The organism is Enterobacter cloacae complex sp. IR5402, assembly GCF_049238125.1.
Classification (GTDB): Bacteria; Pseudomonadota; Gammaproteobacteria; order Enterobacterales; family Enterobacteriaceae; genus Enterobacter; species Enterobacter hormaechei_C.
Map to the genome: position 1 here is coordinate 1 of NZ_JBMKHO010000014.1, position 55,766 is coordinate 55,766.

At 53.0% G+C, this 55,766-nt stretch carries 64 protein-coding genes and 2 pseudogenes (1 of these 66 running past the window's edge); 37 read left to right on the top strand and 29 right to left on the bottom strand.

Annotated features, from left to right (window positions below; translation table 11 throughout):
* Nucleotides 1-71 precede the first annotated feature (71 nt).
* The 29 genes and pseudogenes from ACOTXL_RS18905 to ACOTXL_RS19045 all read left to right on the top strand — a co-directional run bounded on the left by ACOTXL_RS18905 (nt 72) and on the right by ACOTXL_RS19045 (nt 31,091).
* A complete protein-coding gene (locus tag ACOTXL_RS18905; protein ID WP_301741653.1) occupies nt 72-1,235 on the top strand; it encodes a site-specific integrase in 1,164 nt (387 codons plus the stop codon).
* Nucleotides 1,236-1,254: 19 nt separating this feature from the next.
* Nucleotides 1,255-1,731, top strand: coding sequence for a hypothetical protein (locus tag ACOTXL_RS18910; RefSeq protein WP_022649982.1), 477 nt, complete (start codon nt 1,255-1,257; stop codon nt 1,729-1,731).
* Between the two features lie 146 nt (nt 1,732-1,877).
* The gene (locus ACOTXL_RS18915; RefSeq protein WP_022649983.1) at nt 1,878-2,714 is read left to right on the top strand and encodes a hypothetical protein; all 837 of its coding nucleotides are present in this window, start codon (nt 1,878-1,880) and stop codon (nt 2,712-2,714) included.
* Between the two features lie 105 nt (nt 2,715-2,819).
* Nucleotides 2,820-4,025 (top strand): conjugal transfer protein TraF, encoded by a 1,206-nt coding sequence (locus ACOTXL_RS18920; protein WP_022649984.1) that lies wholly within the window; start codon nt 2,820-2,822, stop codon nt 4,023-4,025.
* A 108-nt stretch (nt 4,026-4,133) separates the two neighbouring features.
* Nucleotides 4,134-4,550, top strand: coding sequence for a hypothetical protein (locus tag ACOTXL_RS18925; protein WP_123839394.1), 417 nt, complete (start codon nt 4,134-4,136; stop codon nt 4,548-4,550).
* 70 nt (nt 4,551-4,620) lie between these two features.
* Nucleotides 4,621-5,094: a DotD/TraH family lipoprotein gene (locus tag ACOTXL_RS18930; protein ID WP_022649985.1), complete on the top strand. Its 474-nt coding sequence runs from the start codon at nt 4,621-4,623 to the stop codon at nt 5,092-5,094.
* Nucleotides 5,091-5,897 carry a type IV secretory system conjugative DNA transfer family protein gene (locus ACOTXL_RS18935; RefSeq protein WP_022649986.1) on the top strand — a complete coding sequence of 269 codons (807 nt, stop codon included), beginning with the start codon at nt 5,091-5,093 and terminating at the stop codon, nt 5,895-5,897. Before ACOTXL_RS18930 ends, ACOTXL_RS18935 begins: the two co-directional genes overlap by 4 nt.
* A 27-nt stretch (nt 5,898-5,924) precedes the next feature.
* Nucleotides 5,925-7,070 (top strand): plasmid transfer ATPase TraJ, encoded by a 1,146-nt coding sequence (gene traJ / locus ACOTXL_RS18940; RefSeq protein ID WP_032623579.1) that lies wholly within the window; start codon nt 5,925-5,927, stop codon nt 7,068-7,070.
* A complete protein-coding gene (locus ACOTXL_RS18945) occupies nt 7,067-7,354 on the top strand; it encodes a hypothetical protein (protein ID WP_022649988.1) in 288 nt (95 codons plus the stop codon). Before traJ ends, ACOTXL_RS18945 begins: the two co-directional genes overlap by 4 nt.
* A gap of 71 nt (nt 7,355-7,425) precedes the next feature.
* Nucleotides 7,426-9,696, top strand: a pseudogene (locus tag ACOTXL_RS18950) (LPD7 domain-containing protein); the annotation flags it as partial.
* Nucleotides 9,697-10,985: 1,289 nt separating this feature from the next.
* Nucleotides 10,986-11,336 (top strand): hypothetical protein, encoded by a 351-nt coding sequence (locus ACOTXL_RS18955; RefSeq protein WP_022649990.1) that lies wholly within the window; start codon nt 10,986-10,988, stop codon nt 11,334-11,336.
* 89 nt (nt 11,337-11,425) lie between these two features.
* On the top strand, nt 11,426-12,043 hold the full coding sequence (locus ACOTXL_RS18960; protein ID WP_179297403.1) for a DotI/IcmL family type IV secretion protein: 618 nt from the start codon (nt 11,426-11,428) through the stop codon (nt 12,041-12,043).
* A gap of 10 nt (nt 12,044-12,053) precedes the next feature.
* Nucleotides 12,054-13,034 carry a DotH/IcmK family type IV secretion protein gene (locus tag ACOTXL_RS18965; RefSeq protein ID WP_022649992.1) on the top strand — a complete coding sequence of 327 codons (981 nt, stop codon included), beginning with the start codon at nt 12,054-12,056 and terminating at the stop codon, nt 13,032-13,034.
* A complete protein-coding gene (gene traO / locus ACOTXL_RS18970; RefSeq protein WP_022649993.1) occupies nt 13,034-14,341 on the top strand; it encodes a conjugal transfer protein TraO in 1,308 nt (435 codons plus the stop codon). Before ACOTXL_RS18965 ends, traO begins: the two co-directional genes overlap by 1 nt.
* Nucleotides 14,322-15,095, top strand: a complete 774-nt coding sequence (gene traP / locus ACOTXL_RS18975; RefSeq protein ID WP_123839398.1) for a conjugal transfer protein TraP — start codon at nt 14,322-14,324, stop codon at nt 15,093-15,095. The genes traO and traP overlap by 20 nt, the downstream gene beginning before the upstream one ends.
* Nucleotides 15,095-15,619, top strand: coding sequence for a conjugal transfer protein TraQ (gene traQ, locus ACOTXL_RS18980; protein WP_022649995.1), 525 nt, complete (start codon nt 15,095-15,097; stop codon nt 15,617-15,619). Before traP ends, traQ begins: the two co-directional genes overlap by 1 nt.
* A 34-nt stretch (nt 15,620-15,653) precedes the next feature.
* Nucleotides 15,654-16,058, top strand: a complete 405-nt coding sequence (locus ACOTXL_RS18985; RefSeq protein ID WP_022649996.1) for a DUF6750 family protein — start codon at nt 15,654-15,656, stop codon at nt 16,056-16,058.
* Nucleotides 16,059-16,241: 183 nt separating this feature from the next.
* Nucleotides 16,242-16,967: a hypothetical protein gene (locus ACOTXL_RS18990; protein WP_063864836.1), complete on the top strand. Its 726-nt coding sequence runs from the start codon at nt 16,242-16,244 to the stop codon at nt 16,965-16,967.
* A gap of 86 nt (nt 16,968-17,053) precedes the next feature.
* Nucleotides 17,054-20,107 (top strand): hypothetical protein, encoded by a 3,054-nt coding sequence (locus ACOTXL_RS18995; protein WP_022649998.1) that lies wholly within the window; start codon nt 17,054-17,056, stop codon nt 20,105-20,107.
* The gene (locus ACOTXL_RS19000; RefSeq protein ID WP_022649999.1) at nt 20,107-20,676 is read left to right on the top strand and encodes a hypothetical protein; all 570 of its coding nucleotides are present in this window, start codon (nt 20,107-20,109) and stop codon (nt 20,674-20,676) included. Before ACOTXL_RS18995 ends, ACOTXL_RS19000 begins: the two co-directional genes overlap by 1 nt.
* 12 nt (nt 20,677-20,688) lie before the next feature.
* Entirely contained in the window at nt 20,689-21,891 is a 1,203-nt protein-coding gene (gene traW / locus ACOTXL_RS19005) for a conjugal transfer protein TraW (protein ID WP_022650000.1), read from the top strand.
* Nucleotides 21,888-22,430 carry a conjugal transfer protein TraX gene (traX, locus tag ACOTXL_RS19010; RefSeq protein ID WP_022650001.1) on the top strand — a complete coding sequence of 181 codons (543 nt, stop codon included), beginning with the start codon at nt 21,888-21,890 and terminating at the stop codon, nt 22,428-22,430. Before traW ends, traX begins: the two co-directional genes overlap by 4 nt.
* A 57-nt stretch (nt 22,431-22,487) precedes the next feature.
* Entirely contained in the window at nt 22,488-24,647 is a 2,160-nt protein-coding gene (locus tag ACOTXL_RS19015) for a DotA/TraY family protein (RefSeq protein WP_022650002.1), read from the top strand.
* 61 nt (nt 24,648-24,708) lie between these two features.
* Nucleotides 24,709-25,341 (top strand): plasmid IncI1-type surface exclusion protein ExcA, encoded by a 633-nt coding sequence (gene excA, locus ACOTXL_RS19020; RefSeq protein WP_022650003.1) that lies wholly within the window; start codon nt 24,709-24,711, stop codon nt 25,339-25,341.
* A gap of 320 nt (nt 25,342-25,661) precedes the next feature.
* Nucleotides 25,662-26,870: a hypothetical protein gene (locus ACOTXL_RS19025; protein ID WP_022650004.1), complete on the top strand. Its 1,209-nt coding sequence runs from the start codon at nt 25,662-25,664 to the stop codon at nt 26,868-26,870.
* Between the two features lie 52 nt (nt 26,871-26,922).
* Entirely contained in the window at nt 26,923-28,107 is a 1,185-nt protein-coding gene (locus ACOTXL_RS19030; RefSeq protein ID WP_022650005.1) for a hypothetical protein, read from the top strand.
* A 3-nt stretch (nt 28,108-28,110) separates the two neighbouring features.
* Entirely contained in the window at nt 28,111-30,411 is a 2,301-nt protein-coding gene (gene trbC / locus ACOTXL_RS19035) for an F-type conjugative transfer protein TrbC (protein ID WP_022650006.1), read from the top strand.
* 73 nt (nt 30,412-30,484) lie between these two features.
* Nucleotides 30,485-30,754, top strand: coding sequence for a hypothetical protein (locus ACOTXL_RS19040; protein ID WP_022650007.1), 270 nt, complete (start codon nt 30,485-30,487; stop codon nt 30,752-30,754).
* A 133-nt stretch (nt 30,755-30,887) separates the two neighbouring features.
* Nucleotides 30,888-31,091: a hypothetical protein gene (locus ACOTXL_RS19045; RefSeq protein ID WP_123839396.1), complete on the top strand. Its 204-nt coding sequence runs from the start codon at nt 30,888-30,890 to the stop codon at nt 31,089-31,091.
* 66 nt (nt 31,092-31,157) lie between these two features.
* Here ACOTXL_RS19045 and ACOTXL_RS19050 read toward each other — a convergent pair whose 3' ends face one another.
* Together ACOTXL_RS19050 and mobA are read right to left on the bottom strand one after the other, a co-directional pair.
* Nucleotides 31,158-33,857, bottom strand: coding sequence for a relaxase/mobilization nuclease domain-containing protein (locus ACOTXL_RS19050; RefSeq protein ID WP_022650008.1), 2,700 nt, complete (start codon nt 33,855-33,857; stop codon nt 31,158-31,160).
* Between the two features lie 21 nt (nt 33,858-33,878).
* The gene (mobA, locus tag ACOTXL_RS19055; RefSeq protein WP_022650009.1) at nt 33,879-34,214 is read right to left on the bottom strand and encodes a plasmid mobilization protein MobA; all 336 of its coding nucleotides are present in this window, start codon (nt 34,212-34,214) and stop codon (nt 33,879-33,881) included.
* A 230-nt stretch (nt 34,215-34,444) separates the two neighbouring features.
* Between mobA and ACOTXL_RS19060 the strand changes: the two genes are divergently transcribed.
* A complete protein-coding gene (locus tag ACOTXL_RS19060) occupies nt 34,445-34,753 on the top strand; it encodes a hypothetical protein (protein ID WP_022650010.1) in 309 nt (102 codons plus the stop codon).
* 91 nt (nt 34,754-34,844) lie between these two features.
* Here ACOTXL_RS19060 and ACOTXL_RS19065 read toward each other — a convergent pair whose 3' ends face one another.
* Nucleotides 34,845-35,411, bottom strand: coding sequence for a DUF5983 family protein (locus ACOTXL_RS19065; RefSeq protein WP_022650011.1), 567 nt, complete (start codon nt 35,409-35,411; stop codon nt 34,845-34,847).
* Between the two features lie 82 nt (nt 35,412-35,493).
* Nucleotides 35,494-35,736, bottom strand: coding sequence for a hypothetical protein (locus tag ACOTXL_RS19070; protein WP_022650012.1), 243 nt, complete (start codon nt 35,734-35,736; stop codon nt 35,494-35,496).
* A gap of 784 nt (nt 35,737-36,520) precedes the next feature.
* Between ACOTXL_RS19070 and ACOTXL_RS19075 the strand changes: the two genes are divergently transcribed.
* A complete protein-coding gene (locus ACOTXL_RS19075; protein WP_369798832.1) occupies nt 36,521-36,748 on the top strand; it encodes an XRE family transcriptional regulator in 228 nt (75 codons plus the stop codon).
* An 18-nt stretch (nt 36,749-36,766) separates the two neighbouring features.
* On the opposite strand, the gene ACOTXL_RS19080 is transcribed toward ACOTXL_RS19075, so the two are convergent.
* From ACOTXL_RS19080 to ACOTXL_RS19150, 15 genes and pseudogenes are all read right to left on the bottom strand, one after another.
* On the bottom strand, nt 36,767-37,597 hold the full coding sequence (locus tag ACOTXL_RS19080; RefSeq protein ID WP_022650014.1) for an N-6 DNA methylase: 831 nt from the start codon (nt 37,595-37,597) through the stop codon (nt 36,767-36,769).
* A gap of 40 nt (nt 37,598-37,637) precedes the next feature.
* A complete protein-coding gene (locus tag ACOTXL_RS19085) occupies nt 37,638-37,901 on the bottom strand; it encodes a hypothetical protein (protein ID WP_022650015.1) in 264 nt (87 codons plus the stop codon).
* A gap of 87 nt (nt 37,902-37,988) precedes the next feature.
* The gene (locus tag ACOTXL_RS19090) at nt 37,989-38,348 is read right to left on the bottom strand and encodes a hypothetical protein (RefSeq protein ID WP_022650016.1); all 360 of its coding nucleotides are present in this window, start codon (nt 38,346-38,348) and stop codon (nt 37,989-37,991) included.
* Between the two features lie 45 nt (nt 38,349-38,393).
* Nucleotides 38,394-38,666 (bottom strand): hypothetical protein, encoded by a 273-nt coding sequence (locus tag ACOTXL_RS19095; RefSeq protein WP_022650017.1) that lies wholly within the window; start codon nt 38,664-38,666, stop codon nt 38,394-38,396.
* 879 nt (nt 38,667-39,545) lie between these two features.
* On the bottom strand, nt 39,546-39,668 hold the full coding sequence (locus ACOTXL_RS19100; protein WP_176483648.1) for a type I toxin-antitoxin system Hok family toxin: 123 nt from the start codon (nt 39,666-39,668) through the stop codon (nt 39,546-39,548).
* Nucleotides 39,616-39,765, bottom strand: a pseudogene (locus ACOTXL_RS19105) (DUF5431 family protein); the annotation flags it as partial. The gene ACOTXL_RS19100 and the pseudogene ACOTXL_RS19105, both read right to left, overlap by 53 nt.
* 190 nt (nt 39,766-39,955) lie before the next feature.
* Complete coding sequence (locus ACOTXL_RS19110) at nt 39,956-40,186, bottom strand: hypothetical protein (RefSeq protein WP_022650019.1); 231 nt, start codon at nt 40,184-40,186, stop codon at nt 39,956-39,958.
* A complete protein-coding gene (locus tag ACOTXL_RS19115; RefSeq protein ID WP_022650020.1) occupies nt 40,177-40,908 on the bottom strand; it encodes a plasmid SOS inhibition protein A in 732 nt (243 codons plus the stop codon). The genes ACOTXL_RS19110 and ACOTXL_RS19115 overlap by 10 nt, the downstream gene beginning before the upstream one ends.
* The gene (psiB, locus tag ACOTXL_RS19120; protein ID WP_096149266.1) at nt 40,908-41,330 is read right to left on the bottom strand and encodes a conjugation system SOS inhibitor PsiB; all 423 of its coding nucleotides are present in this window, start codon (nt 41,328-41,330) and stop codon (nt 40,908-40,910) included. The genes ACOTXL_RS19115 and psiB overlap by 1 nt, the downstream gene beginning before the upstream one ends.
* A gap of 42 nt (nt 41,331-41,372) precedes the next feature.
* Nucleotides 41,373-43,358 (bottom strand): ParB/RepB/Spo0J family partition protein, encoded by a 1,986-nt coding sequence (locus ACOTXL_RS19125; RefSeq protein WP_022650022.1) that lies wholly within the window; start codon nt 43,356-43,358, stop codon nt 41,373-41,375.
* Nucleotides 43,359-43,426: 68 nt separating this feature from the next.
* Nucleotides 43,427-43,672, bottom strand: coding sequence for a DUF905 family protein (locus ACOTXL_RS19130; protein ID WP_032623592.1), 246 nt, complete (start codon nt 43,670-43,672; stop codon nt 43,427-43,429).
* A gap of 697 nt (nt 43,673-44,369) precedes the next feature.
* Nucleotides 44,370-44,624 (bottom strand): DNA polymerase III subunit theta, encoded by a 255-nt coding sequence (locus ACOTXL_RS19135; protein WP_022650024.1) that lies wholly within the window; start codon nt 44,622-44,624, stop codon nt 44,370-44,372.
* 14 nt (nt 44,625-44,638) lie between these two features.
* Nucleotides 44,639-44,803, bottom strand: a complete 165-nt coding sequence (locus tag ACOTXL_RS19140) for a hypothetical protein (RefSeq protein ID WP_154590114.1) — start codon at nt 44,801-44,803, stop codon at nt 44,639-44,641.
* On the bottom strand, nt 44,787-44,978 hold the full coding sequence (locus ACOTXL_RS19145) for a hypothetical protein (RefSeq protein WP_022650025.1): 192 nt from the start codon (nt 44,976-44,978) through the stop codon (nt 44,787-44,789). The genes ACOTXL_RS19140 and ACOTXL_RS19145 overlap by 17 nt, the downstream gene beginning before the upstream one ends.
* Before the next feature lie 42 nt (nt 44,979-45,020).
* Nucleotides 45,021-45,521: an antirestriction protein ArdA gene (locus ACOTXL_RS19150; protein ID WP_022650026.1), complete on the bottom strand. Its 501-nt coding sequence runs from the start codon at nt 45,519-45,521 to the stop codon at nt 45,021-45,023.
* On the opposite strand from ACOTXL_RS19150, the gene ACOTXL_RS19155 reads away from it, so the two are divergent.
* On the top strand, nt 45,514-45,759 hold the full coding sequence (locus ACOTXL_RS19155; RefSeq protein ID WP_032623563.1) for a hypothetical protein: 246 nt from the start codon (nt 45,514-45,516) through the stop codon (nt 45,757-45,759). The genes ACOTXL_RS19150 and ACOTXL_RS19155 overlap by 8 nt on opposite strands.
* A 152-nt stretch (nt 45,760-45,911) precedes the next feature.
* Here the strand turns inward: ACOTXL_RS19155 and ACOTXL_RS19160 are convergent, their stop codons facing one another.
* A complete protein-coding gene (locus ACOTXL_RS19160; RefSeq protein WP_022650027.1) occupies nt 45,912-46,691 on the bottom strand; it encodes a hypothetical protein in 780 nt (259 codons plus the stop codon).
* A gap of 18 nt (nt 46,692-46,709) precedes the next feature.
* On the opposite strand from ACOTXL_RS19160, the gene ACOTXL_RS19165 reads away from it, so the two are divergent.
* Nucleotides 46,710-46,874, top strand: a complete 165-nt coding sequence (locus ACOTXL_RS19165; protein ID WP_162183710.1) for a hypothetical protein — start codon at nt 46,710-46,712, stop codon at nt 46,872-46,874.
* A 179-nt stretch (nt 46,875-47,053) separates the two neighbouring features.
* Here the strand turns inward: ACOTXL_RS19165 and ACOTXL_RS19170 are convergent, their stop codons facing one another.
* The 4 genes from ACOTXL_RS19170 to ACOTXL_RS19185 form a co-directional block, all read right to left on the bottom strand.
* Complete coding sequence (locus tag ACOTXL_RS19170; protein ID WP_022650028.1) at nt 47,054-47,476, bottom strand: DUF1380 family protein; 423 nt, start codon at nt 47,474-47,476, stop codon at nt 47,054-47,056.
* Between the two features lie 55 nt (nt 47,477-47,531).
* Nucleotides 47,532-47,753: a hypothetical protein gene (locus ACOTXL_RS19175; protein ID WP_022650029.1), complete on the bottom strand. Its 222-nt coding sequence runs from the start codon at nt 47,751-47,753 to the stop codon at nt 47,532-47,534.
* Nucleotides 47,750-48,442, bottom strand: coding sequence for a DNA methylase (locus ACOTXL_RS19180; RefSeq protein ID WP_022650030.1), 693 nt, complete (start codon nt 48,440-48,442; stop codon nt 47,750-47,752). The genes ACOTXL_RS19175 and ACOTXL_RS19180 overlap by 4 nt, the downstream gene beginning before the upstream one ends.
* Before the next feature lie 396 nt (nt 48,443-48,838).
* Entirely contained in the window at nt 48,839-49,306 is a 468-nt protein-coding gene (locus ACOTXL_RS19185; protein ID WP_022650031.1) for a hypothetical protein, read from the bottom strand.
* 365 nt (nt 49,307-49,671) lie between these two features.
* Between ACOTXL_RS19185 and umuD the strand changes: the two genes are divergently transcribed.
* Both umuD and ACOTXL_RS19195 read left to right on the top strand, forming a co-directional pair.
* Nucleotides 49,672-50,100, top strand: coding sequence for a translesion error-prone DNA polymerase V autoproteolytic subunit (umuD, locus tag ACOTXL_RS19190; protein ID WP_022650032.1), 429 nt, complete (start codon nt 49,672-49,674; stop codon nt 50,098-50,100).
* On the top strand, nt 50,100-51,371 hold the full coding sequence (locus ACOTXL_RS19195; RefSeq protein WP_022650033.1) for a Y-family DNA polymerase: 1,272 nt from the start codon (nt 50,100-50,102) through the stop codon (nt 51,369-51,371). The genes umuD and ACOTXL_RS19195 overlap by 1 nt, the downstream gene beginning before the upstream one ends.
* A 3-nt stretch (nt 51,372-51,374) precedes the next feature.
* Here the strand turns inward: ACOTXL_RS19195 and ACOTXL_RS19200 are convergent, their stop codons facing one another.
* Complete coding sequence (locus ACOTXL_RS19200; protein WP_022650034.1) at nt 51,375-51,764, bottom strand: plasmid partitioning/stability family protein; 390 nt, start codon at nt 51,762-51,764, stop codon at nt 51,375-51,377.
* A 4-nt stretch (nt 51,765-51,768) separates the two neighbouring features.
* On the bottom strand, nt 51,769-52,740 hold the full coding sequence (gene parM, locus ACOTXL_RS19205) for a plasmid segregation protein ParM domain-containing protein (RefSeq protein WP_022650035.1): 972 nt from the start codon (nt 52,738-52,740) through the stop codon (nt 51,769-51,771).
* A 236-nt stretch (nt 52,741-52,976) separates the two neighbouring features.
* Here parM and ACOTXL_RS19210 point away from each other — a divergent pair, with 236 nt between their 5' ends.
* Nucleotides 52,977-53,615 (top strand): AAA family ATPase, encoded by a 639-nt coding sequence (locus tag ACOTXL_RS19210; RefSeq protein WP_022650036.1) that lies wholly within the window; start codon nt 52,977-52,979, stop codon nt 53,613-53,615.
* Nucleotides 53,615-53,893 carry a hypothetical protein gene (locus tag ACOTXL_RS19215; RefSeq protein ID WP_022650037.1) on the top strand — a complete coding sequence of 93 codons (279 nt, stop codon included), beginning with the start codon at nt 53,615-53,617 and terminating at the stop codon, nt 53,891-53,893. The genes ACOTXL_RS19210 and ACOTXL_RS19215 overlap by 1 nt, the downstream gene beginning before the upstream one ends.
* 98 nt (nt 53,894-53,991) lie before the next feature.
* Here the strand turns inward: ACOTXL_RS19215 and ACOTXL_RS19220 are convergent, their stop codons facing one another.
* The 3 genes in view from ACOTXL_RS19220 to ACOTXL_RS19230 are tightly spaced (at most 25 nt apart) and all read right to left on the bottom strand, a layout consistent with a single transcriptional unit that may run on beyond the window.
* Complete coding sequence (locus ACOTXL_RS19220) at nt 53,992-54,771, bottom strand: site-specific integrase (RefSeq protein WP_022650038.1); 780 nt, start codon at nt 54,769-54,771, stop codon at nt 53,992-53,994.
* Nucleotides 54,768-55,100, bottom strand: coding sequence for a hypothetical protein (locus ACOTXL_RS19225; RefSeq protein ID WP_032623564.1), 333 nt, complete (start codon nt 55,098-55,100; stop codon nt 54,768-54,770). The genes ACOTXL_RS19220 and ACOTXL_RS19225 overlap by 4 nt, the downstream gene beginning before the upstream one ends.
* A 25-nt stretch (nt 55,101-55,125) precedes the next feature.
* On the bottom strand, nt 55,126-55,766 hold the 3' portion of the coding sequence (locus ACOTXL_RS19230) for a hypothetical protein (RefSeq protein ID WP_022650040.1). It continues 25 nt past the right edge of the window; only the last 641 of its 666 coding nucleotides appear in the window; the start codon falls outside the window, past its right edge; it ends in the stop codon at nt 55,126-55,128.

Consider the following 55,766-nt stretch of genomic DNA (forward strand, 5'->3'; position numbering starts at 1 on the left):
TCCACACACCGGATTGACAGTGTTATTGCATTTTTCGCACAAGGCTTTATTTTCTTCGCCTTTTGGGAGTAATGATGTCTTCTGTTGCGCGTATTAGAAAAATGTCTCTCAGTCGGGGCCTCGATAAGTATTACGAGTCGGTATCAGTTCACAAAAAGGGACATCTTCAGGAATTTTACCGGGTCAACGTCATTAAGCGTCACCCACTGGCTAACCGGAACATGGATGAGATCACCACAGTTGATATTGCAGCCTACCGTGATGAAAGGCTGATGCAGTTCAACCCAAGGACTGGGAACCCTATCACTGGCAATACAGTAAGGCTTGAACTGGCGCTTTTATCATCTCTATTCGGGATCGCTCGCGTGGAATGGGGAACCTGTCGAAGCAACCCAGTCGAACTGGTACGTAAACCTAAAGTATCCAAAGGTCGTGATCGCCGCCTGACATCCAGTGAAGAGCGCAGACTGTCCCGTTATTTCCGGGAACGAAACTTAATGCTGTATATAATTTTTCATCTCGCGCTTGAGACAGCCATGCGGCAGGGTGAAATCCTTAACCTGCAATGGGAATACATCGACCTGCAGCACGGCGTAGCACATCTGCCCGATACCAAGAATGGCTCATCACGAGATGTTCCTCTCTCACGTAAGGCTCGTAACCTGCTTCAGATGATGCCGGCCCAGCTAAAAGGTAAGTTGTTTTCCTATACGTCATCCGGTTTCAAAAGCGCCTGGCGGAATGCCCTCAAGGAACTCTCTATCGAGAATCTGCATTTTCATGATCTACGGCACGAGGCCATCAGCCGTTTCTTCGAACTCGGTACGCTGAACGTTATGGAGGTCGCAGCTATATCAGGCCATCGCTCGATGAATATGCTAAAACGCTACACCCATCTGAGAGCTTACCAGCTGGTCAGCAAGCTGGACGCGCGACGGCGCCAGACTCAAAAGATCGCCCCCTACTTCGTGCCCTATCCTGCCCAGGTCGAGCAGGACAGCGAAGAATCAGGTGACATCAAGGTAATGCTATGCGATTTCGAAAATCTGACAGTATCAGCGCCGACTCGCGAACTTGCTTTGGCCCGCGCCAGCGAACTGCTACTGCGGACACTGGCTCTTGCAGCCCAGCGCGGCGAACGAGTCCCCGCGCCGGGAGAGCTTCCTGTCAGGACAAACAATCACATCATGATATGTCCGCTTAACCCCGACCTGGCACTGTCGGCCCAGGTATAACTTTTCTTCTGGAGGGGCTGTGTTTCTGATTTTCCTTTCAGCAGTACCACTAACGCTACTGCTGTATTGCCCGATAATGACAATCGTCAGTGCCGTGACGCCCTGGAAAGGGTTCCGAACGGCCTTGGTTCGACATCGTAAGAAGCATTACACAACCCTGCATCTGTCGACATTTGACCGGGTTGGCCATCTTAATCTCCGGCGTGCGGCACGCTTTCACCGGAGCTTTCTGGTCACGTTGCAGCTGGCGCTACAAAGAGACAGCTCGCCGGTGTACTTCACATCCCATCTGATGCGACCGGCACACCTGAAAAGCATGACTATCCTGATGTCAAAAATGGGGGAAACGCACCGCTGGCGCTGCACCACAGTCACGATACCTCCAGCCATCAGAAACGGGATACGGCTGCAAACATTTTTACAGGAATGGCGCTGGATAACCGTACCTGAAACCGGCGTGCTTGTACTCATTCGGCCGCGCCGGAAAGCTCGCTAAAAAAGCAAATACACAAACGTAATTAAAACGAACACGCAAACGCAGTCGATCTACACGATCGAATTAACTCGTTATACATACGCGTCACGATTAATTATTCTTTAACCCACTGAGTAACAAAGTTTAATTTCACTTAAGGGGGCCATGTGGCAAACAGTCTCACAGCAATTTTCACCTCGCTTCTGGCGCTCCCCGACCTTGATCGGAACAGGATTGCAGAACTGCTTCAGCGCAATGATAAGAAGCCCATGCAGACCACATCACTTCGGTTGCGACCTGGTACCCGTCAACTGATTGATGAGCTGTCAGGCAAAATTGGAATTTCTCAGTCAGAGTTGCTGAGTATGGTAATTGAAGGCTCTTTTCGCGATATCTTCCTGCCATTCAGTAATACTGCAATCAGCGTTATAGACCGCTTTGAGCTACTGATGCAGTCACACGAGCTTAGCCCGACAGACATCGCAGAACTGCTGTCGTCATGGAATGTTCGGGTTAGTGTGCTACAGGACAGGGAACGTACAATGGACTATCTGTCCACCCCGCTTCTCCAGGCGCTCGCTGACTGGTTTTTCGTTTCTCCTGGCTGGTTGCTTGGAAGCAACGTTCCCCCTGTCGACACAGGCAGCGCGAGTCATCAATGGCCACAAACGGAAGAAAATTTCCGGGAGGTAATTATTCCTTCAGCCGAAAATAATAATGACAGCATTATTTTCTGGAAGACTGAAAATACAACTGAGGATAAAGATCAGGAACGAAACGGCATATTAATTAAGAAGAAAATATCTTCATCTCAGCTGACATATTTTCCGGTGCTATCCATTATTACGCGCACCCTGAATACAGAGCAGGAATGCTGGAAAGAGCGACTCCTCAGGGAACACGCAGCAACAGGTACTATCCGCCTCGTCACCTTAGGTGCAGGGCTGGCAACAGCACTTGAACACGGAACAACGTTACCCGTACTTATATTCAGACAGCTTTAAACCACGCTGAAAATCTGAATTAAAAAAGAAAAAGGAAATTTTGATGCTGCCGCATCAGGACCTACTTTTGCCCTAAATCCAGACAGGACTACAGGAAATTTACTTATGAAAAAGACTCACATTGCAAAAACACTGATATCTTTCGCCGTCATGATGGCATTTCATGCGGGAGCTGCAACCTCTTATATGGAAGCCCGCAGCGATGCGATGGGCGGGACTGGCGTAGCTTCCGCACATTACGGTACAGCTGCCTTATCCAACCCGGCACTCCTGACGAAATTTGGCGCGAACGATGACTTCAGCCTGGTGCTGCCGTCCGTAGGTGTCCAGGTAGCAGACCCAGATAATGCCATCGATAATACCGATGACGTAAAGGATCTGTGGAACAATTTTGACAATGCAGTTGACCGCCAGAGCGGTGTCAGCGAAAGTGCAGCCGCATTACGCAACAAGTTGGAAGACCTGAAGGACGTAAAAGCAAACGGACAGGTCGGGGCATCTGTCATTGCTACCACTCCTAATAAAGTGCTTCCATTTGCGGTTGTCGTGAAGTCCTGGGGCACCGTTTCCGTAAACGGCAAGGTCAGTGATCACGATCTACAGTATCTCGATAATATCGCCAGCGGCGCCATCCCGTCAGATACGGTAGACAAGGATGCACTAACGTCCCGCGCTTATGGTCGGGCTGCCGTTATCACCGATGTCGGTGTGGCTATGGCGCACGAATTTGAAACAGCGGGACATAGCTGGTCACTGGGGATCACGCCCAAGTATCAACGCATCGATCTTTTCAACTACAGCGCAAAGGTAAACGACTTCGACAAAAATGACCTGAATTCGGATGACTACCGCAATACTAAAACCGGATTTAACGCCGACATCGGTCTGGCAACAAACCTCGGCGACAACTGGATGCTGGGTCTCGCGGTACAGAACATCATCGCCCGCACCGTTGACACTAAAGCAGTGAATGGTGAGAAAGAAACATTCAAAGTAAAACCACAGGCCACTGCAGGCGTGGCATGGAGTAACAGTATCCTGACCACCGCTCTCGATGTGGATCTGACCGAAGCAAGCCGCTTTGAGCGGGATGACAAACGCCAGTTCGCCAGTGTGGGTGCCGAACTGAATGCCTGGAACTGGATGCAGGTACGCGCGGGTTATCGTCAGAACATGGTCTCCAGCGAGGGCAACGCTTTCACTGCGGGTCTGGGCTTCTCTCCTTTCGACGTAGTACATCTGGACCTGACCGGTATTGCAGGAACCGATCGTACCTACGGTGCGGTCGCACAGTTGCAGTTCACGTTCTGATAGTTTAGGGGAAGCCCGCAATGGGCTTCCTCTGCCGTTTCTTTGTGTGTTATCCCCTGTGCACTGGCTGTAATCCCCCCGAACTTTCTCCCGCTGAGACCGTTGAAGATGAAATCTTTCCGATATGTACATGTATTGCATCAGATCAGCAGTGTTGCTTTCAGCAGCCTGATAACTGCGCCAGCCACCGGTTTTTTTATTCTGTTCATGTTATTTGGATTCAACCACTCGCTCGCCGACACCTTCCTTGAACAGGCCCGATCACTTACCGGTGATGCACCACCAGGCATGGTAAGAGAATGTAAACAATCAAACGATAGCGGCCCGCCATCTCCTCTTGTAATGCCTCAGGTATGCAAAACGGTATTAATTGATGAGGATGACTGGAAAGAGCGTGTTGACGATACCATCAGGCAGTTTTATCTCACTTTCTCTGTATTCGGACTTTTATTCTGGATGACCGCAAATAATCAACCATCTGAATTAATTAGCTGGATACGCAGGAAAAGTAAACATCAAAATTAACGGCATCATAAGCCTCGCCCACTGAATCTTCTGGCTTTAATCTCCGTCGCCCCCCGGCAAGGTAACTACCATGAATTGTTTAATGCTTCCCGGCGTGTTGGCCATCTCCCTGCTCGCCGGCTGCCAGTCCTGGACTACGCCATCAACGTCTCCAGTTTCTCCTTCCCCCGACCGTTACGGCGCGGCCTCATCCGTTTCCGTTACCCGTCACACACAGTATCAGATGTGGAATAACGGTGTCTGGTCCGGTTCGAAAACCGCGCCATCATCCATGGAGATCGTTCGCTCCAACAGCGCTGACGTCTCTTTCGACTGGGAAGGTGATGCTGTGGAGCTACTGGATGAACTGGCGCGGGCACGTGGCCTGCAGTTCAACTACAGCGGCGTTCGCCTGCCCTTGCCCGTAACATTGCACGTTCGTGGCATGACGTTCAGCAATGTGTTGCGCGTTATCGAAGCGCAGACCGCATGGCGCGCAACCCTGAATCAGTACCCTGGGCTGCTCCAGCTCAACTTCATGCAACCGGAGACCAGAAAGAAATGAAATGCTTTCTCTTGTTACTATTCCCTGCTCTGCTCCTGACTGGGTGTGCAGGAGAGCGGCCGGCTTCACCGACAGATACAGGGGCACCACCTCCGGATATGCAGGCCTGGCTCAACCCGGAGCGACAAAGACCAGAAGGTCTGTCCGAAACGCGCTGGCAAATGCTTACTGATGCTGGCAGAACACTGGGATTCCGGGGAGGAAAATCCCAGCGGGCATGGGAGTTAACCCAGGCACTCAACGCCCGCGAATCCACCCTCAATGCCCTTTACGATTTCCGTCCACTTATCAGCCCTGAAGGCTGGCTTCCTCCGGTTATTGATGAAGCGCAGGACGTAGCACACATCACTCCTGATCAAATTCGCACAGCCTCAAAAGTCTGGACCATCATCCGACCGGAGCGATTCGTCAGTAACCCGCCCAGCTGGCGCAGCTGGTTACTACGCGGTCTGGCCACCACGGCAACCCCTGGCACAGAAGGTCTGGTTGTGCCGGAAGACAGCGCCCAGAGAAAGGTCTGGGAAGACGCACTGAAAAAAGGCTGGCAGGAAGGTCGCGAAAATGCCGATCTGACCTTTGAGGCCAGCATGAATCAACTCACCCGGGACTATCGCGGCATGATGCTTTATTCCCTGCTCTGGCGACGGGGCATGATTTCCCGGCCGGAAGTCACCGAGCAGCAGCAGACTGTTACTGGCAGTGGTCAGAAGCTCGTTACCGGCGATCGTGTTCGCCGACTCAAATCACATGCATCGTTTGAGCTACAGAAATCACGCTGGCGCCCGTCCGTTACCATCCAGTAAGGAGTTTTCCTCGTGAACATATCAGCTATCCCTGACTCGTTCGGGCTTTTCCCGTTCAGCGGTGCCTATACCGCCGACGAGTTCAGGACATTTTTTGCCTGGTGTTCGGCACATGGAGTCAGTGATGTGGATCTGGTTGGCGGCTCACCAGTTTCAGTGAGTCGTTATGGCCGACGTGAGAGAGTCTCAGACACCATACTGCCGAATATCATGCTGGGAAATATGCTTGACGACCTGCTGGGGCCAGAAGTGCGCCCCCGAGTGCAGGGTGGAAGACCGCTGGACAGAGCCATTCAAATCGACGGCGACATGCATGGGCGATATGGCCTGGAAAGGGGGGAACGCGTGCGGCTACGCGCGCACATCATCCAGGGGACATCTGCCCGGGAAGAAAAGGCTCTCTCCGTCACTCTGCGTGTGATCCCCCACATCATTCCCGATTTTCTGAAGCTGGGTATCGAGCCCGATCTGGCGGCGGCAATGCTGCCAAAAACCGGGCTGGGTCTTATTTGCGGTGAAACGGGTTCGGGTAAATCAACGTTGCAGGCGTCGTTGTATCGCCACTGCCAGGACACACAGCCCGATCGCAAAATTGTGACCTACGAAGATCCAGTAGAGTACATTCTCGGCCGCCCCGACGACCTTCTGCCGCCGCATCAGGCTCAGGTAAGACGTGACGTCGCAAGTTTTGCAGATGGGCTTCGCTCCGCAATGCGCCGAAACCCGGAGGTCATCGGTATCGGGGAAATTCGTGACACGGAAACAGCAGAGGCTTCTGTCCAGGCTGGTGAAAGCGGACATTTAACCATCGGTACACTGCACTCTAAATCACCAGGTGAAACCCTGAACCGACTGCTTGGTCTGTTTCCGCCTCAGATTCGTGATGCACGCGCCTGGGAGATGCTTGGGATGTTACGGTTTATCGTAGTCCAGGTACTTGTCAGAACGACAGACGGCAAACGCCGGGCTCTCCGGGAATACATCGTCTTCGACGATGAGCTACGCGATGCACTACAGAATCTCCCGTCAGAGAAGTGGCCGGCCCACATCGATAACATCCTGAGACTGGAGAAAAGGCGCATTATCGATCAAGTGCGTGAAGGTTACGTAACGGGTGATATAGACAGACACGAAGCGGCACTCTACCTACCGACACAGGAGCTTAGACATTGAAACGAGAAGGATTCTGGCGCTATGCCACACCGCCTGTCACCTTTTTTGGTATCCCGCTGCCGTTCCTTTTGCTGTATCTGGTCTGGTTTCGCTGGCCGTCCATGAAGACGCTGTATATCTGTTCCGCCATTCTGGGATTCTTTGTTGCCCTGAATTTCTTTGGCTGGAGTGTACGGGCTATCTGCCTGCGCGTAATAAGTACCTTCAGGGGAAAGATTGCCTCCGGTCGCCCCTGGTGGTACCGGCATTTTGTTGAAAAACCACGAGACTGGACTGGTCTCTGAACCCGATGTAACCCGTTCGTTCCCCATAGCGCTCCCGCGCTACTCCCTCAATATCTTCCAGGAATGTGACCATGCAAAAAAGTCACCGCGTATGGCTTGCCGTACCTCACGAAGAGAAGGACGACGCCATCAACGCCCACCCGCGTCTCAGCGATGGGCAGAAAGCCCTTAAATGGGACGATGAGCACCGCCTCTGGTATGCCCGACCAGGAGCCGACCTGACCAGGTTCGAGCGATGGATGCCCCGCCCCCATGAACTGTCGATGAATGCGGACGATCCGGTAACAGAGTTTGCTCAAAAACTTGAAGAAGCAGGGCTGCTAGTTAAGGGGCTCCCCGTGATGGATGGAAGCCTTCAGCGCGTACCGACGAAACAGGACAAGAAAGGTTCGAAAAGCGGAGCTTACAAGGCTTACCTGGACGGGCGCCCTGCCGGATGGTACCGCGATTATCGCAGCGCCGACGCTAAACCGACGCAGTGGGTGTTTTCAGGTGGTGGCGAGATGGATCCGCTTGCGCGTCTTCATCTCCGTGCACACGCCCAGCAAACGCGTGAAGACAATGCCCGTGCTCTGGAGCAACAGTACAACCGGCAGGCGGAGTACGCCGCCCGATATGTTGACCGCTACCCGCAGGCTACAACGAACGCCTATCTGACCCGTAAGGGTGTGGAGGCTGCGCCGGGTATAAGAATCAACGATAAGCAAGAACTTGTGATCCCCTTCAGCAATGCGCATGGCGACATACGCTCTTACCAGCGTATTCCGCTCACCGGCGGAAAAGACGCCCGCATCCTTAAAGACAGTGAAAAAACAGGTAACTGGTTTGCACTGGGGACGCCACAGAATGGCCTGCCTTTGCTGTTTGCTGAAGGATATGCCACAGCAGCCTCTCTGCATGAGGCATCAGGTCTGCCGGTACTGATGACGGTTGATGCGGGAAACATGATTGCCGTTGGCCAGAATGCTCGTGCCGTTTGGCCTGACAGTCCTTTTATTTTCTGTGCAGACAATGATCATCAGCTGAAGAATGCGCAGACAGGACAACCTGAAAATAAGGGCATCCTGAGCGCTGAGAAAGCGGCAGAACTCACGGGCGGCAGAGTCATCGCCCCTGATTTCACCGAAGAAGAAAAAGCACGCTTGCTGACGGACTTCAACGATCTCGATATCAGCAGGGGCAGAGAAGCCTTCCGTGAGCACATCAGCGACCGCCTCAGGTCTGCCGGCATCGATATCCGGACAGACTACGCACCCAACGATGCACAATTTCTCTCACAACAGGACCCAAAAATGGAAAATCTGGAAAGTCAGGAATCCGGCCAGTCTTCGATTGCCCCGGATGAACCTGTCGTTATTCCGTCTGAAAGCCACAGGCAGGATGAGTCAGTAAACCCAGCGCCTCCCGCCCCGCCTGAACCTGAAATAATCTCTCCGGCAGCGGTGATGCCGCCCGATGAAGCCAGTATCAGTGCGGCACCGGTTGAGAATAAGGCTGAACACGATGAACCCGCCCCCACGTCCCTGCGAGACGCTGATGTTTTAATTCCTGATACGCAGAGCACCACGGACGTGACGATCGCGACATCTTCTGCGGATGCCGGTCAGCGTAGTCATAGTGCCATCGAATCAGGATCGAATATACCGGTCCCTGGCCTCGATGATTATGCAGACATACGCGCGCAGATGGACGACCCACAATTTGCTGAATGGGTGAACAGTCAGTCTGATGACATTCCCCATATGCCTGCTCAGGAACGACAGACAGACCATGAACTGTCAGAAACGGGCAAACAAACCCTGAAGCCTGAGGCTGCGTCACATGAAACAGACGCTGAGTCTCCGGAGCCGATCGTTCCTGAATTACCAATCCCTCCACAGTCCCCCGGAGCAACATCAACCGGGCAAAAACAGGAGCAGACGCAAACTGCCGATGTGGATCCAAACACGTCAGAGCCCTCCCCGGGCAGGAAGGAAACGGCAGAGAGTGAGATGCATGAAGCGGATGGGCTTGTCTACGGACCGCGAAGGCCGGAACCGCTTCAGCGAGAAGATCTCGATGAAATCATTAAAGCCCTGTCAACGGAAGAACAGCGTGACAATAAGGTGCTTTACCGTCTCGACGGGGAAGATGCGTTTCACGATCTCGGCAACCGTCTCGAAATGTGTAACGGTGCGAGTGAGGACAAGCGCAAGGTGCTCGCCGCGCTGGCCGTGGCATCACGCTATTACGGCGGTGTGGTGGAGCTCACCGGCAGTACGCAGTTTAAAGAGCAGGCCATGCGGCTCATTATTGAATATGACCTCGATATCCGAATGAAGCTGCCTGCGCAGCGCGCGCAGCTTGAGACTATGCGGCAACAGTTTGGGGCAACCAGGGATTCAGTCACAACACATATTCCTACGCCGGATCTGAACCGACAGACTCCATCACCTGATGCCGCATCGCCAGTGTCACCGGCAACAGCCGCCCCCGAAGCTGTTACCCCTGACGCTCCGGGCATACCCGTGCCCCCCGTATCACCCACGCCGTCAGCACAGGCAACTGCCGCAAAGCAGCCTGCCGTTTCACCCTCAACAGAGCCTGTAGCGCCTAAGCAGGCCGACAGCATCCGGGTCCCTGATATGCCCGCTGAGCCCGCCCCCTCTGCACTGAAACCAGGCCAGAGCGTCACGGCGGTCCTCAAGAACTTTGGTGAAGCGATGTACGAAAATAAAGAGCAAAAGGGCAAGAGCTTCTTTATCGAGCTACAGAACCGCGGTGGAAGTCATACCTACTGGGGGCAGGATTTACGGGAGTTGATCGCGCACCACAAAACCGGCGATGTGGTCACGCTGACGCTCAATTCCCGTGACAGCTGGCAGGTACCTGGTGAGGAAAAAGAGCGCGTAAAAAATAACTGGTCATTGACGTCCGCCTCAACAGGTCTTGCCGTGGCACATGATCGACCGGAGCAGGGACAGCCTCTTCAGGCTTTCCCGGTCGATACGTTTGGCCGCCTCACACAGCAAATCCGACAGGCTTGGCCTGAGTACACCACAGACCTGAAGCTGCCACCTCGCCTGGAAGAGCGTCAGTTTTATCTGGGCGAAGACAGGCATCCTGTAAAGTCACCGGTAGCCGCGGCCAGCATTTCGCCACCGTCCACGGAAGCACCAGACAGGCTGGTACCCGTCATGGCCTCTATGGACACACAGTCAAACCAGTTAGATCTGCTGCTTGTCCAGTCTGCGGGGGAACACCTGCAGGGGATGGTTCGTCTGGATGGCACGCTGTATCCGGCACTGGCCACGCCAACCACAGACAACAGTCAGCTGGTTATTAATGCCATCACCGATGACGGTCCCCGCTTTGTAGGCTACGGACAGGCGGTGAATTTCGAACCCGACGGCACCACCCGTGCCGCACCTCAGCTGATGACGTTCCACCTGAAAGGTCGGGAAGAGGATACACCGCTTCCCGCCCGGCTCTACACACCGGAAAAACAGGCAGATACCTTGTTCCAGCGCCTCGGTTTTGAACAGACCTGGAAACAATGGGATGACGCCCGAAAGCCGGAGGGCAGACAGGAAAAAGCGCTTCATCAGGAACACTCCCACAGCCCCGGCCGCTAAGCCGATAAGGAGAGAGAATGCGATATCACATGCTTAAAGCCGGACTTTTGTCCGGCTTCATGCTTTTTTCTGCCGCCGCTGCGGCGGCAACCTGCCGAGCAGGAAGTGCTGCTGAAGCGGGTAGCCAGGCTGGTTATGAGCGAGCCAGGGCGGCCGCAACAGCCTGGGAACAGCGCGAAAGCAATGTCTCATCCTCCCTGCAGTCCTGTCTGTCCCGTATCAAGAACGTCAAGGTGACCCTGCCGCAATTCCCCGGGCTCGATGAAATCATTTCGCAACTGGAAAATAAGGTCTGCGAAGCGGCCCTGGATAAAGTCAACGAACAGATCCCAGACAACATCGATCCCTGGAAAAACTTCAACTCCTGAAACCTATGACAAAACAGACACAATCAGCCCCCCCTGCAAAGGGGCGGGCCCCCTCCCCTGCGGAGGATCCGCTGAAAAACGCCGTGAACATGATGAAAACGGCAGAAAAACGCCAGAAAATGGCACCAGAGCTGATGAAGAGTAACCTCCTGCTGGGGAGTGGCCTGCTTATCAGCATCATCCTCAATGCTGGCCTGACCTGGGCTCTGATACAACAGCCACGGGATTACTTTGCCACCGACAGTGGGCGCCTGGTTCGCCTGGCTCCCACTTCCGAACCAGCATGGAGCCAGGACGATGCCATCGCCTTTGGCAGCAAGGCTCTGATGCGGGCCTTTAACCTGGACTTCGTTCATTATCGTGAACAGGTATCCTCTACAGCATCGCTGTTCTCTGAAGCAGGACACGCCAGTTACATCCAGGCGCTAACCAACTCCAATATCTACGATGCCCTGAAACGCGAGCGTATGAATCTTACCGGTTCCGTAGGGGCTGGTGTCGTCATCCGGCGTGGGCGTCTGTCTGACGGAACCTGGTTCTGGACAATGCAGTATCCGGTACGTTTGCGCCTGGTTGGGCAGACGACCAGCAAGCCTGAACAACCGTTTGTTTTCGAAATTACCATCCAGCGCGTAGATCCACGACAGAAACCCGTCGGGATGGAAATCCGCCAGATGATCTCACGCAACGCTCCCCGCAATCTCTGAGGCTCCCGCCATGAAACTTCGTTATCTCATGACCACACTACTGCTGTGTGGTCCGGCCCTCGTAGCCGCCGCTGACAATACTGGCTGGCAGGATGCCAGGACGCCTGGTGCAACAACTGCCGCCGCTCCTCAGGGGGCAGAAGCGCAAACAACAGGTGTACCGGCAACCCGGATTAGTGGAGAGCTCCCGCCCCCGGAACAAAGCTCGCCGCTGGTAGATGAGGCAGCAGGTTTAGACTCGCCTCTGTCAGCGGATGAGATACGCGAATTGAGGCTTCGACTGACCGACAACGAGCGTTCTGTAAATGCCCCAATGATAAGCGTGGTTCCGCGTATCAGTTCATTAACCCTCAATCTTTCTCCAGGCGCCAGTATCCCGCTGGTACGCACGGCCATGAATAACCAGAGCGTCGTCACCCTGACGGACATCAATGGCGCACCGTGGCCACAGTCAGATCCGCCAATTAATGCCAGCCCGAAGAGTTTTGATGTGAAGTTCAATGCTGGAACCAACATGCTGGCCATAACACCACTGCGCCCGTGGGCTGCGGGGAATATTTCCGTATATCTGAAAGGGCTTGATGTTCCAATCATGATCAATGTGACAAGTGGTGAGACAGACACCCGTACTGCCAGTCAGGAGATCGACAGTCGGCTGGATTTACGCGTCCCGCGTCTGGGTCCTGGCTCAGCAGCCCCGGGCGTACCCGTCGATAAAATCGCACTCCACAGCGCCACGTTGCAGGCTTTTCTGGATGGCACACCACCAGAAGATGCCCGTCGCCTTAAATTCCAGGGCAACGTCCCTGACACTGCGATCTGGCAAAGCGGTGATGATCTGATGGTCCGTTCCCGCGCAATGCTGCGCGACGAGTTTGAACAGACACTCTCTTCAGCGGATGGTACGCATCTCTGGAAACTCCCCGTCACCCCGTTACTGACCTTCTCAGTAAACGGGAAATCCGTTCACGTCACGCCGGAGCTTCAGTAATGAGCGCAGAACAGGATGCCGGTAAGAACGGCAAAAAACTTTTTTCAATAATTGGATTTAGTGCCCTGGTTTTAGTGACCGCGGGTTATCTGGCCATGTCGTGGCTGACACATGACCCTTCAGGAACAGATTCTGCCGTCAACCTTAACGGTACGGCCTCAAGTGCCGTAACCACCACGACGGAGAGCCCGCGTTACCGTGAACTGCTTAAAGCCTCAAACGATTTAGGCGCGCAGGAAGCCGCACGGACCGATTCATCCTTCATCGCCAGTCTCCCGGTCGGCCTTGAAGTCACGGAACCCCCTCCGGATAAGGTGCCAGAAACAAAACCGGTGGACCTGCCACCTCCGCCGCCAGCAGCATCACGCCATGCGGAAAACCCGGCCGGAGAAGAGCAGGCAAACGAAAAGCGCCAGGCTCAACTGCAAAAACTGCTTAAGCGGATCAGTGACGCACAGACTGGCGGCGATGCACCGGTGCTGGCAACTGCCCTGGCAAGTGTTACGCAGACATCGCCAGCGACTGGCACAAGAAACCTGGCAGAGACAAAAACTGAAACAGAGAGTGCACAGGTCTTCATCCACGCACTTACGCGTGCGGCCGGTTATATGGAGACTGCCGTGGATTCAGATAACCCCAACTCAGAGGTTGTTGCGGTTATTCCTGCCGGGCCGCTGGCTGGCGCAAGACTTCACAGTTCGTCAGCAAAACTTGCCGGCAATGGACTGGATATCAGATTTACCAGTATGAGTTGGAACGGCATGGAGCTGAACGTCAATGCAAGCGCACAGAGTGAGAAAAACCTGATGTCTTCTGTGGCCTCCGATGTTAACCATCGATGGGGAACACACATCGTTCTGCCCGCTGTACTGGGAGGTCTTGGTGATCTTGGCGGTCTGTACAAGGATGCTAACACTCAGGTTATGCAGTCCAGTGTCGGTACCGTCACCGGACGAGTGGGTAAACCTGATGGCAGCACAGTGGCTGGTGTAATGGTTGGCGGCACAGCCCAGACCGGGGCGGAAGTCATCAAACAGGAGATGGCCCGTGAGCCGTTCCGCCAGGTCACCGTGAAGCAGAAAGAAGTTATCTCCATTCTCTTCGTTGACTCGGTTACTTCTGACGACATTGTCAGCAGTAATAAAGCGGCTCGTCCCGCAATCAATAGCACCTTATCAGCACCCGCTGCCGCAGAGCAGCAAACCGAAACCCGCCTGCAGGAAGCCATCGCGCGCCGCCAGGCTGAAATCCGTCGTCAGTATGGCGATACCGTACCCGTGAGGAACAATGATGAACCAGAAAATTGATATGCCTGAAGAAGAAACACTGGAAAGCGAGGATGATTTTGGCGCGCCAGATCCTCGCGAGAAACCGCCCTTCTGGAAGCGAGACCTGCTGTTTGGCTATTCTCTGCCGTGGCTTCTCGGGATAACGCTTCTGGCAGTGGCCAGCCTCTGGTACCTGTTCGGTCCATCACTGTCATTGACGAATAATACGCCGTCTGAAACCAGCTTCAGTGAAGTTGAAAATACACTCGACGGTGCACAGCATAGTACGGTTGAGTCTGTTCCGCAGCAGGCTGTCTCGCCAGCCGCGGCGCAACCGGCGGCACATACGTCCCTGCCAATGGCTCAGGACGACAGGGCGAGCATGATGACGGATATCCGTGACGAGCTGAACGATCGTGACCGCAAGATAAATGACTCTCTGACGTCGCTTAAAGACAGCGTTACGCGCCTGTCTGATGCTATCAAAAGGGATGAGGCTTACGCAGTAGAAACGCGTGCACAGCTTAATGAGCTGACACAGAAGCTGGCTGTTCTGGAAACCCGCGTAAGCACCTCTGATGCCTCAAAAACAGCTTCCCGGCCCCAAAAACGGCAGACAACCAGTGCTGTTGCAGGCATGAAAATCATGTCGCTGGAAGCAGGAATGGCGTGGATCAAATGGCAGGGCAGTACCTGGTCAGTCCGGGAGGGGGATACGCTGGGTAAAGTCACTATTCGTCAGATTGATCCTGCCACGCGCTCTGTGGTGACAACCGGAGGAACCCTGCGCTAATGGCACTGGATGCCGTCACGCTAATAGAGAATCTTGCTTCGGGCATCTTCACCGCTGGGCTGGATTTATTATTCAGCTGGTCCGAGATGATTGGTTTTTTTGGCCTCATCGCACTTCTGACCCGGCAACGTTCCAGTCGAAGTCCATTGTCCCCGGGCAAGTTTGCTATTGGCCTTTTTTCCTGCGCCGCGCTGGTATCTCTCCCCTCCATCATTAATGCCAGTGGTGCGCAGCTTGGCTTTGGCGCCACATCTTTTGATGCAATCGCGTATGTGCAACCCGCCACCTACGGCGTTGCTGCCGGGGCTGCTAACGCCGTACTTTCTCTGGTCCGGCTAGCAGGAGTGGGGTTTGTCTATGCGGCACTCGATATGTTTCGACGATCAGAGCTTGAGGGGCACACCGCACTCAGTTCAAGTGAAAGCATTCGCGCTGCGACAGTAAAACTGTTTGCAGGGACCGGTATGGTCTTTTCACCTCAGCTCATCGATGCCGCACTTGCCACTCTCGGCCTCTCTTTTTAACACACTTCGTTTTTTTATAACCCAAGGAGACACTATGTCACTTTTCCGTGCTATTTCCGCGCGTCTTTATGCCGTCGTTATTTTCTGCCAGCTGACCATGATGCAGTGCCGCGAGCGCATGATTCAGGGGCTGTGTGCTCTGGTCACGTTCCTGTTACCCGGCATGGCCTTCGCTGATGGCGATCTCGCCGATATGTTTGGTAGCGCCGCCTCTGGTGCCAAAAGCGGTAAAACTTCCGGCCTGGAAATTGCCCAGGCGATCGGTGTGTTCATCTTCATCGGTTCCCTGCTGTCCTTCAAAAAAGTGGGCACCAATCCGCAGATCACTGTGGGCCGCTGCTGTGCAGGTCTGGCCATCGGCGCACTACTGGCCGTAGTCCCTGAAATTATGGGACGAACCCAGAAACAGCTCGGTACCAGCTCTGTCAATATCAGCTAACCACAGGAAAGGGTCGGTGTTTACCGACCCTTTCAGGAGAAAACGATGAGCAAAAAGAAAAAGACACCTGACTGTCCATGGCTACATCCGCTTCCGGTTCCTGATGTTGTCCATTCCACAGCCCCTTTACTTCCTCCCCCCGAGAGCGTTTCTGGAGGGCGGTGTTATTGCTGTAGTGCTGACATGAAACATCTGTTTGTGTTACCGGAATCCCTGCCATTATCCCGACTTGCGGAAGACGCGCAGGATGCCAGGACCCGACTTGTCAGAGCGAAAGACACGCTGGCTCAGCTGGAGTCACGTCCCACCCCGCAGGTACCGGTTGAATATGAGAAACACGCCCGGGCTCTGAAAGCTGCCCGGACCGGGATGCAGCACGCATCACTTGCCGCCCGCCGGATTGCTTTGCGACACATCCCCAAAACACTGCTGACCGACACCAGTCTGCTGTCTGACATCGAACATGCTGAATTAGAACGGCTCACGACACCGTTTCACCTCTGTTACCTCTGCCATGCCTGGCATGCCCTCAACGGATTTGCTGCTGCTCAGGGGGTCATGGTCTGGCTACCGGACCTGCACCCACGTAATGTTGTTGCCCTGAACCGAAAAGCCCTGCAGGCCGTCTTCAGCACCAGACCAGGCGAGGTTCGGGAAGGCCGTCGGGTACTGTCGGAACTGACCCGCCATCGTCTTCCTCTGGAAGAACGTTTCGGGGGATGGCGACCAGCTGACTATGCAGATGCGCTTAAACGTTTCCCGCCAGTCATGCGCGATGAAATGCGACAAAAAATGAACGGAGTGGCGTTGATCCTGACACCTGATTCAGTGACGGACAGTGACGTTCTGTCAGGAGCCTCGCAGACAACAATATTATCCTCACAGTCATCTGGTACCACTGTCACGTAAACCTAACGCAAGCCTTATCCCGCAGATGCGCCCACAGAAGCGCCTCGCCCATCAATACACGCCATTCCGGTGGAGTCTTCGCAGCTATGAATATCAACCGCCTTGTCTTCACTATTGAAGACGTTATGAATACCTGTTCCCGTTTCGCCGTCTCTGCTGACTTTGTCGACTACTGCGACATTCGTACGGTGATCGGACTGGACAAACAAGATCTGGAGCTCAGACCCTGGCTGGAAGCCCCTTATATAGGTGTCACCCATCATGGCTATTTCCTTTCTGTATTCGAAATATCCGGGGCATTGCGTGAAATGTCGGAAACAGCCTCAGACGATCATCCGGATGCGTTTGAAGGAATGATCGCGCACCTCGCGTCCACGCTCAGCACCACCTGGAAAAATATCGGCCATAAACTGGCCTTCATTTTCGAACGTGACCCGGAAAAAGGGCGTGACGAAGTCAGCGCCATGATCGCCCCGCAAATGCGTTCAATTCAGCACATCGGCGTCCAGCTGGATGACCTGCTTAATGAGAAGATCAATGTCATTTCTCCGTGGCTTGTTCGTGAGCGCTGCTGGCTTGCCGTCTGGAGCTCTCCGACACTGGTGAGTCATCAGGAACGAACCGATTTTAACGCCACCGTTCGGGCCATTCAGGATAAAGCACCTGTCGCGCGCTTTGGTCAGGAGCCCTGGCGCTGGCAAATGTCTGGTCTGAAGATCCGGCACGACAGCTTTATCACCACTCTTGAAAAAGCACTCGTACGCGGTGGAGACGGCTTGCTTGTCCGCCTGCTTGATGTGCCTGAGTTCTGTAATGAAATCAGACGTGAAACAGCACGCAACAGCACATCGGCCGCATGGCGCCCGGCATTACCGGGGAAGGCTGCGCCAGCGGGTGCGCTTCAGGAGGGCGACGCTACAGCACTGCTAGCTCCCTTCCTGAATCTTCAGGTATTTGGTTGTACGCCAGAAACAGAAGGTAATCTGGTGCATGCAGGGGGGCTGTGGCACGGCATGGTGGCCATAACACTTCCGCCTCAGCATCCCCGCCCCTTCAATGAGCTTGTGAAATTGGTTCCACGTTCCGTTCCCTGGCGCATACGAATCGACATCATGCCTGGCGGGATGAAAGCGCTGGGCTGGAAAAAGACTATTTCATCATTTGGACAATTTATTCCCTCTATTCGCCCACTTTACGACGCTTTCACACAGCTGGCTGCAACGGATGAACGCGATCCGGTCTGCGTGATGACCATTGTGGCGTCCACCTGGGGGCATACCCGGGAAATATGCTCCCGTAATCAGATGCTGCTTGAATCAGCGTTGCAGGGTTGGGGAGTCTGTAACACGACCACCACATTCGGTGATCCTCGCAGGGGATGGGTCAACAGTATGCTGGCCGCGTCAGCGGGCTCCGGCCCTGTTCCGCTTTACCCGCCACTCTCCCATGCGCTATCGATGTTGCCCTTCAACCGACCAGGTACCGTCTGGCGAGGGGAAGGCAACCTGATGCTGCACACGGAAGACGGATGCGCCTGGGAAGTCGGGCTGGGGTCTTCTCGACAGAACAAGCATACCGAACTTGCCCCTGGCGATTCGGGTCTGGGTAAATCGGTACTGATTAATACCCTGACGGAAATACAGGTATCTTCCGCCCAGGTTTCGCTTCCTTATGTGGCTCACATTGATAAAGGATTCAGCGCGATGGGGTTAATCCAGCTGATACGTGACAGTCTGCCAGAAGAGAGAAAGGACGAAGCAGTCGGCATCATACTCAGCAACGACCCGTCTAAGTCACGCAATGTCTTCGACATCCTGTACGGCGCTCGTAAGCCAGTGACACCAGAGAAGCAATTTATCGCGTCCATGTTGACGGCCTTCTGTATCGAACCGGATAAAGGGACCCCGCCTAACCCTACAGATACCCGGCAAATAGTGAATCGCCTGATTGATCTGGCGTATGACATGCGTAGTGGTATTGAGCCAAACATGTTCCGTTCAAACGTAGAGCCAGAAGTGGATGCGGCACTGGAGTCATCCGGTTTGTGGGGTGAGCACGATCCGGAGTGGTGGACCGCGACACCATGGTACGAAGTACGTGACCTCCTGCATGAACGTGGACAGTTATCTGCAGCTCAGCGGGCACACTACCAGGCGGTACCAGAACTTGCTGATATGCCCGCGCTACTACGCAGTGAGGTTATTCAGGAGACTTTTGGCCGAATACAGCGTAACGGCTCACAGGAGCCCCTGGTGGAGTACATTGAGCGCTGCATGATTCAGGCCCGACAGGACTACCCGATGATGGCCAGTCGGACTCGTTTTGCGCTGAACCCGAACACACGCATTATTGCCGTAGACTTAAACAACGTAGCCGGCGATAAGACCCCGGCAGGCAGACTGAAAACCGGCATCATGTTCCTCTTTGCTGGCCACATCACTGCGGGTGATTTTTTGCTGCCGCAGTATCAGGATGAGGTAATGCAAATACTGCCGGAAGCCTACCTCCCGGGCATTATGCGACGCATCAACCAGCTCGATAGTGAAATGAAAACCAAAATCTATGACGAACTGCACAACGTCAAAGGCATTGATTTCATCTTCGAAGCACTGGATACGCAGGATCGTGAACAACGTAAGTTTGGTATCCGCACGGTGCTGAGTACCCAGTTCCTTACCGACTATCCGAAAAGCCTGCTCGACTCTGCCAACACCCTCTGGCTGCTGCGCTTCCGCCAGGAAGATATTCCACTTTTACGGGACAGTTTTAAGATCCCCGAACACAATCTTCATGCATTCCTGCGTATGCCAGCTGGTCCGGCTGCAGACGGTAGTGGCGTACCGATGCTATGTATGATGCGCACAACCCAGGGGACGCTGGCACGGATTGTCCGGTTTACGCTCGGACCGCTGGAGCTGTGGTCGCTTAACTCAGACAAAAAAGACGGCGCGCTACGCAGAAATCTCTCGGATACGATCGGTACTGCCCGTGCCCGTCAGTTACTGGCGGAGAAGTTCCCTCGCGGATCCGCAAAAAAACTCATTGAGTACAGGGAGCGTAACAGTGGCGCCCGTGGTGATAAGGGCGTCATCGAATTGATGGCAGACGAAATGATAAATGAGCTGGGGTATGACCTTTGATGTGTTCCATCCACCTGACGCCACGCTGTCGCCGCCCGGTAAAGGGCCAGGTCAGTCTTTCCCGCCTGGTGATCGATGCCGACGGCGTGGAGTTCGTCCTGCCGTCCCGGCACTTCCGTACAGACAGTGCAGTGAACTCCCGGGCGGTATACGCGACCGATCGCCGGGCAACGCAAGAGGCCTGTGGCGTGCTTCTTTCACTCAAAGCGCGACCACGCCAGCTGGTCACAACAGCCATCTGGCAGGTCAATGAGCCAGGCGAACCGGTGCGGGAATCGCGTCATGTGGTCCAGTGGTTGCTACCTGAAAATACAGGGGCGGTGTTAACTGATGATACCTGGTTATGGCCGGAGGGGGCAGATACCCCACAACTCAGCTCGGGAGACTGGCCGGTACTGGATATCACCCCTCCAGCTCATGCAAGAATCACGCGTCGTGGGCTGACAATCATAGACACCCGCAGCCGGGAAGGACGTATCAGCAGACGCTTTCAGACCTTCCCTCTGGTCGCCCTCGCCCCCGGCACACAGTCAACCCGCCTTCCCGGCGTGTTTACCCCGCTCAAATAAACGGAGAATCTCATGCTACAACGTCATCTCCCCGCGCTGGCGCTGGCCATCGCGTCCAGCCTTCCCACTGTTGCCAGTGCTTTAACGGTCAACGTGAACTCCAGCGTTCCGATCACGACTCAGGTTCTGCCTGAGATGGCCACCATCCAGGCAACTCTGGTCGAAATACTACAGATGCAACAGGCAACCGGCACAGCCATCACACAGAACGCCGACAAGCTCGGCGCCCTGATTAATCAGGATGGGCAGGCTACTCGTCAGCAAATGATTTTCAATAATGAAACCCAACGTCTGGAGGAGGCACGGCAGAGTTTTTCGGTACCGGATTCGATCTGTAGTGATTCCGCATCCGGTGTGGCAGCACAAAGTAAAAGTGCATCAGGCAGCGCCGCGTCAAAACTCTCATCAGGCAAAGGTGTTTCCAGTTCAGCGGTGCGGAAGAGGATTTCTACAGCATCGGAAGAACAGGCCCGCGACGCTTATGACGGTGCGAACGTACATGCCGCGTACTGTACGGCAGCAGAATATGAACGCTTTGGCGGAACCGGTATCTGCCCTGCCGTCAGTAATTTGCCCGGAGGTGACAGTCAGGTACGCTCCATCTATGGCGGCGCGGGACCTGAAGGGCAGGCACCGGCACTTTCCTGGTCACAGGAACAGATTGATGCCGCTATGGCCTACATGAAAAACACGGCTCGACCTTCAGCAGGCCGCACGCCAGGCAAAGGTGAAGTCAACACTGTTACCGGTCGTACGTATGTAGGGTTGCTCAACGAGTACAACGGTATCATCGATGCCGCGTCTGAACCTCAGCTCTCGCTGATTGCCGACAGTAAGACCAGTGAAACCACCCGTGATGCCCTGAAAGAAGCACTGCAGTCACCTTCCGCAGCGCAGTATTTTGACAATGTGGCTTCGCCGGAGGCGAAGGCGAAGGGCTACATGAGCCAGCGAGAATTTGAATCGTTTGAGGCCGGACGTCGATATGCCAACACAGCCTATCTCTCCGACCTGCAGCAAATGGACGGAGATAACCTTATGCGCGAACTCATCCGAACTACGGCACAGATGAACTGGCAACTTAACGACATTAAAGAGTTGCTGCGCAAAGGGAACGTGATCGACGGCCAGCTACTCGCCGCCTTTGCCCGCCAGTCCTACGCCCCACGTCTGAAACAACTCGAATCAGCCATGAACCAGGGAGCTGCCAAATGACACTGGAAAAAACAGTCGCACGGAAAAAAGGACTACCTGGACGTATTACCCGGGGACTGCTGAGCATATTTCTGCCATTGCAGGAAACGAAGTGGTATTTGCGGGCTGCCCGGCACATGACATCACGAAATATTGAGCGAATGCGTGATGCTTTTCCGGAGCTCATTACTGACGACAAACCGCCGGCTTCTCCTGACTGGGAAAAAGCCGTTGCGGAATCAGGTTGTACCCCCGCACAGTTGGATGAGGGGTATGTGAGCCAGCGCAGGCGCTGGCGAGTGCTGTTCTGGCTTATGGCCATACCGGTTCCGCTTGCAGCACTGACACCATTCATTATTGGTGGGAGTATCTCCGCGCACCAGATCAGCACCTGTGTGGTGCTGTTTTCCGGTGCTGGCGTGGCATGGTCAAAAGCGCTAATCGTAACCTACCGACTGTGGCAGTTACGCAACCGTCGCGTAAGTCTTGCTGAAAGAGGCACCTTTCAGCATTTCATGGCGGAAACCCATGCCGTACGAGATGCCATTCTCGGGAAATAGCTGCCCTTCTCTGCCTCCTGCCGACATCCCGGCATTCATGCATTATCCGGAGTTACCGTGAAAAATCTCATTCGTGCGCTTTGTGCAGGGCTGCTTATCTCTGTTACCCCGGCACGCGCAGGTGTCACTTACGATGACATAGTCTCTGCTGCAACCAATGCACAGGACCTCTCCCGACAGGCACTGGTCACTATCTTCGGCGATGTGGTGCTGGACCCTCTCGCCGCCGGCAATACCACGATGATCGGGAATCTGTTTGCTCTGTTTAACGGAATTATCGCCGTCCTTGCCGTCGTCTGGTTTGTATTTATTGGTCTGAAGCACATTAATAAAACGGGGCATCAGGGCAAGGTATTCAGCGGGGATCGCGATATCACCAGCACACTGAGCACAGTGTCAGGATTTTTGATGATTATCCCGACCGCCAATGGCTGGAGCATGTCCCAGCTCATAATTCTCTGGGGCGCGTCGATTATGGGCGTAGGTTCTGCCAACCTGATGGTGTCCAAAGCAGCCAGTGATATTGCCAGCGGCTACTCCCTGACTGTCCAGCCCACACAGGCTTCGACCCGAACTTCTGCACGCGGTATTTTTGAGATGCAGCTTTGTAAATATGCCATCAATACTGCGCTGGACGATTACAACAGCACGGCAAATTCGACCACAGCCAGAATGGCAGGGGTATCCGGTTCTTCTGGAGGGAATTATACCTACCGGGTCACCAACGGCAGCGGTGTGTGCGGCACGGCGACGATACCGGAACAACAGAAATCGGACTCCTCGTCTGGTTCCGGAAGCTTCTTTAACCCCTTCAGTAACCGCGATACAAGTGAAGTGGTGGATGCGCAAAACAAAGCTATGGAAGCAATGATCCAGGATATGGACAGCGCGGCCAGCGAGTTTATGGCAGGGTTTATGAATAAACGAACAACCGGCAACGGCACACTCCCGGATATTGAAACCCGCATTCAGAGAGCAGCCAGTACGTACGAACAAACTGTTCAGCACGCACTACCGGCGCAGAGTGAACAAAATGGCATACAGGATGCTGTCAGGAATTACCTCGACACTTATGGTTGGGCGGCTCTCGGTGCCTGGTACCAGACTTTTGCAACGGCCAATCAACGCCTGACAGAAGTTGCCAGTCGCGCGCCGGCAACCAGTGGGATGTCATCCCTTGGGGAAATTGGCAGCGGAGACCTGTTCAGTGCGGTAATGAGCGCCTACCGTACCCAGTTACAAAACTCTAATTATGCACCTCCAGCAGGTACAGCAACATCACAAAACGAGTTAAGTGCTTCTGAAGGTAATGACCCAAATAGCATATTAATGAACTCGTTCGCTCCATTTTTCGTCAGTTTAACCAGCAACATCGCAACAAATTATAGTGGGACAGGAACCTCAACAGGGCAGGTAAACCCATTAGTTAAAATGAAAAATGTTGGAGATTACACGCTGGTTGCAGCGGAGGGAACTTTAACAGCATACACGGTCATACGGGCTGCTGTTGCGGGTGGAGAGTCATCCCTTCTCGGGAAGGTTGTCAATATGACAGGAGCAATTAGCGCTGTAGATAAAGGGCTTGATGCCATTTCGCCAGCAGTATATTTCTTGTTACTACTTATGTTTAGCGCTGGATTTACACTTTCAATCTATTTGCCATTTATTCCGTTTATCTTCTGGATGACTGGTATTGGTAACTGGATTGTCAGTGTTCTAGTAGGTTGCGCTGCGGGACCTCTATGGGGGGCAACTCACCTAGGTACGTCTCAGGATCGAGGCAGTCGTGCGGCTTATGGTTACATTTACTTTATAGATACCATGATTCGTCCCGCACTTATGGTTTTTGGATTTTTCTTTGCATCTGTTGCGATTGTTGCTACTGGCACTATCCTTCATGCACTTTTTGGTGTCGCACTGGTCAATGTTCAAGCCAACTCGTTAACAGGTTTATTCAGCATGGCTGGTTTTTTAATGATCTATGCTCGAATTTGCACGACACTGGTATCTAGCATATTTGCCTTACAGGCATATTTACCTGACTACGTCATTTCGTTCCTTGGCGGTAGAGATGCAGCAAATACTCTTGGAAGCATGGCTGGTTCTGTCAAAGATATGTTCGTAGCCGGTGGGAGGAATATACGGCATACCCCTGGCGTTAATACGAAGGGTATGAATGGTCCAGGGGAAACAAATAATGATGGAATAAAAAGTTGAGATGTGGACATCTATCCAGTAGTGCTATAACATTGAGTGAAATACCTAAGGAGGGTTTACTGTGAAAGATAGATTCCCTAAGTGGTGGGTTTTATACTCTGTTGCAAAGTCTTTATTTTTAAAGTTCGGTATAATCTCTTTCTTGCTGATTTTTTTTCTATGCTCCATTTCAATCATCATGGATGAGTACGTACGCCCGGAGGCATATCTATACGCCATAACAAGTTGCTTACTGTTATTCGGTCCATTTGCCATCAATTATGTTATAGCCAAGAAACGCAAAAAAAAGATCCTTGCTGTTGTTGAGAAAATCAAGGAGACGGGTCATTTCAAACCGGAAAGCGGTTCTGAGGGCTGGCTCTTCTGGAAAAGTACCTACCTGGGTTTCGACTTTCAGCAAGGAACCTTTTTGTACGTCCGAATCTACCCGGGCAATGTCATGGATGTCATTGGCTTCGATGCTTACAGCCTGACACGTACAGAGGTTGAAGATTCAAAGTTGCGTCTCTTCACAAGGTTCACATCATTGCCGATGATTCCTATCGATACCGGTGCTGCATCCAGTATTGCTAACCATCTGCATGCAATGAACAACAAAGGATACACCTATAACTTCAACTTTAACGATGTCGTGAATAAAAAACGTGCCGAGATCGAATCTCTGACAGGGCTACCTGTTCCCGTTCTTGCCTGAAACACATCCAATACCCTCCAATAAATAGCCGGTTTAATTGCCGGCTATTTTCATTGATTTCATTAACGCAGATCATCGCTCTGAAAATTCACTTTAAAACAGATGATGATAATAAAAACCACAACCCATCTTATTAATGACCCTCACTAAAACAAAGGAGATCCGTATCAGATCCTCAACAATCTAATATTTGACCAATCAATATAATTTCACCTGCCGTTATCACCAGTAAATACGCTTGCTAACTTTTCGTAAGCTCGGGCTCTGCTGCCCTCTTTTATTCAGTTAGTCTTCATCGTTTTTATTTAGGGAGCTTTTCCATGACATCCGCTCGCGCGGGAACGACTGATCCGCTTGAATTTCTTGGAGCCCTCGCCATCCTGGGCATTATGCTTCTGCTTGTTGCATGGCTGTTCTTGCCTGAGTTTGTGTACTGGTCATGTTTCATTTTGCATACCCTGTGGGGCATGGCTGATTTTGGCCCCTTCCACACCTGGGCCGCACCGCGTTATAACCTGCTGGCCGTCACCGCCAACAATGCCGAAAACATCACTTACGATCAGTGGATCAACGTGATGAAGCAAACGACGGTGATCCTGATGATATTCCTCATTCCCCTGTCTACCGCTTCGCTGTGGAGCTGGTTATGCCATCCTGCACGAAACTGGCAAACGCGACGGGTACTCAATATCAGCACGCTGCCCTTCGCTATGGAAACCATTTCTCCTGCAATTGCCCCCATTCTTAATGAGGGGAATTCCAGTCGCCTGTTGCTTGATAAACGTCGTCAAGAAAGACGTCCGGCACAAAGCCCTGAGGGTTTCGCTGAAGAGCATGAACTCATCAGTAATATGCAGCTCGATGTTGCCCGCTGCAGGGCTGTTTTTATGGCCCAACTGGGGCGTCCACTTAATGGATGGAAAAGTCTCGCCCCTCATGAAAAGGCATTATTCGCAATATTCGGCCTTCAGTTTTTCCTGGACGACCGACCGGCCGCACGTCAATTAATGGATGCCCTGAACCGCTCCTGTCGGATAAAAAGCCGCCGTGATAAGGGGAAATTCTCAGTTCCGGTCTATGCGCTGGCGAGAACCGCTTTTAAGCGCGTCATCCAGAGCGAAGGCGCGAAACAGTGGTTGCGTGAGCACCGTTACGTCAGAAGTGGTCTGGTCTGGCTGTACGCACATGATTTACGGCTGACACCACCTAACTGGCTATGGCTAAAGGGGGTAGACCGCCCACTCTTCTATGCCCTGCACCGGGCAAACACCACCAAAGGATTTATTGAAGGTGCAGGTATCGTCGCCGTCGCCCGCACCGAGAGTGAGGCTATCCGACTTGGCCTCCCCTGCCCGCAAGCCTGCGTCGATGAAGCCATTGAGGGATTGCGCATCGATATGCTGTCCCTGGGGCTAATCTGGAACGAACCTCAGCCAGACCGCGACCGCAAGCGTCGCATCCGGACCAACTGGTCACTCACGGAAGACGTCATCACTCGCCCGGGTGACGATGACGATCTCATCTTCTGAAATTTCGCTCATTTCTGACGCTAATTATCTTACTGTCTACTGGAGTCTCATTATGTCGCTGGAAAGCACCTACACCACCTTTCGTTGTAACGACACCATTGTGGTTTTACATCAACACGGACATGGTGTTCCTCAGGCTCTGTTCACCTTTCGTGAGCCTCAGCGTATGGCCATCCACGATAAAAAGCTCATCGCTTTTTATCCATATTCAGCAGAAGCCGTGACACTTCTTGATGACCCGATGCACGATGCAGCGGAAGTCTTCAACACCATAGCGCGACACCTCAAAACCCAGAGTAAGGCAATAATGAAACGCCGTATGAAGTCCCTTGCCCTGTTTGTGAGCGGCGCGCTGATAGCATCTTCGTTATGGCTCCTGGGTACGGACAACCATTTCTCACTCAATGTGGGAAACCAGACACTGACTATCCCGGCAGAACCAGGCGCAATCGCACCGGCCCGGCCGCGGCAGACTGCCGCTGTTCAGGAGCCAGCCAACCCGGCGGCAGGCAATACAGTCATTCAGGCTGCCCAGGCTGAATCCGACAACATGCAGAATATTATGAAGGAAAGTCATAAATCCTTACCGGCTTCGCCTTCTGAAGCCCTGAAAACAGCACCGGCAGCGGTAACGTCAACCACATCAGTAAAAAAAGAAGCGACGGAACAGTCAGCGCGACAGAAGATGGTGGAAATACTGAAGCGCAGTACCGATCGAGGTCTGTTCACCATCCAGCTCTCAACCGGGCATGAGCGTACGCTGTATGCATTCCTCGATCCAACCTGTGCGGTCTGCAGAAGTATGGAGCCGGCAATCGAACAGCTGGCGCAGCGTTACAACGTTGTTGTATTCCCTGTATCAGTCGTGAATGACGGCGGCGATGCTGTAGAGAAGATCATTCCGGTTTTATGCGAGAAGGACCAGACAGCTCGTGCTGTTGCATGGAGTGTTCTTTTCCGACCGGACGCAGGTATGCTGGTTCCGGGACAGACAACACCTCCACAGGTGAGCTCAGACTGTTCCGCGTCGGCTCAGGCCGTAGTAGCCGTAAACGATACTGGCTTCCGCACCTTTGGTTTTTCAGGTACGCCGACAGTGCTGACTGACACGGGCATTCGCCTGGCAACGGGCATGCTGACCGCGCCGGATAAAATTGATCACTTCCTGAAAATTACAGATCCAATGTCACCAGAACAGGTCGACCGCTTTGTGAGTTCCCTCAGTATCCAGGAGTAAACCATGAATTATACGCCCGTTAACCAGGCGCTCATGAAGCGCAATGCCTGGAACTCCCCTGTTCTTGAGCTTTTGCGCGACCACCTGCTGTATGCCGGAATTATGGCAGGAAGTGTGGTGGCGGGGTTTATCTGGCCACTCGCCATACCGCTTTTGCTTTTGCTGGCCATCGTGGCCAGCATCAGCTTTGGAACACACCGCTGGCGTATGCCCATGCGAATGCCTGTCCACCTGAATAAAGTAGACCCCTCTGAAGACCGGAAGGTACGACGCAGCCTGTTCAGAAGGTTTCCCTCACTGTTTCAGTATGAAACAACGCAGGAAAGTAAAGGTAAGGGAATATTCTATCTCGGCTACAGGCGAATGAATGATATCGGTCGCGAACTCTGGCTCACCATTGATGACCTGACCCGTCATGTGATGTTCTTTGCCTCGACCGGTGGAGGGAAAACCGAAACCATCTATGCGTGGATGCTCAATTCATTTTGCTGGGGTCGGGGCTTCACCTTTGTTGACGGTAAGGCGCAGAACGACACGGCGCGCACCTGCTACTACCTGGCCCGCCGCTTTGGGCGTGAGGATGATGTGGAATACATCAACTTCATGAATAGCGGCATGTCCCGCAGTGAGATGATCCACAACGGTGATAAAAGTCGGCCACAGTCTCACCAGTGGAACCCCTTCTGCTATAGCACTGAGGCCTTTGTTGCTGAGACGATGCAATCAATGCTGCCGACCAACGTACAGGGGGGAGAATGGCAGTCCAGAGCAATTGCAATGAACAAGGCGCTGGTTTTTGGCACAAAGTTCTATTGCGTCCGTGAAAACAAAACCATGTCGTTGCAGCTGCTGCGCGAGTTTATGCCACTGGAGAAACTGGCAGAGCTTTACTGCCGTGCCATAGACGATCAATGGCCAGAGGAAGCTGTCTCTCCGCTCTATAATTATCTGGTAGACGTACCGGGTTTCGATATGGCCACCGTTCGCCAGCCTTCAGCCTGGACAGAAGAGCCGCGCAAGCAGCACAGCTACCTGACTGGGCAGTTTCTGGAAACCTTCAACACATTTACGGAAACGTTCGGTAATATCTTCGCTGAGGATGCCGGTGACATTGATATTCGCGACAGCATTCACAGCGACCGGATACTCCTGGTCCTTATCCCGGCAATGAACACCTCTCAGCACACAACCTCTGCACTGGGGAGAATGTTTGTTACCCAGCAGAGCATGATACTGGCCCGGGACCTGGGACATCGTCTGGAAGGGCTAGATTCCGAAGCTCTCGAAATCACCAAATACAAAGGCCCCTTCCCCTACATGAACTATCTCGACGAGGTGGGAGCCTATTATACCGAGCGTATTGCCGTTCAGGCCACACAGGTACGTTCCCTGGACTTTTCTATCGTCATGATGAGCCAGGACCAGGAGCGCATTGAAAGCCAGACCTCAGCCACAAACGTTGCCACCCTGATGCAAAACGCCGGCACTAAGGTTGCGGGTAAAATCGTAAGTGATGATAAAACGGCAAAGACAATCACTAATGCCGCAGGACAGGAAGCCCGGGCGAACATGGTCAGCCTGCAACGGCGTGACGGTATCATTGGTACCTCCTGGATCGATGGCGACCACATCAATATTCAGATGGAGAACAAAATCAATGTGCAGGATCTGATTAAATTGCAGCCAGGTGAGAACTACACGGTGTTTCAGGGCGATCCGGTTCCGGGAGCATCCTTCTACATCGAGCCGCAGGACAAAACGTGCAATGCACCCGTCATTATCAACCGATACATCACGATTAACCCACCGAACCTTAAGCAACTACGTAAACTTGTTCCACGAACAGCGCAGCGACGTCTTCCTGCTCCGGAGAACGTCAGCAAAATCATTGGTGTTCTGACAGAAAAGCCCTCGCGTCGGCGTAAAGCGGCAAAAGCTGAACCCTGGAAGATAATCGATACCTTTCAGCAGCGTCTGGCCAATCGCCAGGAAGCGCATAATCTGATGACTGAATATGATACGGACCACCGTGGACGGGAAGAAAACCTCTGGGAAGAAGCGCTGGAGGTAATCAGAACAACCACTATGGCAGAACGTACAATACGGTACATCACGCTTAATAAGCCTGAATCGGAACCGACGCAAGTAAGCGCTGAAGAAATTCAGCTCGCACCAGATGCGATACTGAGAACGCTGACACTCCCGCAGCCGGCTTATATTCCTCCTTCCAGATATCGAAACGAGCCATTTATCTCCCCGAAACTGCCTGATTCACCACATCCGGATATGGAGTGGCCAGAGTGATAGTTCAAAAAAATTGTCTTGTTTCAGGAACAGCTGCCGATAAACAAAATGATATAGAAATGAAGGAAATGAAATGAAGAAACTACTATTTGCCGCCCTCTTTGGTTTTTCATGCGTTGCCGCTGCAGCGCCCCAGCCCGTTATCGACACCGATGCCGTGGCGCAGCTGACTGAAATCCGTAACATCCTCCTCACGAACCAGCAGAAGGTGTACGCCTGCTCCGATGGCGAGAAGCTTTATACTGTTGGGTTGCAGATAAAACACGATGGTTCTGAATACAAATGTGTTTTAAAGAAAGACCATGCTGAATGGGAATTAGTCCCACGCATCGCATTCAACTAAATAAGGCCGCGAAAGCGGCCTTTTTTTTGACCTGATTATGCTACCCTCCGGATTGGGCACAGATTCACACTATCCCGTTCTGCTGGCAGTACGAGAAATTGATAAGTATGATTGATAAAACAGGGGGCAGAGAATGAACATTCCTAAACAGACACTGGTTTTATCTATTGCAGGTTGCTCACTTCAGTTATTCTTTATTTTCGCTTCTTTCATAGGTGCTGATGATAGTTTTGCTGTCTTCTGGACATCATGCGGCTTTGCCTATGTATTGCTTGCGTTCCATGTAGTCACGGGCGTTGTCGCTTGTTATGACATAAAACATCCTCTAAAAGTTTAAAAGGCCGCATTTGCGGCCTTTTTTATTTCTTATCTGCGGGCTAAATTCCATCTGGTCCCCGAATGCTTATAACGGTGAAGGTGGTTTCCAGTTTGGTCCTGACTCATTGCGCACAGCTTCTGTATTACTCCCCTGATTCGTCATTTCAGCAAAGCGCATCTCGCTTTCAACACGCACCTGGTCGACCTCCGGTCGCGAGATCTGGTATTCACCTTCATCACGGTGGTTCACATTGTGCCATGCCACCATTTTGGCAAAAGCTGTATTGAACTGTTCATTATTCCCTTCCGGAGCCATCGCGACGCTCGGAGAACGGCTGAAGAGAACCGGCGCGACTTTGACCATATCCCGCTTAAGCGCATCGTAATCGCCACTGTTCCGGAAAATAACCCTGTCGCCATAGTCGGTACAAATATGGCGGCCTGTCTCCGGATCGCGGAACTGGACGCGACCGTTCTTCTTCAGTGAAGCCCGCAGGCCAGGAACACCGGAATACATCGGCGTTCCGCCTGGCTCACAGATAACGACACATCGGTTGTCTGTTGTAGATTTCACCGCATTACCACGACGATCCCTGTAATCCCATCCTCTCAGCTGCGATATCGCAGCCTTGTCACCTTTCACCGCTTCAGCTTCAACCCACTGCCGGTAAGACGGCGGATACCATTTCCCCTGCCCGATAAGCTCAGCTCGTTCAGCCTTCATGGTTTCTTTCAGCGCAATCAGTGCCTGCATGCGCTGAAGCTCTGCAATATGATAATGCAGCTTCCTCACCAGAGGGTCACGATGTTCGATACGGATGCGCGCTTTACGTATCCTGCATTCGTCATGAATCGCCTGGTAACGTTCACGGCCATGCAAATCAGGGCGCTGCCAGTTAGCCCGCCAGGCTGCATAACGGGCTTTCAGATCTTCTCGCGCAGCTGCGCGCGCTTCGCGACGCTGGCGACGCAATTCAGGATCACGCTTCATACCCGGAATATCGCGGTCGCTCACGGCCAGTTCCGGATTGTAACGGCTGGCCGGCTTAACACGTTCAAAGATGTCTGCCGGCACCGAAACAAACGAACCAGCATGGGGTTCCGCACGCGCAAGCGTCAGATCAGGATGAACGTGGCTGGCCTTTACAGGGGTCTGTTCGTGATTGTAAGCGTCCATCACAACCAGGCCCTGCTGCTCGCGCATCAGCAACAGCCCCTGACGCGCCAGTAGCTCATGACAGCGTTCCCAGGTAAATTCACCACTACCGATAAGCGACTCAATGTCCTGACGGCAGTGTGAAACCGCATAGCCCCAGAGGCTTTCCTTATCAGAGAAAATCTCACGTTTCAGCGCCCCCTGCGGGCCCGAACCTGTTCGCAGTTTTCGCCATTCCCGGTCGGATACTGGGGTGGCTTCCAGACTGCCGCCGGTGAACTGTTCCGCAGGGGGAACCTGCTGGAAAATGTCTTTCGGTACCGGCTGCCAGCCTCCTTTATACGAGTCCAGAATAGCCTTCGTTAGCGCAGGCCACACACGTTCCGCCCTGACAGGTGTACGCGTTGAGTCATACCCGTCACAGATAACCAGACGGTCATGCTGTTCTTTCAGATACAGTCCAGACTGTGCCAGAAGCGTATGCACTGACTGTATGGTTCGCTGCGTTGGATCCTGATCAAGTGCAATCAGCGGCGCCCGTAAACGTGCGATCGCATAGTCCGATAAGGATTCTTTCTCTGTCATCCGTTCAGGGCGAGACGGCATAATAATCTTGTCTGGTTCATAGCGGCCGACAGCCGGAACTTGCGAGAAAATGTCCTGTACAGGAGGAACAAACTCACCCAGTTTACGAATAAGTTTATCGGTATCAAAGGCGTGTCCAAACGCAGAAAGCGTAACGCCAGGACGTTCACTGTCCCAGCCATCCTTCACTTTTAGCTCGCCGCTCTCCTTTGTCAGGAACAGGCCTTCTTTCGCAAAACGCTGATGGAGAGAAGACCAGTCGGTCACCGGTGACTCCCGTAAACCAGCTATTGCCGTGTCAGCGATATATTCTCTCAGGCTCTGATTACGGCCACGTTTCCAGGCACTTTGACGATCGCGTTCAACAGAGGTACGACGAACAATACGATTATCAGGGGCAATCACATAGCAGCCATTGTCAGGTGAAAACCCATGTTTGAGCTCCAGTTCACGACAGGCCTTACTCAGTTTTTCCTGGCTGTAAGCAAGACGGTTAAGATAACCAGTCTCCGGATGTACGCGATTTACAGCGATGTGAACGTGGAGGTTATCCGTGTCAGTGTGAACGGCAGCAACGAACTGATGGCCCGCTAAACCGAGACGGGAAAGTGTATGGCTGACCGAATCGTAAATCTGTTCAGGGCGCGGACTTTCGTGCGACTGCCAGCTCAGAATATAGTGGAATACAGGGTCGCTTTTGTTATGGGCAAACTTCGTTTTACGTGCGGAGAACTCCATTTCTTCAGCTGCACTTTCAATTGATGTGCAATTGTGGAAACAGGTCACACCGTAAAAATTCACCCATTCCCCGCCGTCAGGCATCACGTCAACCAGCGAGATAAACGACTCATCACGCAGTTTAGTAGCGTAGTCAACCAGACGGGAAAAGCGGCTGCTGTGCGGCATTTCTGGCTTTGTTCCGGAAGCTCTAACGGCTTCCATTAAATCATCATCGCGCGGCTCATCACGAACAGAAACGTACGAAACCAGGTCCCCAAAGGAGGACTTGCCGTCTTGTCGTTTCGGTGGAATAACCGGGATCATGATGTTGTTCTTCTCTCCGTGCTAACCGTTGTTCATGAGTTTATTTCTGAGCGTGGTCGACAGTTCTGTTATTGCGACAAGGACCGTGGAGTATTCCTTATCACCCACTCGTTTCCCTTCAACAAAGAGATGCTTTTGCAGTCTCCCCAGCCTTAAAAGCTCGGTCATAAAGCTGTCGTCGATGAGTGAAATCATCTTTCTGTTCATCGCTGCGTTACGGATATAAGCCGATACGCTTTGCCCCACTGCTTCCGCTTTCTGTTCAATCTCTTCGATTTCATCCGGCGTGAATCTCAGGGTCTTGATTACGGTTTTCTGCCGTTTATCACTTCCCCTTCGGGATGCTTTGTCGCTCATGTGTGCTCCTTACTCGGGTGTCGGGGCGGAGCCCTGACCAGGTGGCATTTGTGATATCGTGCGTGCGCGGTATTACAAATGCACATCCTGTCCCGTCTTTCGAGTCATTATACGCTTCGCTGGCTGTTTCGCCTAGTGGCGATTTGACGGCATAGGCAGTGCGGAGCACTGCCACTTTTGAGTGGTCAATGTTATGATTTGGATGACAATATTCTGAAAGGGGTAAGAAGATGAGTAAGAAGGCGTTTTATTCAGATGAAGATATCGAGCTAGCAAAGGTTACTCTGGCTGGTTTACCGGATCTGACACCTCAGCGCAAATCACAAAAGGAATTTCTGGATGCAATCCGTGATGACCTGTTAGCACTGGTAAAAACCAAAGGTTACACGGTCTCAGACATTAAAGAGACACTAAAAACCACGGGGTATGAAATCAGTGAGAGAGCACTTCGTGAAATCGTTCGTGATGCTGATAAAAACAAACCAGCCCGTAAAAATCGCAGGTCGACGGCAGAAAATTCGTCATCACCAACGAAATAATTCCTGCATCCTGAAGATGTGATGTACTGAAATTTTTCTTACCAGGATGAAATATTTTTTCAGCCTGGTAAGAAGGGAGATGATATAGAAATTACCATTCAAAGGTCGGAACGTCTGCCAGCATTTCTCCCCATGAAGTAAAATGAACCATGCTGATGTCAGCCTTTATCATGGCAGTGTAAATCACTATTCTCGCCGCTTTTGAAATACCATGATGTTTCAGAATGAGAAGCGGATAACTGACGGCATCAACACGAATGATGTAACCCAGATCGGATTCATGGATCCATTCGCTTTCATACTCGGCGTGACATAGTTCGCTCAGAATCTCGCTATCCCTCCGCGTAATATGGCTCAGACTACATTCCAGAACAGAACGCAAAACTTTGTGATTAAGTTCAGTACGCTGTCCCCATCCGAGCGATGCAGTAACATCCTCCCATGTCCATTTAGGGTTATCAGGAACCTGAGCAGTAAGCTGTTTAAATGGCAAGCTAAGTGCCGTCGACAGGTTCAACCCTGATGCAATAATACGCGGATAAAGTTCACTGGCTGTACATGAGGAAATCAGTTCTCCATTCACAAAGAGAGCTTCATCACCGTTATCAAGACGGATACAGGTGACGCCATGAGGCGCACGGGATATGTAGTGTGGCATGTTCCATTCCTTCCAAAAATGTGCCGGATAATACTCCGGCACTGTGTTATTAAATTACCGCCCCGTTGCAGGGCGGTGGTTATCAGGCGTACGCGCGGGAAAGCTCAAGCGTACTCAGGACGTGATCCCATTCAGCCCCGTTAAGTGCTGGAATATGGATCGGTTTATGAATACGCCCGCAACGGACAAGTGATGTCCCCAGTTGTTTCAGATGTGGCGCGATAGCGTCTGGTTTCAACGTTTCGCGGATTTTCCGTGGATGACGGGTTTTAACCCGCTCCTTTACAAAGTATTCGCGACATGCGACGATGAACTGGTCTTTCATAGTGCCTCCTCAGAGTCATTGTGATAACGAGCTGTTACAGCAGCCCGTGTAAACAGGCAGGGCACCCGCCCTGCTTTTTTATTGCCAGTCTTCCGGCAATATCCTGCGCGTCTTACGACGCAAATCTTGCAGGCCATCCGGCCTTTTCTGCCGTCGTCCTTTTCCGTTTTCTTGCAATGAGGGAAATGCCTTCATTACGCTAATGCCCTGACAGGGTGACGATGGAAAGCAGGGGTGAAGGACAGATTATTTGGAGCCTGCGAGAAAAAATCTGGACGGAAAGCGTCAGCGTCCCTTGCTGAACAGAGGCGCTCTGTCAGAGTGCATAAGTAATGAAAGGCTTTCACGGCAGAAACGGACAGGAAGGCAGAAGGCGCCGGTTAATCCGGCGTTCCCTTGCGGCCGCCGTGGCGGTCAGTGGGAGCGGCGCTGCCGGAACGGCAGCTGCAAGCGGGATGGGTTCAGGTATCGCTTGCTATCCGTCAGGACGGAGACGCGTGCGGCTCCGCGTAGCGCGGTGGGCGTACGGCCACCACGCGAAGTGCAGGCGACGACCCGGCAGCGACGGGGAGCCGAAGGTACCCAGATGTCAGTCCTGACAACATGCTTTTCGTCGTCATTTAGCATCACATTAATCCACAAAAAAAAATCAATAAAAGTGCAGAATCTGCACTTTATTCATATATACTTTCCCACAAAAAAAACACTAAAATAAGTGCAGAATCTGCACTTATTTAGGTATCAGAAAATGACGGGTTACGAACTTCGTTTATGGCGAAAAGGTATGAACTGGAGCAGTGACAGGGCGGCCGAAGAGCTTGGAGTCAGCCTGCGAACATGGAAAGTTTACGAGAAGTCGGAAAAGGTATCGCGGGTAGTAGAGCTGGCAACCGTAACACTTTCTATCGCTGCTGCTGTTCCTTCCTTCGGACACCGGAAAAACACCAAAGAAAAGATAATTACCATGATCCAGACTCTAACCGGAGCAGCTGGACTCATCGGGAGGCGCTGAGCACCTCCCCTGCCCGTATCAGGCGGCTTTCGATAAATCGCACATAAAGTCCATCATGGCTTTAAGTCTGCGCTGAGTGTTCAGCTTCGCTTCAAAGTCGTTGAGATAGTAAACAGGCGTATACCGTACACGATTGAACTGCATCGTGAGCGTGTTCCCTGTCACCACCTCCGCCGCAATCCCCAAAAGAGACAACTGGATAAATGCCATATCGGCAGCAACCGGATCAATATCGATGCAACTGGCGAACAGGTGCGCGGACGGATTGATATCAGCCTCAAGTAGACATTCAGCATAGGCAATAATCATTCCTGCCGAACCGCAGGCCGGATCGCTTATCGTCGCGATACCCTCCCGCGTGACCGTCTCTTTGATGCCGGAAACCAGCATTCTGGCCATCATTGACTGGACAGAATAGGGGGTAAAATATTGCCCCATACCTCCCGACCCCAGCTCAAGCTCCATAAAAATTGAGCCGATGAAGTCATGGAATTTAGCCTCCAGCGCGCAAACCATCAGACGGAACAACTCATGAAAATTGCGGATATCGTCCGCATCGTATCGCGCGCAGATCTTCCGGCAGTTTTCCGCGCTCTCTGGCGTTCTCACCCGCGCAATATCCAGTTCGCTCGCGGCAAGTCTGACAAAATCGCTGAATACATCCCAGCGGTGAAGGTGGCGGGCAGTCTGGTTAAACAGACTGATAAACTGCTTACGCGCAGTGTCGATGCTGATAAGACGCGGGGGGACTTGCTCTGACTGGACAGCCGGAGCCGTCTGCACGACAGGGCGGGCGGCTCCGCGCCTTTTTGTCTCATTGAAGAAATCGGCAAAGCTAATCTGGGTCATGTTTTTTTCTCCTGTCGCCCCGTCAGGGGCGGCGTTGTTGTCAGTTACAGGCGCGGCTCAGTTCAAGCGTGCGCAGCACATGACCCCACTCGCTCCCGCGCATGGCGGGAATACGTACGGATCGCCCCTTTTTCCGGCAGTGCGCAATATGACGCCCCAGTGCCCGCATTTCCGGACTGAGGGCATTGCAGGCGATTTCACCGCGTTTGATACGCACCTGCTTTTTCACGGGCGCGTTTTGAGCCTCCTGCATCTGGACATAGAGGGCGGTTGGTGTAACAATCGAAACTTCACTGAATTGCATGGGTTTGTTCCTTTTAGTGAAAGCCGGATTTTTTCGTTGGAATCGCTCAAATCCGGCGTGGATGGAGCAGGTGTAAGCCTGCTTTTTTCATTTCTGGCTCTGGCTCTCAGGGCTGAATGCTGCTTTCACCTTCGCCACGATATCGGCGTGATTCAGGTTGCTGTAATCACGTACGCGGAAATAACGCTTTCCAATACGGACAAAAATGTCCGTCACGTTCATACAGATCATCTCTGCCAGCATGAAGGTTTCAGTGTCCTGCGCGGTGTCACAACGCCAGTTGATCATCGGTGGGTGCATTCCTGCCGCATCGTGGAATTTGTTCACATCGATTTCCACGGGGGCGATCAGTGCGGACTTTTCACGGCTCAGCCAGTAGGCCATTTCCGATTCGGCGCTGGCGCTGGAATCAAGAGAAGCGAAAGAATCAGTCGTGTGTAAATGCATGGTTTATCTCCTTTTATCAGTACATGCCGGATATCCGGCGTGGGGTTACAGCTGTACGTATTGCAGGTTGCGTTTCAGTTCAAAAAGAAAATCAGGTTGAAACGACCAGGCGCGCCAGTTAAGCGTTCCGTTGGTGCGGATCTCCACCTGCACATCGCCGTATCGGGACACATCGGACACGGTGACAGTGACGCCCTCTTTCAGCGCAGTGGCCTGAGCCACCCACTCCTTCGCGACAGAAACAGGGTTTTGTTCTTCCTCCATCTTCCTGGAAGATTCTTGAGCGGCGGTTTTGACGTTGACGTTTCGTGTGTGCATCCTGGTTTTCTCCTGTGGTGATGGTTGCCCATCTCCCTGGTGAGTTCTCTCGCGGCAAAGGGCAAAGGAGCGACGGCGGGGCGGCAGGAAAAGGGCGCAGACAAAAGTTTTTGCAGTCCCTTGCAAAAAGTTTTGGCGGCGTTCATTTAACCCTTTGGATGACGTCCTGACGGTGCTACGACCAGCCCTCCGCGTGAGGACACACGGGGGATGGACTCACGCGGGTGAACAGGAGTGCACACACCCGACACGTCGGAACGGCGTGTCGCCATTAGAGCGACGGCTTCGCCGGCGCGGTGAAGGCGTTCCGGACGGTACGGCCGGAGAAGCCGCAGTTGTTGACCTTTGCCATCAGACCCTAGCGATAGCCCGAAACCGCTTGCGGGTTCGGCGGAGACTGGCTGGTGCGTAAGCAGCTGCCTGGCGGAGTGGGGCTCGACGACTGGACCGCCACGCGGGCCAGGAGCCGAAGGTGGCCATTGCCCTGCCCGTCTTTCTGGCTCTGCCCATCACGGAACTGCAGCGAAGAGAACTAACCAGCAGGATATCGATCAAAACAGACAGGATGAGGCACTCGGAAAAGTCCTTTCTGAAGCACAGCTTCAGCAGACTAATCGCAACAGCGTGAATTAACAGCAGCCAGGAATTGATTGATTGAGCGAGGACAAACCAGAGGGAGCAGAGGGGCAGCGCCGGAGGCGCGCCCCGCTTCCCCCGAACCCCGCAGGGGTACGGTCCGTCCCGGAAGTTCAGGCGTGCGGTCGCGTCGGGATGGAAAAAGGGGCTACCGGCGAACCGGCAACCCCTTCATAAAGGCGCTTCAGGCATGTCAAACCAACTCAGCCCTGAAAAGGCGGGGTTTCCCCCGCCTCCAGGTTGCTACTTACCGTTGGATTCGTAAGCCAGAATTGCAGCGACCTCCCGTTGTCCGTCCCTCAGGCGAATTTCGCAAAGCGATTTTCGCGTCAGGTAAGTGAATATCAGCAGTGTGAGACACACTATGAGTACGCACCAGATAACGGTACTTCGCGGCAGTTTCATGGTTTACTCCTCCTTGCATTAAGCACGGTAAGAGGCCATACTGTTGTTGATCAGACATACAGGGGGCCTCGTGGGTTAATGAAAATTAACTACGGGGCTTTCTGCTTTCTGCCACACAACACGGCAACAAACCACCTTCACGTCATGAGGCAAAAAGCCTCAAGCGCCATCGCCATTATATCCCGACGAGCCGATTCTGCCCAGGAATAACAGTCTGATTACTGGATAAATCCTGACCTTTACCTGATTTACTCAGGATCACTTCTGCCTGTGGACCAGTTATGTATCTGTTCGTCGAGCGCTTCAAGATGCTGATCAATGCTTTCTGCGAGTCGCTCACTTTCAGTCTCCAGCCAGCCGCTTAATCCGTCCCACTCATAGCACATCTCTTTCAGCTTTTCCGACATAGTCCGAAGTTTATTGCGCTGGCTGCGGGCAACCTTCAGCTCCGTTTTCCACGGATTGTTTCTCACGGCCATATAGACCTCAGCGTGATTTTGTTCGGTACCATCCAGCGCTCCAGCTCTTTCTCCGCCGGTGTTGAGGATCCCGCCACATCATGTACATCGAGAACAATGTCTTGCGCACGGTCGTAGTAAGCCTTCACCAGATGAGACAACGAGGGGCTGCGTTCCGTCCACGCCCACAACATTCGCTGGATGTCATAGTCCCGTATATCCTGCTGGGACCAGAACTCATACCATGCACGCAGTGTCTCCGGTGTCTGAAATGCCAGGTCGATTTCAGCCTGCCCCACGCGGTTCTGGTACTTCTCTTCCTTTTCACGGTGTCGCCGTGATTCCTGACGGGAATAAAGATTATCCTCGCGCACTTCCCGCTGCGTGTGGCGCTCTCTGATGCTGAACGCCTGCTCCGGAAACAGGTTCTGCACCATGTTGGTACCGAGCGGAGGGTAACACAGGCGACCGCGGCTACTGATCAGTATGTCAAACGCCTCTTCATATCGGGCCAGAGAAATTTTATCGCCCTTCAGCCAGTACGCCCCGCGCACCTGGTTGATCGCCTTTCCACTAATTTTACTGCTACCAGTCAGGAACCGGAAAAATGCTCTGGAATAGGGATACGGCTGCGGGTGTCGGCTTCCGTACCGCCCGCCCCCCTCTTCTACGGCAATAATGGCTCGTAACGCTGCCTCACGCTCCGGCAGTTGCGTGACAAGAGAAAGGTGACGAGGGATCATCAGGCCACCTCCATGCGCAGCGTTGAGAGAATATCGAATATTGAGTATCCATCACTGTCCAGCCTGCTGGTCAGGCTCAGCACATGGTTTATCACAGCAGCGTCAGATTGTGGGCATGAGCGGATACAGGATACTTCCTGCCCTTTTCTCCAGACCAACAGCATGATCCAGTCCTGACTAAACTCACCAGGACTACACAGAACCACTTCAAATCGGCCATGAGTGGGCGAAAAACGGATCTGCACGGGAAATAAGCCCCCGAACTCGCTACGATACTCCCCGTTAACATCCCAGTTTTCAGGCGCACTCAGTGCCCCCATAACAGCGTGTGTCATCTCACGGCGGTAGGAGTAACCAGCGGCGCGGCAGGTTTCGAAATCTTCACCGATCATGGAGGAAAGCTTAAAGTTTGGCATATTCATCAGATATCTCCTTATTGCCGCCCCGTAGGGCGGCTATCCTTATCAGGCGGCAATTGCCGCGTTGTCAGTGTCGGTATCGGTGCTGTCTTTTGCATCAGGCTGCGGTGACTGTAACCATGCAGGAACCCAACGGTTCTGCTTCATAAAGAACTCCGCATGCACTGCCGCGTCGCCTTTCTTCATTTTTTCTGCGTCAGCAGCGGCACCAGTCAGACCTGCATCTTTAAGTGAAGTGACTATCTGTGAATGTTTCAGGCTACCGAAGTAGTTCTCTTTTGTAGGCTGCCACCAGTCGCGAAGGTGAAAACCTATCGCGGCCTCAACCGTATCGAGAGGGCTACGTGATGTGTGTCCATTATCACGCGTCTGTACACCATCTACGGAACAAGCCGCACAGAAGGCCAGCAATGACATCAGTACCTCTCCGTTCAGGGCGAAGAAGGTCGTGAAGTCCTTCTCCCATCCTGCTGGCAGCAGGGTTTTCAGGCGCTCTTTTTCGGTCATCAGGGCTTCAAACGCTGCGCCTTCTTTACCGGATGGGGCGTTCTCAGTGAGGCTGCTGTGAGAAACGGTCAGGTTGATACGGAACGGATGCGGCGTGGTCACACATCCAGCAAAAACGCAGGTACACATACGCCAGACCATAAGCGCCACAGCCTTTTCAGGTTGCTGCATTAGCGCGGCCTGTACCGCCAGAGTGCGCTCGGATGACATTTTGGTGAGCAGCGGGATGCTGATCCCTTCTGCTGCATCAGGTCGATGCATATGAGTCACGGCAGGAGACTGCGCGGAATCCTCTCCGTTACTGTCATGGTCAGGTAAATCAGACATGCGGCATATACCACGCTGAATACGAAGCGCACCGTGCATGTAGCTCACCACCACGCCTGATTTTGCTTTCAGATCTTCTGTCCACCCACGAAGCTCAGCGGCATGTTCAATGAGGGATATTTCGCTGCTAATGGCCTCGGCTTCATCACTGTCAGGATCCAGAGCGTTAAATTTGTCGGACAGTTCATCGATACGGCGGCTGTCATCTTCGCTGTAGATTGCATCTGGCTCCGGTAGAATGCGGTAGTCCTTTCCGTCAGGTCCGTAAAGGTTAATTGCAGCCAGACGTCCGGTACCCCACATCCAGCCCTCTTTTTGATGGATTTCCTGAGCGATCAATTCAAGTTTTTCCAGTACCAGACGTTCAACAAGCAGACTGTCTACTGTTCCGTCCCCTTCCTGCTCACTGAACAGATCTTCACGGACAATTCCGCCTGCGGCTTCATAAACTTCCCGCCCGATAAATGCGAAACGTGGATGCGAGACAGAAATTTCACTTTCCGTAATACGATTTTTAAGTGCGTTTACGGTAGTGCGTCCCCATTCCTCCTTTACGCTTTCGTAAACAGCAACCTGACGCTCAGGATCGCTTTCAAGACACAACACCTGACACTGTTCAACATCAAGCTGACCTTCTGCCAGAAGTGCAAGCAGTGACGGGGCAAGACTGGCAAGTTTGAGCATGCGCTGGACGTGGCGGGAACCGTACCCAAGCACCTCACCAATCTGCGCGGGAGTTTTTCCCTGCGCCGCCAGTGTACCAAACGCTGTGATCTGCTCGGCAGGGTGCATGGTTTCAAGCTCGTTGTTCTCGGCGTAAGAAGCCTCAACAGCAAGCTCGTCGCTGACACGTTTAACCGGAACCTGATAATCTGGTTTGATACGCCCCATTTCAGACATGAGCGTCAGCGCAGTCAGACGCCGACCACCTGCTGCCACACCGTATTTTCCCTCGGGCAGGGCATGGACAACCAGATTGTGAAGCAGTCCGAGGCTTTCAATGGAGTTAGCCAGTCGCTTAACGCTCTCGGTGGTGTAGGGCATCGTGCGTACGTTCAGCGGTGATTTAATGAGATCGGTCAGCGGAACATACTCAATGACTGCCGCATCGAGGGCTGTTTTCAGCGCCTCGTTTCCGGCAGTTTTATTCTTACTGGTTTTTTTTGGTGCTTTTGATTTAACATCTGCAACTGTCATGATTTAGTACCTCTCAGTATTAATGATTGTCTTGCCCTGCGGAGTGACAGCTCCGACAGGGCCCCTTCTTACTGCTGTTTTCTGGCTCTGTAACTGGCAAGAGCGCGGTTAAGCAATGCCCCCACGTCGTTCTCAAAGTTCCACGCGCACTTCGTCAAAAACCCTTCTTCACCCCGCACAACAAGCTGAAAATAAGTACCCTGATCGTTCTCAATACTGACGTTGGTGTACTGCGCCACCAGAGCGGTCGCCTCTTCACGGGTAAACGGCCCCTGAGGCAGCACCACGGGTGCAGTGACAGTACTGCCATTCAATAGAGCCGCCAGTTCGTTTTCTTCGGCGGTGGGTTCGCGCAGCAGCACTGGCTGATTCAGAAATTCCTGTAATGTTTTTCCCACTGAATACTTCCTTTAAAAAAGTGGCTGGTTTTAAAACCCATCACCCGTTGAGTTACGGGAGCCGCGGTTTTGACGTTTCGCGGGAACCTGCTGAACTTTCCCGGGGGATAAAACATCACCCGTTTGAGAACCTTCGCCGCAGGTGCGTAAACGACACCGGCCGAGGCAGATGTCCGGGGCGGACGCAAAAAGTTTTTGCCTGCAAAAAGTTTTGGTGGCCGTGCGTCAGCATTCACCCTGGACAGCCACGAGGACTGTGGCGGTCTCAGCACCCGGAGGAGGGACTCAAAGGGGTGTAAAAGGACCGGATGGAATGGGCAGGGACACGCCGCAATGACGGGAAGCCGCGCGCGGCGAAACGACATTGCCCCCTACATCACGACGGGGTATTTACGGCGTGATGCAGGGAGCGCAGGAAACGGCGCGACTGAGCGGCGCAGCCGGAACGGCTGCTGCAAGCGATGGGGGTTGCGTCATGGGATGGACACCCGCTGCCCCGCAGGGGCCGGGCAGAGACAGCTTTGCTGGCTCTGTGCGAAGCATGACAGCCCGCCCGGACGCCCACTGCAACAAAGGCAATGAGTTTGATTTACAGCATATCTTACTGAAAAAATTACTTTTTATTTGCCTCGGCCATTTCGGAATATTGTGGATCGCTGGCTTTCGGCAACTGCTGGCTAAGCTGGCGGTAATGGCGCAACCTTTCCAGAAAATATTCGCGAAGCTCTTCGGGCACCTCTCGTGCCACAATTTCCGGCACCACTGGCTGATTTAGCCGCTCTTTAAATGCCACACCTGACGCGGCCAGGTCTACGGCGATCCTGTCCTGATCCTCTTTTGAACGTACCGAAAGATTAAATTCGCTCATGTTTTTCCTCTCTTTCACGCGCCTGCAACGAGATCGTTGCTGACTTTTTCTGCCGGGGCGGTTTGTAACTGCGCCGCAGGCGCGGTAACAACCGCCGGCAGGCAAAGCCTGCCAGGGTTTTTCGCGCGGGCTAACAGGCGGATGATACCGCCTGCCAGGTTATCAGTTACCTTTTCCACCCTGCAAAATGAAATGACCGCCGATATACACCGCACGCTGGCAGGTCATGTAATAGCATATTTCGTCGATCACCTGCTCCGTTCTTAATTCCCGTTGACCATTTTCACGTCGACGGGCGTTAATAATATTTTTGTACTGACGCAGGATGTCACGGGTCTGTGGATCAAGTTTCATTTTTATTCTCCTTTGTGGCGGGGCCCTGCCCCGCCTCTGACATCAACCGTTGAACACGTAGCCATCCAGAAATACCAGACCATCCAGGAACAAATCCCGCGCCCAGGCTCCCATATCGAAATAGCAACGCAGCGATTCCGGAATGTCATTGAGAAGGCCGCACTCTTCTGCCATAGTCCAGGCGTAGTCCTCTTCGCTCTCAGCTTCTCCGCAATAAGCATCCTCGAAGGCGTCATAATCACACTCTCCGGAGTATTCCACCCAGGCAATAAATGCAGCATCCATACCGTCTTCTACTGCGCGCTTGTAGGCTTCAATGAAATTCCAGTCAACGGAAGATTCGGATGCAAATGCTGACGGGATCCCTTCCCAGTCCTGGAACATGAGTTCCGGGTCGGATTCATTGGCGTGCAGCTCGTTGCAGGCTTCCAGAAACTCTGCTTTATCATCAAAGTCGGTGAGGTCAAACCATTTACCGTAGAGGCTACCGCAGTTGTATTTGTGGTATGTACCTACATAAATCGCCGGGGTGGTAGTGTTCATAAAACTCCTCCAGTGTCTGTGTCGTCTGAGTTCCGGCTTACGCCGTGCCGACACGACAGCCCGACTTCGAGCGGAAGATGCAGGGGCGACACCGGAGGCCGCAGCGCAGATAAACAGCGATGACGGTCTGGACGGTTCTCCCGCGAATATTGAGCGGGAGAACGACGGGAAGAACGGCATCAGGCGTAAAAATCTGCGACCGGGCGAGGATGGCGGCGGAGCGAACCCTTGCATCTGAAGCGATCGGGCTAAAGTGAAGGCACGGCGTTAGCCGCAGACCGCACGGACGTTTTCACCTGCGTCCCCGTAACATCGTGGAGGGGGCGCCGGTAAAGCGGAGCGTGCGACATCCTTTTCGCAATAAGGCGGGGCGCATTGCCCCGCCCAAAATCAGGCGGCAATCCGGATGCCGGAGAAGGATTTCATCATCGCGTCAATCTCGGTTCGTGCGCTGCTGACCACATCCCGCAGCCAGTGTCTGTCAAACCAGTCGCGGGATGGGCTGTCAGGGTGACGAAGGGCATAAGGCACGTGGGTCTGCCCGACTGTACGGCCATTGCATTCCAGACGGATTTGCAGACGGCGAAAGGTTTCCTTCCCGTCGAGTACCGCTTTAAGACGCGCGTCGAGCGTCTCATTATCCCACTGCGCATCATCCTGCACCTGCTCCACTTCCGTTACTGTCAGGAGGAAATTACGGGTTCGGCGGGTAAATACCAGCGGTTCAGCGGCGGGGCGCAAGGCTTCCATCAGGCGGTATCCGGCGGATGCCACGCAGCTACAGACGTGGTTAATCTCGTCACGCAGGGCTTTCAGCAGACAGAGGATATGTTTCGTGGACATAGCCTCAGGGCAATTATCATATTCAAGCGAAATGGTTCCGGCATGAGCCTTACGATGCCCCAGCGAATTACGATAAAGGCGGACAATCAGTTCACTTCCTGCCAGTAATGACAGCAGCACCTTCATTGCCTGATCGGACATCAAACCACGCAGTGCAATCTCAGGTAACAGACGCTGCAACTGTAAAGCATCGAGCTGGCCATAGAACGCAACGCCTTCTCCTCTGGAGTAATTCAGGCTTGTATCGATATCCATGTTGGCTGGCCAGCCGCGGGCTACGAGCGTGTTTCGGGTATGACGGTGCATAAAGCGGTAAGCAATGGTCATGATATTCTCCTCTTCTGAATGCGGCGACGTCTTCGCCGTGCCGACACGACAGCCCGACATCGAGCGGAAAATGCAGGGGCGACACCGGAGGCCGCAGCGCAGATAAACAGCGATGACGGTCTGGACGGTTCTCCCGCGAATATTGAGCGGGAGAACGACGGGAAGAACGGCATGAAGCATTAAATCACTGCGACCGGGCGAGGATGGCGGCGGAGCGAACCCTTGCATTTGCAGCGTTCGGGCTAAAGTGAAGGCACGGCGCTCACATCCGCCGCGCCAGCGCGGCATAAAAAGCGGAGTTAACGACATCCTCTTTCGCTGTGAATTGTCACCGGTTGCCGGGGACGCTCCCCCGGCCGTTCTCAGGCTACCAGCGCGTCTTTCAGTGCGTAGACGTCATTCCTTGCTTCCTTTACGGAATCGGGTTCAGGCCGCCCGGCCTCCCAGGCCATTCCGGCGCGATGCTCCAGCTCACACTCATAGTCGCGCAGGACGCGTGCAAGTAAAGCTGCGGGTACACTCACCTGACGGTTTGCCGCTTCCCGCTGATGGGTCAGGAGATCGCTGACAGTCAGATTATTTACCCCCTCCTGGCGGTATTGCGTCATTTTCATTTCACCAAGCGCCTTCATCACCGCCCGGATTTCAGCCTCGTCCGGTTCTGGCTGGGTTTCACGGCAGGCCACGCTAATCCCCTCTTCCGTCCAGACCAGCAGGACCAGGGGTTCGTCAGACGTGAACATGGTTTCAAGCTGTACACAAAGTTCTTTGCGGGTTCCGTACATTTTTTTATCTCTTTCGTAAGTGGTTACAGGCCGGGCATCAGCCCGGCAGGGTCAGTCAGCCCTGAAAGGTTTCGTCCAGCACCAGGGCTTCGCGGTAGGCTTCCAGAAGCAGGGTGTTGATCCGGCGCAGGGTCTGGGCGGCCATACGTTCAGCCAGCGTTGCCGCGTCGTGCCGGTGCTGAGATTCGAGGCGGTTCAGCAGCATCCGCACGTCACACATGGCATTGCTGAGCTCGGCCACGTCCGCGCGCAGGGATTCAAGGCCCGGGTAGTTCATGCCGCCTCCGGATAATCAGGGTAAAACGTACCGTCATTGGCCGCCGGCATCCTTCTCGCCCGTTCAACCTGTGCCAGACGGCGAACGCCGGCGGCGTGGTACTGCTCAAGCATCTCGATCCCGATATAGCGGCGGCTGGCTTCGGCGGCGGCCACGCAGGTGGAGCCGCTACCGGCGAACGGGTCAAGGACAATGGCCCCCGGACGCGTGAGCGATTCAATCAGTGGCCGCAGGCTCTGCACCGGCTTCTCCGTCGGATGGTGTCTGTTGCCCGTGTATTTCCAGGGGATCACGTCCGGGATGGGGCGGTCCGGGGTTTGCGGTCGCCCCTTCGCGAGCAGGTAAGCGTTCTCATGGGTGTAGCCCACGAACGTTGATTTGGAGGCATAACTCTTCGCAAAAACGATATGGCCAACAACGCGGAACCCGGCCGATTTCCACGCATTGAGAAACAGATCTGCGCGGTTCCATGCGTAAAAGCTCACCATCAGACTGTCGTTTTTGAGTACGCGGTACATTTCGTGGCACGCTGGCTGAAGCCATTCCGACGAATTGTCCCCGGCCAGAGTGCGACCGGTACGGTCCTTAAAGCCAACCAGATACGGGGGATCGGTAAGAATAAAATCAACGGCACGTGCCGGAAAACGGGACATCACCTGCACGCAGTCACCCAGGATATAACGGGACATAGACACACTCCTCTCTGATATGCGGCACCCTGTTGCGCCGTGCCGCCACAAAAACCCGGCTCTGAGCGGAGGGCGCAGGGGCGACGCCGCAAGCCGCAGCGCAAGCCTTTCACGGGCTGAATGCACCGTGAAAGGTGCGAACGGGTGAGGACGGAGACAACGTGAACCCTTGCGACCGCAGCGGCCGGGTTAGCGTGAAGGCACGGCGTTGAACACGCCGCCGGCTGGCGGCAGAAAGGCGGAGGGCACCGACATCCTTTGGTACTGATTCTGGTAGCTGAAGTAGCCTCCCGTGTATGACAGAATGACCATAAGTGCGTGTCAGTACACCACTTTGTAGGATCATAAGCCTGGTATGTTTTGGGACGCCTCCGGTCGGTGGCGTCCTTTTTTCCGTTAGCCCCCCTTTACGTGGTCGATAGCGAACTGCAATGTGTCCCAGTTAAAACCGATGCAGGCATCATGGCTGTGGTAACAGACACGCATGGCTTCAGCAATCTCCCCCTCTGTCAGGCTGTCATTGAGGGACATAAAGTCATCAGCCAGCCAGAACGTTCCCATACACAGCGCATCCTGCGGATACTGCTGTAGCCGTGCGATGTGATCTGCCACGGTTACTCCCTCGCGGCAGGCAGATAGCGACGGCAGCACACGATCGGCAATGTCATTCCAGTTCCACTCTTCGTCCTCCGGAACTGCCTCTTGAATAGTGCCGGTTTCCACACCCGGCATCAGGGAAAGCTGCTCCAGCACCTCCCCCAGGTAAAGTCGTTCTCCGCAGGCATCCTCACTCCACAGATAATGGTTGTTGATATACACGGCAAACTCGCCGTTGTTGAGTTCAATACAGGTCAGTCTGAACATGGCTGTGTCCTAAGCATCCGGCACCCAGTTGCACCGTGCCGACACGACAGCCCGACTTCGAGCGGAAGATGCAGGGGCGACACCGGAGGCCGCAGCGCAGATAAACAGCGATGACGTTCTGGACGGTTCTCCCGCGAATATTGAGCGGGAGAACGACGGGAAGAATGGCATCAGGCGTAAAAATCTGCGACCGGGCGAGGATGGCGGCGGAGCGAACCCTTGCATCTGAAGCGATCGGGCTAAAGTAAAGGCACGGCGGGGAACTTCTTTAGGCAACATAGAGTTAAAAAATGGGCAAAGCAAAAACTTGAAAGTACACTCAATAAAGTAATAATACTGTATATAAATACAGTTCGGAGGTGCCTATGTTTGAATTATTGCGTGTCGATTGCGAGCCGGAAATTATCCCAATCCCTCTTTATAGCGAGGGATGCCCGGCGGGGTTCCCGTCCCCGGCGCAGGACTATGTCGAAGCCGAACTTGACCTCAACGATTACTGTATATCCCGACCCAGTTCGACATATTTTGTGCGAGCTATTGGTAATTCCATGACTGATATTGGGCTACATTCTGGCGATCTGATGATTGTTGATAAAGCCGAAAATGCACACCACGGCGATATCGTTATAGCTGAGATTGAAGGTGAATTTACTGTTAAGAGATTATTGTTGAAACCGAGACCAGGGTTACAGGCAATGAATCCAGCCTACCCTACTCTATGGCCAGAACCTGAGCAGCTACAAATTTTCGGTGTCGTAACTGCCTTTGTACATAAAACCCGGGGACATGACTGATGTTCGCCCTGGCAGATGTGAACAGCTTCTATGCGAGTTGTGAGAAGGTCTTTCGTCCTGACTTACGTGATAAACCGGTGGTCGTTCTTAGCAATAATGATGGTTGTGTAATAGCCAGATCGAAGGAAGCGAAACAGCTTGGGATCAAAATGGGGATTCCCTGGTTCCAGCTGAAGACAATGCAGTTCCCGGAGAAAGTGCTTACGTTTTCCAGCAATTATGAGCTTTACGCGAGTCTGAGCAACCGGGTCATGGCACATCTGGAAGAACTGGCGCCCCGCGTAGAGCAGTACAGCATCGACGAGATGTTCCTGGACATTCGCGGCATCGATGGCTGTACCGACTTTGAAGATTTCGGCCGGCAGCTGCGCGAGCACGTCCTAAGAGGAACCGGACTGACAATTGGCGTTGGGATGGGGCCAACAAAAACTTTAGCAAAATCAGCGCAATGGGCTTCAAAAGAGTGGCCGCAATTTGGGGGCGTGCTGGCCCTGACTACTGACAATCTTCGTAGGACGGAGAAACTGCTCTCACTGCAGCCAGTAGAGGAAATCTGGGGGGTTGGTCGCCGCATAGGCAAAAAGCTGAATACATACGGCGTGACGACTGCGCTACAGCTGGCGCGCATGAATCCTGCCTTTGTACGCAAAAACTTTACCGTAGTGCTGGAGCGAACCGTACGCGAGCTGAACGGTGAGGCCTGTATATCTCTTGAAGATGTACCGCCCGCGAAGCAGCAGATTGTCTGCAGCCGATCATTCGGGGAGCGCATCACCACTTACGAAGCGTTGCGGCAGGCTATCTGCCAGTATGCCGAACGCGCGGCTGAAAAACTGCGGGGAGAGCATCAGTTCTGCCGGCACATATCGGTCTTTATCAAAACCTCCCCTTTCGCAGTCAACGAAGCGTATTACAGCAACGTGGCCAGTGAAAAACTTCTTGTGCCTACCCGTGACACCCGGGACATCATTAACGCCTCAGTAAAGGCCCTGGATCGTATCTGGATCGACGGGCATAGATATGCAAAGGCTGGCGTAATGCTGAATGACTTCACCCCTACGGGAGTAGCACAGTTAAATCTTTTCGATGACGTTAAGCCGCAGGAACGAAGCGAGGAGCTTATGAAAGCCCTGGATGGCATAAACCATTCAGGGCTCGGGAGGGTATGGTTTGCTGGCCGCGGAATTGCACCAGAATGGCAAATGAAAAGAGAGATGCTTTCTCCGGCATACACGACCAGGTGGTCCGATATCCCCAAAGCCTCAATTTGAGTATCAGAAGAGGCCTTTCATTTTGACCCGGGCCTCTTCCAGTCGACGCTGCTCATCATCTTCAGCAATTTCAGGCTTGATTGCAGAATCAAAATTTCCTGCGCCCAGTTCTGCAAGCACATCACGGATATTGGCCTGGGATGGCTTCCATCCCGTTGTCTGACTGATTAAACCTACCAGGCTATCCGCCGTGAAACTCTTATCCAACAACAGCGCAAGTAAGCCAGGAAGCCGCGGGTCGAGGTGGTGAAGTGCTAAGCCGGAAATAAGCGCTCTCCTATATAAATCTCCTCTATCGTTCCGTGGGACAGAATCAATAATGTCTAAAGACACATTGTCCGCCACCTGGTCCGGATGAAGATAAACAGTAAACTTCTTCCGTTCCTCGCTCACAGTCCTATTCCCCTTTAAATGCAGCGATGGCTTCTACGAGTGATGTTTGCGGTGAATCCATCATGACAACCTTCGAGCCCAGATGTTGCCATGCTGCTTTAACAGCATCCTCGATCAGTGGCGCACCGCCACCAACAATATAAACGCGGTTAACGTCCCTAAACCCAGCCAAGTCATCGACAACCTGGGCACCCAGTGTAGCGATCGCGCTATCGATGGTATCCAACACCAGTGCCGTCTTGCTTTCGTCGTTGATAACCTGCCGGACGAAGTCAGCGTTTGTACGCTGTTTGATAAGTTCATCGGCGACCATAGCACTCGTGTTGCTGGAAGCCATTTTTAACGCCGTGAGTGCAGCGTTCGTTACCAGCGATACGCCGATATCAGAATTTCCGTGTATCGCGCTGACAGAGTCGAACTGGCCAACGATAACGCCAACGTCGAGAGTTGTACCTCCGAGGTCAATCACCAGAGACTTTTCGAACTGCCCTACATTGTCTTTCACCAGACGTTCAAATACGGCAGGCAAGGATTCTGGCATGACTTCGACGTGCTCGATGGTAAACACCTCGCCTTTGTTCAACTTGACTGGACGCATCAGGTTGTCGATTTTCCTCTGAATATTCAGCTCATTCTTCTGACAATCCCTTGTGTAGAACTCACTGATAGGCAAAGTAACAGTCAGTGAGACAGGCTGAGGTTTCAGCCCGCTGTTCAGAAGTGCATGGTGAACCGCCAGAACGTTTACATCGGTATATTGATACTCAATATGAGTAGTAAGAATGGATTCATTGCTGACTTCGTCATAGGTGTATTTTTTACCTTCAAGCTCATAGTTGAAGGTCTGACGTACGCCCATACCTTCCACCTTCCAACCCTGACGAAAAGAGTTAGATGACAATGACTTATAAAGTTTCTTATTGTGGAGCCATGCAAGTTTTACAGTTGTAGAACCATCATCACAATACACTTTCATCCTGAACCCCTTAATACTCAAATTGAGAAAAATGATTGAACTTAAGTGCCTAAGCACTCAGATTGAGTATTAAATCATAAGTATGAAATATTAAAACACAAGTAATATTTATGATTTATTAAAAAATAAATCATATCTCACACTTCATACTTCATATTTTTGATTACAGTTGTTGACTATAACTACGTATGTGACAAAATAAATCATACTTCACACATCATATTTATGAGGCAGAAATGATTACTGTCGTAGGTGGAAACAAAGGCGGTTCAGGTAAAACTACAACGGCATCAAACTTAGCAATAGCTCTAGCCCATGAGGGCCAAGACGTATGCCTGTTAAATGGAGACTTACAACGGACGGCCGCTAAGCACCATGCTGAGCGTGAAGCATCGGGGATAGAGCCAACTTTCACGCTCATCGAAAAATTCGATAATCTGACACAAACCCTTCGAGCATTAGACGAAAAGTATGATCATGTAATCGTGGATGTGGCAGGCAGAAACTCAAGAGAGTTCATTACTAGTGGAGTAGTCGCACATCAGATCATTGCACCATTACAATGCTCACAGCCCGACCTTGATACATTGACGGAACTTGCTCAGCAGATTGAAGCTATGCGTGATCTCAACCCTGAACTGAAGGTCTATTGCTTACAAAGCATGGCCACAACAAACCCAGTGCTAAGAGGAAATGAGCGGAAGGAGTTTCTGGAATACCTTGAAGAGTTTCCAACTATTGAAACGCTGCAAACAGTAATCTGTTTCCGCAAGGTCTATCGAGATTGCATGAGCAATGGAACGGGTGTCGTAGAAACGAATAATGAAGCGGCTAAAGCAGAAATTATGCAGCTAATGAAAGAGGTATTCGCATAATGGTTAAAAAGCCGAGCCAGCAAGCGACAAGCAGAACAGGTGTCACAGCAGAACAAGCTGAAGCCCTCGCGCAGCGCCTTGCCGATAAACCCTACGGAGCACCAGAAAAACCGGAACCTGAAAAACAGTGCCGCACGACAATCTCATTAGGGGAGTCTATGTTAGTGAAGGTCGAAGATATAGCACTGCGGAACAAGCGTAACGGGAAAGATCCTAAAAACGTCAGTGCAATAGTCAGAGAAGCCCTTGAACTTTACTTTCAGAAAACTGGCGAGTAAGAACGATATTACATCATAAGTATGATGTGTGAAGTATGACTTAGGCCGCATTAGCGGCCTTTCCAATATCATGCAGGTCCTCATAGCTTACAGAGAAGTTAAATGGTTCCTTTAAGTAATGACACAGCTTCAGTCTCCGGCATCTGGAACTGCACGCGGTGACGCGCCGCCACATCCAGCGCAAACACTTTCGTGTACACCTCCGTCGAGCTGATGCTCTTATGCCCCATTAAACTCTGAAGCACCTTGAGAGGAATACCGGCATACAGCATGTGCATGGCATAGCTGTGGCGGAATGTGTGCGGTGTCACCGGCACGGAGAACGTCACCCCGTCAGCCGCTGCTGCTTCAACCGCTTCGCTGAGCCAGGTGCGGACCGTCCGGTCGGTAATTTCCCAGATGCGCGCCTTCTCGGTTCTGCCGCTTCGCTTGTTACGTCGTTCAAGAGGTATTTTCAGCGTGGCCACCATCATTTCCAGCTGGCTGACATAGCTCGCATCGGAAAGCGGTACCAGCCGGTGAGCCTGACTGCCGGCGGGTGCCCGGCCTGCCGTTCTGGCGGCTTTTTCAGTCCTTTGTTTGAGTGTGGCCAGCTGCACGAAAGGGTAGGGTGGCACCAGGGAAAAATCACTCCGGGTCAGCGCCAGCGCCTCGTTAATACGGGCGCCGGTGTTCCAGAGGGTGGCCAGCAGCATCTTGCGGTGCAGATCAGGCACATAGTGGAGCAGGGCGCTCACTTCCGGCGCCAGCAGATATTTCGGCAGTTCGTCCTGAACGAGGGCCATCTGGCGCAGGGCCAGTGCGGCAGGGTAGTCGATGGCCACCGGCAGCTGCGCGGCCGAAAATGAGACACCCTGGCCGGGTATTGCCGGCATCATTGCTTGTTGTCCCTGCCGGACAGGTATTGCTCTGTAAGTCGTGCCAGTGCTTTCTGCGCGTAATCTTCGCCCGGGAGCAGACTGATTTCACCCCGGCGTTCCATCCCGGCGCCGATGGCGCTCAGCGTCGTCATCACCGGCAGCAGCCGGCGCAGCTGCTGGGCATGTCCGCACGCTGTACGGATACGATCGGCAAACGCATCCTCATCGCGGGAATATGTCCCGGGCGCAGGACGTTCCCTGCCGTCCTTTTCAGACTGCAATTGCTGACACAGTTTCAGCAGGGAAATAATGTCATTGGCGGCTTCGTTTGCGCATGGTCCGTTCATATATCTTGGTATCACCCTAATTTCCTTACAAATCATAGTCAGGAACCTCACGAGCTTGTCGTGCTCTGGACTTTCGTTGTTTTCGCCACTCAGCCCATAAGACGTTCTGTACTGACCAGGGGCTGTTATTATCAAGGTGTGATGAAGGCATGGCATTAAGTCGCCTCAGTCGCCTGGCCAGTATCATGGCACGCAGACCCAGACGTGAATACTGATAACGGCGTTCTTTAAAGGTCATCTGCCAGTCGGGAGGATTATCATAGTCACTGACAATACTGATATAACGGCTGGCTTCTGGGATCAGCACTGACAGTTCACGAATACGGTAAAGAATCCTGCTGGGTAGTACCCGCCAGTCACCGTCAATATCCTCTGTTGAGAATGGCTCAGCGCTAATACCAGTACGTGTGTACCCTTTATCATCTTCAAACCCTTCATCATTAACCACCTCCGCGCATCCCTGGGCAAATCGTTCGAGGCGAAATACCAGCTGAGTGGAAATAAAATAAAGCTCAGATTCTCGCTTTGTCGCTGCTGCTTCCTTCTCCCGCTGGGTTATCAGCCGCTGCCCGTACCACACACCACCGAATGCAGCACCTGCAGATGAAACCGCCGTAATGATCTGCGGCCACAGGCTGGCGCTGTCCTTCACCACCTTCACGCCTT

Bases quoted from the DNA above. Each gene is read 5' to 3' on its own strand.
- ACOTXL_RS18905 (WP_301741653.1), top strand. From the start codon at position 72: ATGATGTCTTCTGTTGCGCGTATTAGAAAAATGTCTCTCAGTCGGGGC.
- ACOTXL_RS18920 (WP_022649984.1), top strand. From the start codon at position 2,820: ATGAAAAAGACTCACATTGCAAAAACACTGATATCTTTCGCCGTCATG.
- ACOTXL_RS18925 (WP_123839394.1), top strand. From the start codon at position 4,134: ATGAAATCTTTCCGATATGTACATGTATTGCATCAGATCAGCAGTGTT.
- ACOTXL_RS18930 (WP_022649985.1), top strand. From the start codon at position 4,621: ATGAATTGTTTAATGCTTCCCGGCGTGTTGGCCATCTCCCTGCTCGCC.
- ACOTXL_RS18935 (WP_022649986.1), top strand. From the start codon at position 5,091: ATGAAATGCTTTCTCTTGTTACTATTCCCTGCTCTGCTCCTGACTGGG.
- ACOTXL_RS18955 (WP_022649990.1), top strand. From the start codon at position 10,986: ATGCGATATCACATGCTTAAAGCCGGACTTTTGTCCGGCTTCATGCTT.
- ACOTXL_RS18960 (WP_179297403.1), top strand. From the start codon at position 11,426: ATGATGAAAACGGCAGAAAAACGCCAGAAAATGGCACCAGAGCTGATG.
- ACOTXL_RS18965 (WP_022649992.1), top strand. From the start codon at position 12,054: ATGAAACTTCGTTATCTCATGACCACACTACTGCTGTGTGGTCCGGCC.
- traO (WP_022649993.1), top strand. From the start codon at position 13,034: ATGAGCGCAGAACAGGATGCCGGTAAGAACGGCAAAAAACTTTTTTCA.
- traP (WP_123839398.1), top strand. From the start codon at position 14,322: ATGATGAACCAGAAAATTGATATGCCTGAAGAAGAAACACTGGAAAGC.
- traQ (WP_022649995.1), top strand. From the start codon at position 15,095: ATGGCACTGGATGCCGTCACGCTAATAGAGAATCTTGCTTCGGGCATC.
- ACOTXL_RS18985 (WP_022649996.1), top strand. From the start codon at position 15,654: ATGTCACTTTTCCGTGCTATTTCCGCGCGTCTTTATGCCGTCGTTATT.
- ACOTXL_RS18990 (WP_063864836.1), top strand. From the start codon at position 16,242: ATGAAACATCTGTTTGTGTTACCGGAATCCCTGCCATTATCCCGACTT.
- ACOTXL_RS18995 (WP_022649998.1), top strand. From the start codon at position 17,054: ATGAATATCAACCGCCTTGTCTTCACTATTGAAGACGTTATGAATACC.
- ACOTXL_RS19000 (WP_022649999.1), top strand. From the start codon at position 20,107: ATGTGTTCCATCCACCTGACGCCACGCTGTCGCCGCCCGGTAAAGGGC.
- traW (WP_022650000.1), top strand. From the start codon at position 20,689: ATGCTACAACGTCATCTCCCCGCGCTGGCGCTGGCCATCGCGTCCAGC.
- traX (WP_022650001.1), top strand. From the start codon at position 21,888: ATGACACTGGAAAAAACAGTCGCACGGAAAAAAGGACTACCTGGACGT.
- ACOTXL_RS19025 (WP_022650004.1), top strand. From the start codon at position 25,662: ATGACATCCGCTCGCGCGGGAACGACTGATCCGCTTGAATTTCTTGGA.
- ACOTXL_RS19030 (WP_022650005.1), top strand. From the start codon at position 26,923: ATGTCGCTGGAAAGCACCTACACCACCTTTCGTTGTAACGACACCATT.
- trbC (WP_022650006.1), top strand. From the start codon at position 28,111: ATGAATTATACGCCCGTTAACCAGGCGCTCATGAAGCGCAATGCCTGG.
- ACOTXL_RS19040 (WP_022650007.1), top strand. From the start codon at position 30,485: ATGAAGAAACTACTATTTGCCGCCCTCTTTGGTTTTTCATGCGTTGCC.
- ACOTXL_RS19045 (WP_123839396.1), top strand. From the start codon at position 30,888: ATGAACATTCCTAAACAGACACTGGTTTTATCTATTGCAGGTTGCTCA.
- ACOTXL_RS19050 (WP_022650008.1), bottom strand. From the start codon at position 33,857: ATGATCCCGGTTATTCCACCGAAACGACAAGACGGCAAGTCCTCCTTT.
- mobA (WP_022650009.1), bottom strand. From the start codon at position 34,214: ATGAGCGACAAAGCATCCCGAAGGGGAAGTGATAAACGGCAGAAAACC.
- ACOTXL_RS19060 (WP_022650010.1), top strand. From the start codon at position 34,445: ATGAGTAAGAAGGCGTTTTATTCAGATGAAGATATCGAGCTAGCAAAG.
- ACOTXL_RS19065 (WP_022650011.1), bottom strand. From the start codon at position 35,411: ATGCCACACTACATATCCCGTGCGCCTCATGGCGTCACCTGTATCCGT.
- ACOTXL_RS19070 (WP_022650012.1), bottom strand. From the start codon at position 35,736: ATGAAAGACCAGTTCATCGTCGCATGTCGCGAATACTTTGTAAAGGAG.
- ACOTXL_RS19075 (WP_369798832.1), top strand. From the start codon at position 36,521: ATGAACTGGAGCAGTGACAGGGCGGCCGAAGAGCTTGGAGTCAGCCTG.
- ACOTXL_RS19080 (WP_022650014.1), bottom strand. From the start codon at position 37,597: ATGACCCAGATTAGCTTTGCCGATTTCTTCAATGAGACAAAAAGGCGC.
- ACOTXL_RS19085 (WP_022650015.1), bottom strand. From the start codon at position 37,901: ATGCAATTCAGTGAAGTTTCGATTGTTACACCAACCGCCCTCTATGTC.
- ACOTXL_RS19090 (WP_022650016.1), bottom strand. From the start codon at position 38,348: ATGCATTTACACACGACTGATTCTTTCGCTTCTCTTGATTCCAGCGCC.
- ACOTXL_RS19095 (WP_022650017.1), bottom strand. From the start codon at position 38,666: ATGCACACACGAAACGTCAACGTCAAAACCGCCGCTCAAGAATCTTCC.
- ACOTXL_RS19110 (WP_022650019.1), bottom strand. From the start codon at position 40,186: ATGGCCGTGAGAAACAATCCGTGGAAAACGGAGCTGAAGGTTGCCCGC.
- ACOTXL_RS19115 (WP_022650020.1), bottom strand. From the start codon at position 40,908: ATGATCCCTCGTCACCTTTCTCTTGTCACGCAACTGCCGGAGCGTGAG.
- psiB (WP_096149266.1), bottom strand. From the start codon at position 41,330: ATGAATATGCCAAACTTTAAGCTTTCCTCCATGATCGGTGAAGATTTC.
- ACOTXL_RS19125 (WP_022650022.1), bottom strand. From the start codon at position 43,358: ATGACAGTTGCAGATGTTAAATCAAAAGCACCAAAAAAAACCAGTAAG.
- ACOTXL_RS19135 (WP_022650024.1), bottom strand. From the start codon at position 44,624: ATGAGCGAATTTAATCTTTCGGTACGTTCAAAAGAGGATCAGGACAGG.
- ACOTXL_RS19145 (WP_022650025.1), bottom strand. From the start codon at position 44,978: ATGAAACTTGATCCACAGACCCGTGACATCCTGCGTCAGTACAAAAAT.
- ACOTXL_RS19150 (WP_022650026.1), bottom strand. From the start codon at position 45,521: ATGAACACTACCACCCCGGCGATTTATGTAGGTACATACCACAAATAC.
- ACOTXL_RS19160 (WP_022650027.1), bottom strand. From the start codon at position 46,691: ATGACCATTGCTTACCGCTTTATGCACCGTCATACCCGAAACACGCTC.
- ACOTXL_RS19165 (WP_162183710.1), top strand. From the start codon at position 46,710: ATGCGGCGACGTCTTCGCCGTGCCGACACGACAGCCCGACATCGAGCG.
- ACOTXL_RS19170 (WP_022650028.1), bottom strand. From the start codon at position 47,476: ATGTACGGAACCCGCAAAGAACTTTGTGTACAGCTTGAAACCATGTTC.
- ACOTXL_RS19175 (WP_022650029.1), bottom strand. From the start codon at position 47,753: ATGAACTACCCGGGCCTTGAATCCCTGCGCGCGGACGTGGCCGAGCTC.
- ACOTXL_RS19180 (WP_022650030.1), bottom strand. From the start codon at position 48,442: ATGTCCCGTTATATCCTGGGTGACTGCGTGCAGGTGATGTCCCGTTTT.
- ACOTXL_RS19185 (WP_022650031.1), bottom strand. From the start codon at position 49,306: ATGTTCAGACTGACCTGTATTGAACTCAACAACGGCGAGTTTGCCGTG.
- umuD (WP_022650032.1), top strand. From the start codon at position 49,672: ATGTTTGAATTATTGCGTGTCGATTGCGAGCCGGAAATTATCCCAATC.
- ACOTXL_RS19195 (WP_022650033.1), top strand. From the start codon at position 50,100: ATGTTCGCCCTGGCAGATGTGAACAGCTTCTATGCGAGTTGTGAGAAG.
- parM (WP_022650035.1), bottom strand. From the start codon at position 52,740: ATGAAAGTGTATTGTGATGATGGTTCTACAACTGTAAAACTTGCATGG.
- ACOTXL_RS19210 (WP_022650036.1), top strand. From the start codon at position 52,977: ATGATTACTGTCGTAGGTGGAAACAAAGGCGGTTCAGGTAAAACTACA.
- ACOTXL_RS19215 (WP_022650037.1), top strand. From the start codon at position 53,615: ATGGTTAAAAAGCCGAGCCAGCAAGCGACAAGCAGAACAGGTGTCACA.
- ACOTXL_RS19220 (WP_022650038.1), bottom strand. From the start codon at position 54,771: ATGATGCCGGCAATACCCGGCCAGGGTGTCTCATTTTCGGCCGCGCAG.
- ACOTXL_RS19225 (WP_032623564.1), bottom strand. From the start codon at position 55,100: ATGAACGGACCATGCGCAAACGAAGCCGCCAATGACATTATTTCCCTG.